The 56,254-nt window shown below is 71.9% G+C and carries 51 protein-coding genes, 1 tRNA gene and 1 pseudogene (1 of these 53 cut by a window edge); 35 read left to right on the top strand and 18 right to left on the bottom strand.

Annotated elements, in window-relative coordinates:
• Positions 1-43: 43 nt before the first annotated feature.
• Positions 44-117, bottom strand: a tRNA-Gly gene (locus HCJ93_RS09840).
• A 257-nt stretch (positions 118-374) separates the two neighbouring features.
• Here HCJ93_RS09840 and HCJ93_RS09845 point away from each other — a divergent pair.
• From HCJ93_RS09845 to HCJ93_RS09855, 3 genes are all read left to right on the top strand, one after another.
• Positions 375-545, top strand: a complete 171-nt coding sequence (locus HCJ93_RS09845; protein WP_167993156.1) for a hypothetical protein — start codon at positions 375-377, stop codon at positions 543-545.
• Positions 546-759: 214 nt separating this feature from the next.
• Positions 760-1,335, top strand: coding sequence for a dCTP deaminase (gene dcd / locus HCJ93_RS09850; protein WP_167993158.1), 576 nt, complete (start codon positions 760-762; stop codon positions 1,333-1,335).
• A gap of 5 nt (positions 1,336-1,340) precedes the next feature.
• Entirely contained in the window at positions 1,341-1,838 is a 498-nt protein-coding gene (locus tag HCJ93_RS09855; protein ID WP_167993160.1) for a phosphoribosyltransferase, read from the top strand.
• A gap of 125 nt (positions 1,839-1,963) precedes the next feature.
• Here the strand turns inward: HCJ93_RS09855 and HCJ93_RS09860 are convergent, their stop codons facing one another.
• Together HCJ93_RS09860 and HCJ93_RS09865 are read right to left on the bottom strand one after the other, a co-directional pair.
• A complete protein-coding gene (locus tag HCJ93_RS09860; RefSeq protein WP_167993162.1) occupies positions 1,964-2,971 on the bottom strand; it encodes a Yip1 family protein in 1,008 nt (335 codons plus the stop codon).
• 295 nt (positions 2,972-3,266) lie between these two features.
• Positions 3,267-5,549, bottom strand: coding sequence for a (Fe-S)-binding protein (locus tag HCJ93_RS09865; RefSeq protein ID WP_167993163.1), 2,283 nt, complete (start codon positions 5,547-5,549; stop codon positions 3,267-3,269).
• Between the two features lie 324 nt (positions 5,550-5,873).
• Here HCJ93_RS09865 and HCJ93_RS29380 point away from each other — a divergent pair.
• The 7 genes and pseudogenes from HCJ93_RS29380 to HCJ93_RS09900 all read left to right on the top strand — a co-directional run.
• Positions 5,874-6,863: pseudogene (locus HCJ93_RS29380) on the top strand (MraY family glycosyltransferase); the annotation flags it as partial.
• 644 nt (positions 6,864-7,507) lie between these two features.
• Positions 7,508-9,352, top strand: a complete 1,845-nt coding sequence (gene dnaK / locus HCJ93_RS09875; protein WP_167993167.1) for a molecular chaperone DnaK — start codon at positions 7,508-7,510, stop codon at positions 9,350-9,352.
• Positions 9,349-10,074, top strand: coding sequence for a nucleotide exchange factor GrpE (grpE, locus tag HCJ93_RS09880; RefSeq protein ID WP_167993169.1), 726 nt, complete (start codon positions 9,349-9,351; stop codon positions 10,072-10,074). The genes dnaK and grpE overlap by 4 nt, the downstream gene beginning before the upstream one ends.
• Positions 10,075-10,110: 36 nt before the next feature.
• Positions 10,111-11,280 carry a molecular chaperone DnaJ gene (gene dnaJ, locus HCJ93_RS09885; RefSeq protein WP_167993171.1) on the top strand — a complete coding sequence of 390 codons (1,170 nt, stop codon included), beginning with the start codon at positions 10,111-10,113 and terminating at the stop codon, positions 11,278-11,280.
• 5 nt (positions 11,281-11,285) lie between these two features.
• Positions 11,286-11,741 carry a heat shock protein transcriptional repressor HspR gene (locus tag HCJ93_RS09890; protein WP_167993173.1) on the top strand — a complete coding sequence of 152 codons (456 nt, stop codon included), beginning with the start codon at positions 11,286-11,288 and terminating at the stop codon, positions 11,739-11,741.
• A gap of 284 nt (positions 11,742-12,025) precedes the next feature.
• Positions 12,026-13,132, top strand: coding sequence for a sugar ABC transporter substrate-binding protein (locus HCJ93_RS09895; protein ID WP_167993177.1), 1,107 nt, complete (start codon positions 12,026-12,028; stop codon positions 13,130-13,132).
• 688 nt (positions 13,133-13,820) lie between these two features.
• Complete coding sequence (locus tag HCJ93_RS09900; protein ID WP_167993178.1) at positions 13,821-14,849, top strand: helix-turn-helix transcriptional regulator; 1,029 nt, start codon at positions 13,821-13,823, stop codon at positions 14,847-14,849.
• Here the strand turns inward: HCJ93_RS09900 and HCJ93_RS09905 are convergent.
• From HCJ93_RS09905 to HCJ93_RS09920, 4 genes are all read right to left on the bottom strand, one after another.
• Complete coding sequence (locus tag HCJ93_RS09905) at positions 14,812-15,804, bottom strand: helix-turn-helix transcriptional regulator (RefSeq protein ID WP_167993179.1); 993 nt, start codon at positions 15,802-15,804, stop codon at positions 14,812-14,814. The genes HCJ93_RS09900 and HCJ93_RS09905 overlap by 38 nt on opposite strands.
• Complete coding sequence (locus HCJ93_RS09910; protein ID WP_373563572.1) at positions 15,801-16,802, bottom strand: helix-turn-helix transcriptional regulator; 1,002 nt, start codon at positions 16,800-16,802, stop codon at positions 15,801-15,803. The genes HCJ93_RS09905 and HCJ93_RS09910 overlap by 4 nt, the downstream gene beginning before the upstream one ends.
• The gene (locus tag HCJ93_RS30010) at positions 16,799-17,293 is read right to left on the bottom strand and encodes a hypothetical protein (protein WP_309141363.1); all 495 of its coding nucleotides are present in this window, start codon (positions 17,291-17,293) and stop codon (positions 16,799-16,801) included. The genes HCJ93_RS09910 and HCJ93_RS30010 overlap by 4 nt, the downstream gene beginning before the upstream one ends.
• A 503-nt stretch (positions 17,294-17,796) precedes the next feature.
• Complete coding sequence (locus HCJ93_RS09920) at positions 17,797-18,789, bottom strand: helix-turn-helix transcriptional regulator (RefSeq protein WP_167993185.1); 993 nt, start codon at positions 18,787-18,789, stop codon at positions 17,797-17,799.
• A gap of 303 nt (positions 18,790-19,092) precedes the next feature.
• Here HCJ93_RS09920 and HCJ93_RS09925 point away from each other — a divergent pair, with 303 nt between their 5' ends.
• Positions 19,093-19,428 (top strand): Rieske (2Fe-2S) protein, encoded by a 336-nt coding sequence (locus tag HCJ93_RS09925; RefSeq protein ID WP_167993187.1) that lies wholly within the window; start codon positions 19,093-19,095, stop codon positions 19,426-19,428.
• A 188-nt stretch (positions 19,429-19,616) separates the two neighbouring features.
• Here HCJ93_RS09925 and HCJ93_RS09930 read toward each other — a convergent pair whose 3' ends face one another.
• Positions 19,617-20,033 (bottom strand): pyridoxamine 5'-phosphate oxidase family protein, encoded by a 417-nt coding sequence (locus tag HCJ93_RS09930; protein WP_167993189.1) that lies wholly within the window; start codon positions 20,031-20,033, stop codon positions 19,617-19,619.
• 147 nt (positions 20,034-20,180) lie between these two features.
• On the opposite strand from HCJ93_RS09930, the gene clpB reads away from it, so the two are divergent.
• Together clpB and HCJ93_RS09940 are read left to right on the top strand one after the other, a co-directional pair.
• Positions 20,181-22,778, top strand: a complete 2,598-nt coding sequence (gene clpB / locus HCJ93_RS09935) for an ATP-dependent chaperone ClpB (RefSeq protein ID WP_167993191.1) — start codon at positions 20,181-20,183, stop codon at positions 22,776-22,778.
• 153 nt (positions 22,779-22,931) lie between these two features.
• A complete protein-coding gene (locus tag HCJ93_RS09940; RefSeq protein WP_167993193.1) occupies positions 22,932-23,462 on the top strand; it encodes a YbjN domain-containing protein in 531 nt (176 codons plus the stop codon).
• A 136-nt stretch (positions 23,463-23,598) separates the two neighbouring features.
• Here HCJ93_RS09940 and HCJ93_RS09945 read toward each other — a convergent pair whose 3' ends face one another.
• Positions 23,599-24,795, bottom strand: a complete 1,197-nt coding sequence (locus HCJ93_RS09945) for a pyridoxal phosphate-dependent aminotransferase (protein WP_167993195.1) — start codon at positions 24,793-24,795, stop codon at positions 23,599-23,601.
• A gap of 549 nt (positions 24,796-25,344) precedes the next feature.
• On the opposite strand from HCJ93_RS09945, the gene HCJ93_RS09950 reads away from it, so the two are divergent.
• The 8 genes from HCJ93_RS09950 to fbaA all read left to right on the top strand — a co-directional run bounded on the left by HCJ93_RS09950 (position 25,345) and on the right by fbaA (position 33,393).
• A complete protein-coding gene (locus HCJ93_RS09950) occupies positions 25,345-26,445 on the top strand; it encodes a PP2C family protein-serine/threonine phosphatase (RefSeq protein ID WP_167993197.1) in 1,101 nt (366 codons plus the stop codon).
• Between the two features lie 199 nt (positions 26,446-26,644).
• Entirely contained in the window at positions 26,645-26,944 is a 300-nt protein-coding gene (locus HCJ93_RS09955; RefSeq protein ID WP_167993199.1) for a hypothetical protein, read from the top strand.
• A 507-nt stretch (positions 26,945-27,451) separates the two neighbouring features.
• Complete coding sequence (locus HCJ93_RS09960; RefSeq protein WP_167993201.1) at positions 27,452-27,970, top strand: DUF2617 family protein; 519 nt, start codon at positions 27,452-27,454, stop codon at positions 27,968-27,970.
• Positions 27,971-28,125: 155 nt separating this feature from the next.
• Positions 28,126-29,766: a polyamine aminopropyltransferase gene (locus tag HCJ93_RS09965; RefSeq protein WP_167993202.1), complete on the top strand. Its 1,641-nt coding sequence runs from the start codon at positions 28,126-28,128 to the stop codon at positions 29,764-29,766.
• 112 nt (positions 29,767-29,878) lie between these two features.
• Positions 29,879-30,781, top strand: a complete 903-nt coding sequence (locus HCJ93_RS09970; protein ID WP_167993204.1) for an SRPBCC family protein — start codon at positions 29,879-29,881, stop codon at positions 30,779-30,781.
• Positions 30,782-30,874: 93 nt separating this feature from the next.
• Positions 30,875-31,663, top strand: coding sequence for an aldose epimerase family protein (locus tag HCJ93_RS09975; RefSeq protein ID WP_167993206.1), 789 nt, complete (start codon positions 30,875-30,877; stop codon positions 31,661-31,663).
• Between the two features lie 10 nt (positions 31,664-31,673).
• Positions 31,674-32,222, top strand: a complete 549-nt coding sequence (gene pyrE, locus HCJ93_RS09980) for an orotate phosphoribosyltransferase (RefSeq protein ID WP_167993208.1) — start codon at positions 31,674-31,676, stop codon at positions 32,220-32,222.
• Positions 32,223-32,370: 148 nt separating this feature from the next.
• Entirely contained in the window at positions 32,371-33,393 is a 1,023-nt protein-coding gene (gene fbaA, locus HCJ93_RS09985) for a class II fructose-bisphosphate aldolase (protein WP_167993210.1), read from the top strand.
• A gap of 122 nt (positions 33,394-33,515) precedes the next feature.
• Here the strand turns inward: fbaA and HCJ93_RS09990 are convergent, their stop codons facing one another.
• Positions 33,516-33,935, bottom strand: coding sequence for a DUF3151 domain-containing protein (locus HCJ93_RS09990; protein ID WP_167993212.1), 420 nt, complete (start codon positions 33,933-33,935; stop codon positions 33,516-33,518).
• A 171-nt stretch (positions 33,936-34,106) separates the two neighbouring features.
• Between HCJ93_RS09990 and HCJ93_RS09995 the strand changes: the two genes are divergently transcribed.
• From HCJ93_RS09995 to HCJ93_RS10040, 10 genes are all read left to right on the top strand, one after another.
• On the top strand, positions 34,107-34,937 hold the full coding sequence (locus tag HCJ93_RS09995; protein WP_167993214.1) for a tryptophan 2,3-dioxygenase family protein: 831 nt from the start codon (positions 34,107-34,109) through the stop codon (positions 34,935-34,937).
• Positions 34,930-36,192: a kynureninase gene (kynU, locus tag HCJ93_RS10000; RefSeq protein WP_167993216.1), complete on the top strand. Its 1,263-nt coding sequence runs from the start codon at positions 34,930-34,932 to the stop codon at positions 36,190-36,192. The genes HCJ93_RS09995 and kynU overlap by 8 nt, the downstream gene beginning before the upstream one ends.
• Positions 36,193-36,370: 178 nt before the next feature.
• Complete coding sequence (locus HCJ93_RS10005; protein ID WP_167993225.1) at positions 36,371-37,261, top strand: alpha/beta hydrolase; 891 nt, start codon at positions 36,371-36,373, stop codon at positions 37,259-37,261.
• Positions 37,262-37,412: 151 nt separating this feature from the next.
• Positions 37,413-38,489 (top strand): alpha/beta hydrolase, encoded by a 1,077-nt coding sequence (locus HCJ93_RS10010; RefSeq protein WP_167993227.1) that lies wholly within the window; start codon positions 37,413-37,415, stop codon positions 38,487-38,489.
• Complete coding sequence (locus tag HCJ93_RS10015; protein WP_167993229.1) at positions 38,482-39,714, top strand: acyltransferase family protein; 1,233 nt, start codon at positions 38,482-38,484, stop codon at positions 39,712-39,714. The genes HCJ93_RS10010 and HCJ93_RS10015 overlap by 8 nt, the downstream gene beginning before the upstream one ends.
• Positions 39,707-41,014, top strand: coding sequence for a sensor histidine kinase (locus HCJ93_RS10020; RefSeq protein WP_167993231.1), 1,308 nt, complete (start codon positions 39,707-39,709; stop codon positions 41,012-41,014). Before HCJ93_RS10015 ends, HCJ93_RS10020 begins: the two co-directional genes overlap by 8 nt.
• An 83-nt stretch (positions 41,015-41,097) precedes the next feature.
• Positions 41,098-41,760 (top strand): response regulator, encoded by a 663-nt coding sequence (locus HCJ93_RS10025; protein WP_167993232.1) that lies wholly within the window; start codon positions 41,098-41,100, stop codon positions 41,758-41,760.
• Positions 41,761-41,925: 165 nt separating this feature from the next.
• Positions 41,926-43,290, top strand: coding sequence for a sensor histidine kinase (locus tag HCJ93_RS10030; protein ID WP_167993234.1), 1,365 nt, complete (start codon positions 41,926-41,928; stop codon positions 43,288-43,290).
• Complete coding sequence (locus HCJ93_RS10035; protein WP_167993236.1) at positions 43,287-43,952, top strand: response regulator; 666 nt, start codon at positions 43,287-43,289, stop codon at positions 43,950-43,952. Before HCJ93_RS10030 ends, HCJ93_RS10035 begins: the two co-directional genes overlap by 4 nt.
• An 84-nt stretch (positions 43,953-44,036) precedes the next feature.
• On the top strand, positions 44,037-45,239 hold the full coding sequence (locus HCJ93_RS10040; protein ID WP_167993238.1) for a cytochrome P450: 1,203 nt from the start codon (positions 44,037-44,039) through the stop codon (positions 45,237-45,239).
• A gap of 57 nt (positions 45,240-45,296) precedes the next feature.
• Here HCJ93_RS10040 and HCJ93_RS10045 read toward each other — a convergent pair whose 3' ends face one another.
• The gene (locus HCJ93_RS10045) at positions 45,297-46,919 is read right to left on the bottom strand and encodes an ABC transporter permease (protein ID WP_167993240.1); all 1,623 of its coding nucleotides are present in this window, start codon (positions 46,917-46,919) and stop codon (positions 45,297-45,299) included.
• Complete coding sequence (locus HCJ93_RS10050) at positions 46,916-47,830, bottom strand: ABC transporter ATP-binding protein (RefSeq protein ID WP_167993242.1); 915 nt, start codon at positions 47,828-47,830, stop codon at positions 46,916-46,918. The genes HCJ93_RS10045 and HCJ93_RS10050 overlap by 4 nt, the downstream gene beginning before the upstream one ends.
• Before the next feature lie 123 nt (positions 47,831-47,953).
• Between HCJ93_RS10050 and HCJ93_RS10055 the strand changes: the two genes are divergently transcribed.
• Positions 47,954-48,481 carry a GbsR/MarR family transcriptional regulator gene (locus tag HCJ93_RS10055; protein WP_167993252.1) on the top strand — a complete coding sequence of 176 codons (528 nt, stop codon included), beginning with the start codon at positions 47,954-47,956 and terminating at the stop codon, positions 48,479-48,481.
• 113 nt (positions 48,482-48,594) lie between these two features.
• On the opposite strand, the gene HCJ93_RS10060 is transcribed toward HCJ93_RS10055, so the two are convergent.
• A complete protein-coding gene (locus tag HCJ93_RS10060; protein WP_167993254.1) occupies positions 48,595-49,467 on the bottom strand; it encodes a diacylglycerol kinase family protein in 873 nt (290 codons plus the stop codon).
• Between the two features lie 190 nt (positions 49,468-49,657).
• On the opposite strand from HCJ93_RS10060, the gene HCJ93_RS10065 reads away from it, so the two are divergent.
• The gene (locus HCJ93_RS10065) at positions 49,658-50,941 is read left to right on the top strand and encodes an adenylosuccinate synthase (protein WP_167993256.1); all 1,284 of its coding nucleotides are present in this window, start codon (positions 49,658-49,660) and stop codon (positions 50,939-50,941) included.
• 88 nt (positions 50,942-51,029) lie between these two features.
• On the opposite strand, the gene HCJ93_RS10070 is transcribed toward HCJ93_RS10065, so the two are convergent.
• Complete coding sequence (locus HCJ93_RS10070; RefSeq protein ID WP_240967531.1) at positions 51,030-51,272, bottom strand: hypothetical protein; 243 nt, start codon at positions 51,270-51,272, stop codon at positions 51,030-51,032.
• 158 nt (positions 51,273-51,430) lie between these two features.
• The gene (locus tag HCJ93_RS10075) at positions 51,431-51,643 is read right to left on the bottom strand and encodes a hypothetical protein (RefSeq protein WP_240967532.1); all 213 of its coding nucleotides are present in this window, start codon (positions 51,641-51,643) and stop codon (positions 51,431-51,433) included.
• Positions 51,644-52,170: 527 nt separating this feature from the next.
• Here HCJ93_RS10075 and HCJ93_RS10080 point away from each other — a divergent pair.
• The gene (locus HCJ93_RS10080) at positions 52,171-52,488 is read left to right on the top strand and encodes a cytochrome ubiquinol oxidase subunit I (RefSeq protein WP_167993258.1); all 318 of its coding nucleotides are present in this window, start codon (positions 52,171-52,173) and stop codon (positions 52,486-52,488) included.
• 33 nt (positions 52,489-52,521) lie between these two features.
• On the opposite strand, the gene HCJ93_RS10085 is transcribed toward HCJ93_RS10080, so the two are convergent.
• From HCJ93_RS10085 to HCJ93_RS10095, 3 genes are all read right to left on the bottom strand, one after another.
• Positions 52,522-53,172: a putative DNA-mimic protein gene (locus tag HCJ93_RS10085; protein WP_167993260.1), complete on the bottom strand. Its 651-nt coding sequence runs from the start codon at positions 53,170-53,172 to the stop codon at positions 52,522-52,524.
• Between the two features lie 181 nt (positions 53,173-53,353).
• Positions 53,354-54,049 (bottom strand): GntR family transcriptional regulator, encoded by a 696-nt coding sequence (locus HCJ93_RS10090; protein ID WP_167993262.1) that lies wholly within the window; start codon positions 54,047-54,049, stop codon positions 53,354-53,356.
• A gap of 148 nt (positions 54,050-54,197) precedes the next feature.
• Complete coding sequence (locus tag HCJ93_RS10095) at positions 54,198-55,562, bottom strand: aspartate aminotransferase family protein (RefSeq protein ID WP_167993264.1); 1,365 nt, start codon at positions 55,560-55,562, stop codon at positions 54,198-54,200.
• A gap of 261 nt (positions 55,563-55,823) precedes the next feature.
• Between HCJ93_RS10095 and HCJ93_RS10100 the strand changes: the two genes are divergently transcribed.
• A protein-coding gene (locus HCJ93_RS10100) for a DJ-1/PfpI family protein (protein ID WP_167993266.1) crosses the window boundary here: on the top strand, positions 55,824-56,254 show its 5' portion. Its footprint extends 172 nt past the window's final position; 431 of the gene's 603 nt are visible here — the first part of the coding sequence; the start codon lies at positions 55,824-55,826; the stop codon falls past the right edge of the window.

The following is a 56,254-nucleotide window of genomic DNA, read 5'->3' on the forward strand; positions in this document are numbered from 1 at the left end:
AGACAACAAGTAAGGCCCAGATCGGTGATCTGGGCCTTCTTCGTGGAGCGGGTGACGAGAATCGAACTCGCGCTCTCAGCTTGGGAAGCTGATGTTCTACCATTAAACTACACCCGCGCAAGATCCAGAACGCCGACGGTGATCGGTGTCCGGACGCTCGTTTACTTTACCTCATGCCAGGCCCCCGGTGTCCAAGCCCAGGGGCCTGACTGCGTTTCAGGGGTGGATGTGGCTGCGAGGGGTACGAGTTGGGGCGTACGGTGAGGGGGGGCATGGGCGCGCGGAGTGCCGCCTGGAGAGGCGTCTCTTTGATCCCGTAATGTGGCTTTTGTCGTCACGGCAGCCAGCCAGACGCGCCTCTGGGGAAGGGACTCTTGGACTTGATGGAGCGCACCGTCGTCCGCTGTGCCGATGGGCACGTGTTCACCACCGCCTCGTTCCCGATGCAGCAGGCCGAGCGACTCGGCCCGGGCCGGCTGCTGCGCTGTCCGCGCTGTGCGCGGCTCCGCAGCGTCGTGCCGGTCGCGCTGCAGAAGCAGCAGTAGCTGCAGAGCTGCAGCGGAGCAGCGGAGCAGCTACAGGCAGTGGAGCCGACTGGCATGGGGAGCTGCAGAGCGGCCATGAGCGGCGCGGGATGCAGCGGGACGTGCCACGGGAAGTAGACGTCCGGTGACCGAGGAGGGCTCCGGAGCACAGGGACGTGGGCGCGCGGGACGGTGCGGTTGTGGCCGGTCCGCGCGCCTTGCGTATTCTCGGGGCGTGCTTCTCTCAGACAAGGACATCCGGGCCGAGATCGATGCCGGGCGGGTACGCATCGATCCCTACGACGACGACATGGTGCAGCCGTCGAGCATCGACGTACGGCTGGACCGGTACTTCCGGGTGTTCGAGAACCACCGGTACCCGCACATCGACCCCTCCGTCGAGCAGCCGGACCTGACCCGTCTGGTGGAGCCGGAGGGCGACGAGCCGTTCATCCTGCACCCCGGTGAGTTCGTGCTGGCCTCGACGTACGAGGTGATCACGCTCCCCGACGACCTGGCCTCCCGGCTCGAGGGGAAGAGCTCGCTCGGCCGGCTCGGCCTGGTGACGCACTCCACCGCCGGTTTCATCGACCCCGGCTTCTCCGGTCACGTCACCCTGGAGCTGTCGAACCTCGCCACGCTCCCGATCAAGCTGTGGCCCGGCATGAAGATCGGCCAGCTGTGCATGTTCCGGCTCAGCTCGCCCGCCGAGTTCCCCTACGGCAGTGAGCGCTACGGCTCGCGGTACCAGGGACAGCGCGGCCCCACCGCCTCGCGGTCCTACGTCAATTTCCACCGGACCCAGGTATGAGCGGCATGAACGACGCACGGGAGAATCTCACCTACGAGCAGTTCGGCGTGGCGGTGCGCGAACTCGCGCAGGCCATCGCGGACGACGGCTACCAGCCGGACATAGTGCTCTCCATCGCCCGCGGCGGTGTCTTCGTGGCCGGCGGCCTCGCCTACGCCCTCGACTGCAAGAACATCCACCTGGTCAACGTGGAGTTCTACACAGGTGTGGGGACGACGCTCGAGATGCCGGTCATGCTGGCGCCCGTGCCGAACGCCATCGACTTCACCGACAAGAAGGTGCTGATCGCGGACGACGTCGCCGACACCGGCAAGACGCTCAAGCTGGTCCGCGACTTCTGCCTGGACGCCGTGGCCGAGGTCCGCAGCGCGGTGGTCTACGAGAAGACGCAGTCCCTGGTGAAGTGCGAGTACGTCTGGAAGCGCACGGACAGCTGGATCAACTTCCCGTGGTCGGTTCAGCCGCCTGTCGTGAAGCGGGCGGGGCAGGTGCTCGACGCCTGAGGGCGGCCCTCCGGGCCAGGGATACGGCGCAGCGAGAAGGGGCTTCCCGGGGGAAGCCCCTTCTGTTGTGTGCGGCCGGAGGCCGGGGCGTCGCGGAGGGGGTTGCGGGACGCCCCGGGGGCGGGCTAGAAGGTGCCGAGCTTCACGATGGACAGCAGGGCGATCAGCTGGATGGCGGAGGCGCCCAGGGCCTTCGGCCAGGGCAGGTCGTGGGAGCGGCTGACCATCATCGTGAGCAGGGCGCCGGCCGCGACCCAGGTGGCCCAGCCGAGGATCTGCACGAAGGGCGCGTCGCCGCCGAGGAACATGGCGACCAGCAGACGGGGCGCGTCCGTCAGGGACATGATCAGCATGGAGAGGCCGACCGTCGGCTGCCAGGCGCCGTTGCCTCCGAGCTGGCGGGCCAGGGTGTGGGTGACCACGCCCAGGACGAAGGAGCTGATCACCATCGCCACGGCTGTCGTGAGGACGATCGGGACGGCGTTCGACAGGGTCGCGTTGATCGCGTCCTCGCGGGCGTCGTCGAAGCCGAAGACGGCGATCAGGCCGTAGATGAAGGTGACGATGAGGGCGGGGCCCCACATCGTGTAGTCCCGCATCTGCAGGAAGGTCTGGGCCGGGGAGAGGACGATGCCCTTGAGCAGGTCCTTCCAGTGCAGCCGCGGGCCCACGGGGCCGGGGGGCGGTGCCTGGTAGGTGTCGCCCTGGCCGTAGGGGTCGTCGATGGAGAAGGCCTGGGTGTGCCCGGGGTTGTTGGCCGCGTACGGGTCGTGCGGCGCGTGGGTGCCGGGCGGGTAGGCGCCGTCGCCGAAGTACTCCGGCTCGCCGTGCCCGCCTCCGTGGCCCCCATGAGCGGGCGGGCTCGGCCAGGGACTGCCGCCCGGGCCGCCGGGGCCGCTGCCGTACGACGGCTGCGGCGGGTACGGCTGAGGCGGCTGCGGGTAGCCGTACGACGGCCCCCGCGGCGTCTGCTGTCCGTACGGAGGGTGCTGCGGGTGCGCGTTGGGAGCGCCGTTGTTGTTCCGGCCGCGTCCGATCCTGAATCCAGCCACGTCTTCGAACGTACCTGGTCGCGGAAGGCCGCGTGTCCGGCCCCCGGTTTTGCGGGCCCCATTGCGGCCGAGCTGTGACATCCCCTAAGGGGCCGTCAGGCCCGGTGTCCTTCCCCGGTAGTGCATCGGTCCGTCCTGGGTACCGCCTCGCCGGAGAGGGTCAGCCGTGAGAGGGAGCGGGAGGGCGGCGGGCAGGTCGCGGTCCGGCCGCGCGGGAGGGGCCCCGCTCCATGAGGAGGGCCGTCGGTACGGGCCTGGTGCACGGCGAAGGGCCGCCCGGGGGGGACGGGCGGCCCTTCGGTGAGGCGGGTGAGGCAACAGCGGTGACGGACGGCCCGGCGGGGTCAGCCGGGTCCCGCCTGGCCGTCCGCGAAGGTCACTTCACCGGTTCCGGCTCCGGCTCGCTCTCGGACTCCGCGGAGCCCTCGGGGTCGACCGGGGTCTTGACGGACTCCAGCAGCAGCTGGGCGACGTCGACGACCTGGACGGACTCCTTGGCCTTGCCCTCGTTCTTCTTGCCGTTGACCGAGTCGGTGAGCATGACCAGGCAGAACGGGCAGGCGGTGGAGACGATGTCCGGGTCGAGGGAGAGGGCCTCGTCGACGCGCTCGTTGTTGATGCGCTTGCCGATGCGCTCCTCCATCCACATCCGGGCGCCGCCGGCGCCGCAGCAGAAGCCGCGTTCCTTGTGGCGGTGCATCTCCTCGTTGCGGATGCCGGGGACGCTGGAGATGATCTCGCGCGGGGGCGTGTAGATCTTGTTGTGGCGGCCCAGGTAGCAGGGGTCGTGGTAGGTGATGATGCCCTCGACCGGGGTCACCGGGATCAGCTTGCCCTCGTCGACGAGGTGCTGCAGCAGCTGGGTGTGGTGGATGACCTCGTAGTCGCCGCCGAGCTGCGGGTACTCGTTGCCCAGGGTGTTCAGGCAGTGCGGGCAGGTGGCGACGATCTTCTTGGCCGACTTGGGCTTCCTGGACTCGGGCGTGACCTTGCCCTCGTCGTCCATCTCCTCGCCGAAGGCCATGTTCAGCGCGGCGACGTTCTCCATGCCGAGCTCCTGGAAGAGGGGCTCGTTGCCCAGGCGGCGGGCGGAGTCGCCGGTGCACTTCTCGTCGCCGCCCATGATCGCGAACTTGACGCCCGCGATGTGCAGCAGCTCGGCGAAGGCCTTGGTGGTCTTCTTGGCGCGGTCCTCCAGGGCGCCGGCGCAGCCGACCCAGTACAGGTACTCGACCTCGGACAGGTCCTCGATGTCCTTGCCGACGACCGGGACTTCGAAGTCGACCTCCTTGAGCCACTCCAGGCGCTGCTTCTTGGCCAGGCCCCAGGGGTTGCCCTTCTTCTCCAGGTTCTTGAGCATCGTGCCCGCCTCGGAGGGGAACGCGGACTCGATCATCACCTGGTAGCGGCGCATGTCGACGATGTGGTCGATGTGCTCGATGTCCACCGGGCACTGCTCGACGCAGGCACCGCAGGTGGTGCAGGACCACAGCACGTCGGGGTCGATGACGCCGTTCTCCTCGGCGGTGCCGATCAGCGGGCGCTCGGCCTCGGCGAGGGCGGCGGCGGGAACGTTCTTCAGCTGCTCCTCGGTGGCCTTCTCCTCGCCCTCCATGGTCTTGCCGCCGCCGGCCAGCAGGTAGGGGGCCTTGGCGTGGGCGTTGTCCCGCAGGGACATGATCAGCAGCTTCGGGGAGAGCGGCTTGCCGGTGTTCCAGGCCGGGCACTGCGACTGGCAGCGGCCGCACTCGGTGCAGGTGGAGAAGTCCAGCAGGCCCTTCCAGGAGAAGTGCTCGACCTGGGAGACGCCGAAGACGTCGTCCTCACCGGGGTCGGTGAAGTCGATCGGCTTGCCGCCGCTGGTCATCGGCAGCAGTGCGCCGAGCGAGGTGGAGCCGTCGGCGTTGCGCTTGAACCAGATGTTCGGGAAGGCCAGGAAGCGGTGCCAGGCCACGCCCATGTCCTGCTTCAGCGCGACCGTGATCATCCAGATGAAGGAGGTGGCGATCTTCAGTCCGGCGAAGAAGTAGACCAGGTTCTGCAGCGTGGAGACGTCCAGGTCCTGGAGCGCGGCGACGACCGGGTACGAGATGAAGAAGGAGGCCTCGTAGCCGTCGACGTGGTGCAGGGCGCCCTCGAGGGCGTGCAGCATGAAGATGCAGACGCCGACGATCAGGATGACGCCCTCGACGAAGTACGCCTGGCCGAAGCTGGAGCCGGCGAAGCGGGACTTGCGGCCCGGCTTGCGCGGGTGGCTCAGCTGCCGGATGACGATCAGGGTCAGGATGCCGAGCACGGTCATGGTGCCGATGAACTCGACGAAGACGTTGTACGGGGCCCAGTCGCCGAGGACCGGCAGGATCCAGTCGGCCTGGAAGAGCTGGCCGATCGCGTTGACGATCGTGAGCAGCAGGGTGAAGAAGCCCACCGCCACGAACCAGTGCGCGACGCCGACGATGCCCCAGCGGTTCATCCGGGTGTGGCCGAGGAACTCACGTGCCACGGTGAGGGTGCGCTGCGCGGGCTGGTCGGTGCGGGTTCCGGCCGGAATCGGCTGGCCCATCCGCATGTGGTTGACGATCTGCAGGACAGCGCGGCCGAACAGTGCCACGCCGACCACGATCAGGACCAGCGACACGATGATCGCGGCGAGTTGCATTGGGGGCTCCTCGGGCCTGCGAGGGTTGCGAAGGGGCGGTATTACTAAGCGGTAACTTATGCAGTCCGTTCGAGACTACCCCTATCTTCGGCCGCACTGTAGCCGGGTACGGGGTGATCTGAATCGCTGAGGGTTGCCTGACAAGACGCCCGGTGGCACGGCGTCCGCGGTCCCCGGCGCTCCGGTCGGCGGTACGGCCCCGAGGGATGCTGTTGCGCCGTTCGGGGGGCGGGCGACGGCGCCGAACGGGGTGTCCGTGAGGGCGCCTCCCTTCCGATCGTGTTATTCACGCCAAATCTGTACATACGCCCCTAACGTATATCCGTGCTCTACGGGATCGTCGTCGCCATCACCGCCCTGCTGCTCTCCGCTCTGCTCGCGGCGGCGCTGCGCGGCCCCGCCCTGCGCCTCGGCGCCGTGGACCGGCGGCGGCAGCGGGCGGTTCCGCTGTCCGGGGGGATCGCCGTCCTGCTGGTCACCGCCCTGGTCGCCGGCGTCGGCGACTGGGCGGGGTTCGCACCGCTCGGCACCGGGGTCGGACGGCTGCTGGTGGCCGGCGTCTGGGTCGGCGCGCTCGGGCTGCTCGTGGACCACTTCCGGCTGCGTTGGTGGGTTCCGCTCGCCGGTACCGCGCCGGCCGCGCTGGCCGTCGTTCCCTACACGGAGACCGGGCCGTGGGCCGGGCTCCTCGCGGTGGCGTGGATCGTCTGCGTCACCGTCGCCTTCCGGGGGCTCGACCACGCCGACGGGCTGGCCGGGAGCGTGGCGGTGGTGACCGCGTTCGGGGTGGCGGCCTGCGCGGCCGTGGAGCTGATGGACGGGGTCGCGGTGCTGCTGAGCGTGCTGGCCGCGGCGCTCACCGGTTTCCTCATGCACAACTGGCATCCGGCGCGGGTCGCGCTGGGCGCGGGCGGGGCGCTGTTCACCGGGTTCCTGCTCGCCTCGGCTGCGGTGTTCGTGCGGGCCGGGCAGTCGCCGGGCGCGAGCGCCTGGGTGCTGTTCGCGCTGACCGCGGTGGTGTGCGCGGACGCCGTCCTGGTGGTGCTGTCGCGGTGCCTGGCCCGCAGGCCGCTGCCGCGCGGCCGTCCGGACCACCTCGTCCACCGGCTGCGCCGCCTCGGCCTCGCCCCGCGCGCCGCTACCGTACTGCTGGGCGCCGGCGCGCTCGCCGGTGTCACGGTCGCGGTGCTCGCCCACGCGGGCCATGCCTCCCAGGGAGGCGTGCGCTGGGTGGCCGCGGTTACCGTGGTGGTGGTCCTCGCTCTGGTGCGGGTCCCGGTGTCCCCGGCGGCGCCGGAGACGGCCCGGACGGCGGTGCGGACGCACGCCGGGACGGTGCCTCCACGGGCAACGGCGGCAGCGGCGACGGCCATGGCTACGGCAACGGCGGCGGCGACGGCGAGAGCGCCGGCCGGGGCGGCCGGGAGGGCCGTCAAAGGGGGCCGCGGCCGTACGGTGGCCGGGGCGGCATCCGGAGCCGTGACGGCGGCCGGTCCTGTGAAGGCGGCCGGTCCTGCGAAAGGGGCCGGAGTCCTGAAGGGAGCCGGACCCGCCGAAGGAACCGGAGCCGTGAAGGGGGCCGGTCCCCGGGGCCGGTCCGCGGCGGGACGGCACGGGCGTCCCGGGCAGCCGGGGTCGCCTCCGGTGACCGCCACCGCTCCCCGTCCCCGCGCGGTCGGTCCGGTCGCCGACCCGCCCCGCGGGCGCCTGCGCCGGGCGCCCGGAGTGCCGCGCAGCCGGTCGTCCGAGGAGCCGCCCGCACGGGCCAGGCGCCTTGCGCGTCACCTTCATTTTCGGAGCCCATAACCGATCTTCGGCCGCATTCTCCCAGGTCAGAGGGTCATTGCGTGTAATGAACAGATAAGAGTTGAGTCTGAGTGACTCAGCTCTGTTGACCCGACCTCCCGGTGTCAGGCATGCTTGAGTCCGTTCCACTCAAGTCAGCTGGAGGAATCGAAATGGCACGTGCGGTCGGCATCGACCTGGGCACGACTAACTCCGTCGTCAGCGTTCTGGAGGGCGGCGAGCCCACCGTCATCACCAACGCCGAGGGCGCCAGGACCACGCCTTCCGTCGTCGCCTTCGCCAAGAACGGTGAGGTGCTGGTCGGTGAGGTGGCCAAGCGCCAGGCCGTGACCAACGTCGACAGGACCATCCGGTCGGTCAAGCGCCACATGGGCACCGACTGGAAGATCAACCTGGACGGCAAGGACTTCAACCCGCAGCAGATCAGCGCCTTCGTGCTGCAGAAGCTGAAGCGGGACGCCGAGGCGTACCTGGGCGAGAAGGTGACCGACGCGGTCATCACCGTCCCGGCGTACTTCAACGACGCCGAGCGCCAGGCGACCAAGGAGGCCGGTGAGATCGCCGGTCTGAACGTGCTGCGCATCGTCAACGAGCCGACGGCCGCCGCACTGGCCTACGGCCTCGACAAGGACGACCAGACCATCCTCGTCTTCGACCTCGGTGGCGGTACCTTCGACGTCTCCCTGCTGGAGATCGGCGACGGTGTCGTCGAGGTGAAGGCCACCAACGGTGACAACCACCTCGGTGGTGACGACTGGGACCAGCGCATCGTCGACTACCTGGTCAAGCAGTTCCAGTCGGGTCACGGTGTGGACCTGTCCAAGGACAAGATGGCGCTGCAGCGTCTGCGCGAGGCCGCCGAGAAGGCCAAGATCGAGCTGTCCTCGTCCACCGAGACCTCGATCAACCTGCCCTACATCACCGCCTCGGCCGAGGGCCCGCTGCACCTCGACGAGAAGCTCACCCGTGCCCAGTTCCAGCAGCTGACCGCGGACCTGCTCGAGCGCTGCAAGACCCCGTTCAACAACGTGATCAAGGACGCCGGCATCTCCGTCAGCGAGATCGACCACGTCGTCCTGGTCGGTGGCTCGACCCGTATGCCCGCCGTCGCCGACCTGGTCAAGGAGCTGACCGGCGGCAAGGAGGCCAACAAGGGCGTCAACCCGGACGAGGTCGTCTCCATCGGCGCCGCGCTGCAGGCCGGTGTCCTCAAGGGCGAGGTCAAGGACGTCCTCCTGCTGGACGTCACCCCGCTGTCCCTCGGCATCGAGACCAAGGGCGGCATCATGACCAAGCTGATCGAGCGCAACACCACGATCCCGACCAAGCGCTCCGAGATCTTCACGACGGCCGAGGACAACCAGCCGTCCGTGCAGATCCAGGTCTACCAGGGCGAGCGCGAGATCGCGGCGTACAACAAGAAGCTCGGCATGTTCGAGCTGACCGGTCTGCCGCCGGCGCCCCGCGGCGTCCCGCAGATCGAGGTCTCCTTCGACATCGACGCCAACGGCATCATGCACGTCACGGCGAAGGACCTCGGCACCGGCAAGGAGCAGAAGATGACCGTCACCGGCGGCTCCTCGCTCCCGAAGGAAGAGGTCGACCGCATGCGCGAGGAGGCCGAGCGCTACGCGGAGGAGGACCACAAGCGCCGCGAGGCCGCCGAGACCCGCAACCAGGGCGAGCAGCTGGTCTACCAGACCGAGAAGTTCCTGGCCGACAACCAGGACAAGGTCCCCGGCGAGATCAAGACCGAGGTCGAGGCGGCCGTCACCGAGCTGAAGGAGAAGCTCAAGGGCGACGACACCGCCGAGATCCGCACCGCCACGGAGAAGGTCGCGGCCGTCTCCCAGAAGCTGGGCCAGGCCATGTACGCCGACGCCCAGGGCGCGCAGGCGGCGGGCGGCGCCTCGGCCGGTGCCGGTGAGACCAAGGCCGACGACGACGTCGTCGACGCCGAGATCGTCGACGACGACCGGAAGGACGGTGCCGCGTGACGGAGGAGAACCCGGGCTTCGACGAGCAGCAGCAGCCCCAGCAGCCGCAGCAGCCGCAGCAGCCCGACGTCCCCTCCGGCGGCGCCGCTTCCGAGGACGCCGAGCCGCAGGCCGCCCCCACCCCCTCCGCGGAGGAGGAGGCGGCGGCCCCGGCCGGGGACACGGGCCAGAACGCGGCCCTGGTGGCTCAGCTGGACCAGGTGCGCACCGCGCTCAACGAGCGCACCGCGGACCTGCAGCGGCTCCAGGCCGAGTTCCAGAACTACCGCCGCCGGGTCGAGCGCGACCGGGTCGCGGTCAAGGAGATGGCGGTCGCCAACCTGCTGACCGAACTCCTTCCCGTGCTCGACGACATCGGCCGGGCGCGGGAGCACGGCGAGCTGGTCGGCGGCTTCAAGTCGGTCGCCGAGTCGCTGGAGACGACCGTGGCGAAGATGGGCCTGCAGCAGTTCGGCAAGGAGGGCGAGCCCTTCGACCCGACGATCCACGAGGCCCTGATGCACTCCTACGCCCCGGACGTCACCGAGACGACCTGCGTCGCGATCCTCCAGCCGGGGTATCGCATCGGCGAACGCACCATCCGCCCCGCGCGGGTGGCCGTCGCCGAACCGCAGCCGGGCGCGCAGACGGTCAAGTCCGACAAGAAGGCCGACGGCGCCGAGAACGCCGGCCCCGCGGACCAGGCGGACGACAAGGAGAACGGTGGCCCGGAGGAGGGCTGACCCAATCACCGACAACGGGAAGGAGGGACGTCGGGGATGAGTACCAAGGACTTCATCGAGAAGGACTACTACAAGGTCCTCGGCGTCCCCAAGGACGCCACCGAGGCCGAGATCAAGAAGGCGTACCGGAAGCTCGCCCGCGAGTACCACCCGGACGCCAACAAGGGCAACGCCAAGGCCGAGGAGCGGTTCAAGGAGATCTCCGAGGCGCACGACGTCCTCGGTGACCCCAAGAAGCGCAAGGAGTACGACGAGGCCCGCGCGCTGTTCGGCAACGGCGGCTTCCGCCCGGGGCCGGGCGCCGGCGGCGGCACGTTCAACTTCGACCTCAGCGACCTGTTCGGCGGACCCGCCGGGCAGGCCGGAGGCTTCGGCGGCGGTCTCGGTGACGTCTTCGGGGGCCTGTTCGGCCGCGGCGGCGGCGCGGGCACGCGGACGCAGCCGCGGCGTGGCCAGGACATCGAGTCCGAGGTCACGCTCAGTTTCACCGAGGCGATCGAGGGGGCGACCGTCCCGCTCAGGATGTCCTCCCAGGCGCCCTGCAAGGCCTGTTCGGGCACCGGCGACAAGAACGGCACACCGCGCGTGTGCCCGACCTGCGTCGGCACCGGGCAGGTCGCGCGGGGCAGCGGCGGCGGCTTCTCCCTCACCGACCCCTGCCCGGACTGCAAGGGGCGCGGTCTGATCGCCGAGACTCCGTGCGACGTCTGCAAGGGCAGCGGCCGGGCCAAGTCCTCGCGGACGATGCAGGTGCGCATCCCCGCGGGCGTCAGCGACGGGCAGCGGATCCGGCTGCGCGGCAAGGGCGCACCGGGCGAGCGCGGCGGTCCGGCGGGCGACCTGTACGTGGTCGTGCACGTCGGCAAGCACCCGGTGTTCGGGCGCAAGGGCGACAACCTCACCGTCACCGTGCCGGTGACGTTCGCCGAGGCCGCGCTCGGCGGCGAGGTGCGGGTGCCCACGCTGGGCGGGCCGCCGGTCACGCTGAAGCTGCCGCCGGGCACGCCCAACGGGCGCACCATGCGCGCCCGGGGCAAGGGCGCGGTACGCAAGGACGGCACCCGCGGTGATCTGCTGGTCACCGTCGAGGTGAGTGTTCCCAAGAACCTGTCGGGGAAGGCTCGTGAGGCGCTGGAGGCGTATCGCGAGGCAACCGCGGGTGAGGACCCGCGGGCGGAGCTGTTCCAGGCCGCGAAGGGAGCTTGATTGCGATGGACGGCCGTCGACGTAATCCGTATGAACTGACCGAGGACACCCCGGTCTACGTCATCTCGGTGGCGGCCCAGCTCTCCGGCCTGCACCCGCAGACCCTGCGGCAGTACGACCGCCTGGGTCTGGTCTCGCCGGACCGTACCCCGGGCCGGGGCCGCCGCTACTCGGCCCGCGACATCGAACTGCTCCGCCAGGTGCAGCAGTTGTCGCAGGACGAGGGCATCAACCTGGCCGGAATCAAGCGCATCATCGAACTGGAGAACCAGGTCGCCGAACTTCAGGCGCGGATCGCGGAACTGGAGGACGCGCTGGACGGCGCGGCGGCGGCGATGCGGCAGCGCGAGGCGGCCGTCCACGCCTCCTACCGCCGCGATCTGGTGCCGTACCAGCAGGTGCAGCAGACCAGCGCGCTGGTGGTCTGGCGGCCCAAGCGGCAGCAGCAGCAGTCGGAGTGACACCTTCCGGGGTTCCGCTTAGGGGCCCGGAGGCCGGCATCGGCCTCTGGGCCCCTTCGCGTTCCGGTGGGAGCGCGCACACATCAATGACCGGCGTATGTGCAGGTGTTCGCGGCTGTCCCGCGAATCCTCCCCGGATCCCTCACGAGATCAGCGGAGCGTGTCGTATCCACTTCGTTAAGTGGTTCCTCTTGACGTCGATGGCGGGTGAAGCGTTGGCTTTCAGTCACATGGGTCGCACTGCTGTGCCCACGTCCCGAATTCGTACTGAAGTGGACCTTCGCATGCGTCGTAACGCCATATCCGTGGTGGCCGCCACCTCTCTGTCCGTCCTGCTCGCCGGGTGCGGTGTGCTCGACGCGACCGGAAGCAGCGACGACGCCAGCCCCACCAAGGGCAACGACGTGAAGATCGGACTGCTGCTGCCGGAGAAGGCCAACACGCGCTACGAGCAGTTCGACTACCCCATCTTCAAGCGCAAGGTGGACTCCCTCACCGGCGGCGAGGGGAAGGTCGTCTACGCCAACGCGGAGGCGGACGCGGCCAAGCAGGAGAGCCAGCTGCTGCAGATGATCGACGACGGGCTCGACATCATCGTGCTGGACGCGGTCGACTCGCACGGCATCGCGGACGGCGTGGAGAAGGCCAAGGAGGCCGGCATCCCGGTCATCGCCTACGACCGGCTCGCCGAGGGCCCGATCGAGGCGTACATCTCCTTCGACAACGAGCTGGTCGGCCAGGTCCAGGGGCGGTCGCTGCTCGAGGCCCTCGGAGGCGCCAAGGGCAGCGACAAGATCGTCATGATGAACGGCTCGCCCACCGACCCCAACGCCAAGCAGTTCAAGGCGGGCGCGCTGTCGGAGATCAAGGGCAAGGTGACCATCGCCGCGTCCTTCGACACCAAGGACTGGAAGCCGGAGAACGCCGAGGCCAACATGGCCCGGGCGATCAACGACATCGGCGGGGAGAACATCGCCGCCGTCTACTCCGCCAACGACGGCATGGCGGGCGGCATCGTCAAGGCCCTCCGGTCCGCCGGCGTCACCGACCTGCCGCCCATCACCGGCCAGGACGCGGAGCTGGCCGCGGTGCAGCGGATCCTCACCGGTGAGCAGTACATGAGCGTGTACAAGTCCTACCCGCAGGAGGCCGAGTCCGCAGCGGAGATGGCCGTGGCGAAGATCCAGGGCAAGGACATCCAGTTCGACGCGCTGACCCGCGACCGGGTGGACAGCCCGACCCACAAGAACATCCGCGCCCAGCTGGTGCCGGTGGTCGCGCTGACCAAGGACAACATCAAGGAGACGGTCATCGCCGACGAGATCTACGAGATCTCGGACATCTGCACCCCCAAGTACAAGGCGGAGTGCGAGGCGGCCGGCCTGAAGTGAGCGCGCGGCGCGCGTGAGCGGGCGAGGCGCGCGGGAGCGCGGTCCTGCGTGCGGTGAGCGGACCGGCCGAGCGCTCTGGGCGCCCCACGTGTCGCCCGGACTGACGGCCGTGGTGAGCACGGCCCCGGCCAGGGGGGACGGCGGCCGGGGCCGCGCGTTCAGGGGGTGGCGGGCGGACAGTCCTCGCCCAGCAGCCTGAGCCACTGCCGCTCGCGTTCCGTCAGCGGGCGGCGCACGGAAGCACCGTTGCCGCTCCCCGCGCCGCCCTCCGCCTCGTGATGAGGCGCGGAACCGGTCTCGCCTTCCGACCTCTCGCTGACATCCCACCTGGTCACAGTGGTGCCCGCCTTCCCCGTCAAGCCCGATCGTGCCTGGGCGGCCAGGGCCGCGTCGGCGGCAGCCCTGGCCGGACTCCCCCGTGAGTCCCCCGTGTTCCCCCGTGTCCCCCGTGGGGCCCCGCGGGTCCCCCGTGTCCCCCGTGGAACCCCCGTTGATCGAGACAATCCCATCTCCGCCCGCACCGGCACCACCCTCATCTTGTTGCAACGGGTCATCCCGGGGGAGTGCACAGAGCGGAATCCGGGCGATCAAAGGGGGCAATTCCGTGGTCGAGGCGTGTTGCGCGGCACGTTCCGTCCGCGCATAGTTGCGCTGCGGAAAGACGCTGCAACCGGGGGTGGGACGGGCAATGGCCGGGCACGGGACGGACGAGCATCCACACGGTGCCGACCGACTGTGCGAGGCCGGGGACCGCGTCTACTCCCGGGCGGTACGGCGCGGGCGGGTGCACCGCAGGGACGCCGAACAGGTGCCCTGCCTCCTCGAACTCGCCCTGCTGCACCCCGATCCCGACGACATGGACTGGCTGGTGCCCACCTCGCCCCAGGAGGTCATGACCCGGCTGCTGCGCGGGGTGTACGAGGAGATCAGCTCCAGCCGGCTCCGGGTGGGCTCCGCGGTGGAAGCCTTCGAGTGGTACGCGGGCCTGGGCCGCCAGGTGCAGCCCGCACCGGCGGCGGAGGGCCCCGCGATCCGCGTCCTGGACGGACTCGCCCGGATCCAGGCGGCGATGGACGAGGCGGCCCAGGCGTGCACCACGGAGGTGCTGACCGTCCAGCCCGGCGGCATCCGGCGCGAGGCGGAACTCTCCGAGGGCCTGCACCGGGCGATGGCGCTGCGCCGGCGCGGGGTGCGCATGCGGGACCTCTACACCCATGTGGCCCGGCACGGCCACGGGCTGCTCTCCTACCTGGAGTTGATGGGCGACGCGGTGGAGGCCCGCACGCTGGACGAGGTGACCGAGCGCCTCATCCTCTTCGACCGCACGGTCGCCTTCATCCCCGCCAACGCCGAACGCACCATGGCCCTGGAGCTGCGCCACCCCGCGCTCGTCGACTACCTGGTGACCGTCTTCGACCGCTTCTGGCGTCTGGCCATCCCGCTGACCGCGCCGCTCCCCGACACCGGCATCGAGGGCATCTCGCACCGGGAACGCTCCATCGCGGCGCTGCTGGCGGAGGGCCACCAGGACGCGGTCATCGCAGAACGCCTCGGCATCAGCGTCCGCACCTGCCGGGCGCACATCGCCCGCCTCTCGGAGACCCTGGGCGCGGCCAGTCGTACGCAGCTGGGCGTCCGCATAGCCCAGGCCGGCCTGGACCGCTCACATCCCCCGACCCTCACCGTCCCCGATCAAGAATCCCCGACCGCCCGATGAGGTAGCCGAGCTGGGCGCGGCTCTGGCTGCCGAGGGTGGCGGCGAGTTTGGCGATGTGGACGCGGGCGGTGCGGACGTTCAGGCCCAGGCGTTCGGCGATGGCGGTGTCGGTGTGGCCCTCTATGAGCAGTTCCGCGATGGCGCGCTGGCGCGCGGTGATGCCCTCGGGGGACGGGGGCTGGACCGCCTTGGGGTACATGGGGGTGGCCAGGCGCCAGAAGCGGTCGAACGCCGTGCACAGGTACTGCACCAGCGCCGGGTGCCGTATCTCCAGGGCCACGGTGCGGTCCGCGTTCGCCGGCATGAAGGCGACCGTGCGGTCCAGCACGATCAGCCGGTCGGCCAGCTCGTCCAGGGTCCGCACCTCGACGTCACCCCGCAGCTTCTCGTAGCGGGCCCGGATCAGGGGCAGATGGCGCTGGGTGTGCTGGTAGAGGGTGCGGATACGGCCGCCGCGGTCCAGCAGGTCCTGGTCCCTGCCCAGGGAGATGGCCTGCGACCGCTCGCCCTTGCCGTCGCGGTAGTGCACGTTCGGCTGCACGCACAGCATCTCCTGCCGCGCCTCGGCCTCGGCCTCGGTGATGGCCTCGTTGATCCGGTCCGTACCCCCGAGCACCCGGAGGACCGGCTCCGGCCCGCTGTCCGTGCGGCCCCCGCCGATGGCCATGAACGACCGGAACACCTCGGTCAGATGCTCCTGCCCCCGCCGCTCCTCGGCGATCCGTTCCGCGGTGCGGCGCAGCAGCCGCGGCAGGGCGAGCACGGGCGCGACGGGCTCGAGCCGGCCCGGATCACCGGTCGCCGGCTCCACCAGCCCGGTGTCCGTCAGACACGGCGCCTCCCGGGCCTCCTCCGCCGTCAGGTGCCCCTCCCGCAGCGCCCGCTCGTACAGTCGCGTACCCGCACGGCACAGGTCGCCCGGGGCGTGCTCCTCGTGCTGCGGCGCCGGTGTCACGTGTGGGGTCCTTCCTGGTCGAGGATGCCTGACTGGCCGATGAGGTAGCCGAGCTGGGCGCGGCTCTGGCTGCCGAGGGTGGCGGCGAGTTTGGCGATGTGGACGCGGGCGGTGCGGACGTTCATGCCGAGGCGTTCGGCGATGGCGGTGTCGGTGTGGCCTTCGACGAGGAGTTCGGCGATGGCGCGCTGGCGTGCGGTGATGCGCTCGGGCGACGGGGGCTCGACGGCCTTGGGGTACATGGGGGTGGCCAGGCGCCAGAAGCGGTCGAACATGTCGGCCAGGTAGCCGGTGATGGCGGGGTGGCGGACCTCGAGGGCGATGTGGTGGTCCTTGTCGGCGGGCAGGAACGCGACGGATCTGTCGACGAGGATGAGCCGCTCGGTGACCTCGTCGAGCGTGCGCGCCTGGGCGTCGCCCCTCAGCTGCTCGTAGCGGGCGATGACGAGGGGGATGTGGCGCTGGGTGTGCGGGTAGATGGTGCGCAGCCTGCCGCCCCGGTCGAGGAAGGCCTGGTCGCGGCGCATGGCGAGGGCCTGGGCCCGGCGGGCGTACTCGGAGGTGGAGTAGCTGTGCTGGGTCTGGATGCACAGCACCTCCTCCGCGGCCGCCGACAGGGCCTCGCTGATCGCCGCGTTGATGCGGGTCTTGCCGCTGAGCAGGCCGAGGGCCGGGCTGACGGCCTCGCCCTGGGGGCGGTCGTCGATCCGCATGAGCGACTGGAAGGTCTCGGCCAGCTCCTCCTCGCGTCGCCGCTCTCCCGCGATGCGGTCCGCCGAGTGCCGCAGCAGGCGTTGCAGCCCGACGGCGGGCGGGACGGGCTCGAGCCGGTCCAGGTCGTCGAGGGAGGGCTGGAGGAGCCCGGTGTCGAGCAGGCAGGGAGCATGCCGGGCGTCACCGGCGGGCAGCTGGCCCTCGCGGAGTGCCCGCTCGTACAGCAACGTTCCTGCAGTGCACATGGTGCCTGCGCTGTGTGCGGTGTGCGGCGCCGGCGTCACGTGTGGTGTCCCTCCTGCTCGAGGATCCCCGACTGGCCGATGAGGCAGCCGAGCCGGGCGCGGCTGCGGCTGCCGAGGGCGGCGGCGAGTTTGGCGATGTGGGCGCGGCAGGTGCGGACGTCCAGGCCCGGGCGTTCGGCGATGCCGGAGTCGGTGCGGCCCTCGACGAGGAGTTCGGCCGCGGCGCGCTGCCGGGGGGTGAGACCGTGGGGTCCTGCCTGCGGGGCGCGTTTCGGAAGCATTGGCTCCGCCAGGCGCCAGAAGCGCTCGAAGGCGGTGGCGAGGTAGTCCACGATCGCCGGATTGCGTATCTCGGCGGCGAGTGAGCCGTCCTCGTCGGCAGGGATGAATGCGACGGATCTGTCGATGACGATGAGCCGCCCGGGCACCTCGTTCAGCGAGCGGACCTCGAGGTCTCCTCTCATGCCCTGGCGGGAGATGACGGAGGGGAAGTGGCGCACCGTCTCCTGGTAGAGAGTCCGGACACGCACGCCACGGTCCGGTACTTCCTGGTCGCGTTCACAGGCAACTGCGTCCGCGTGATCGCCTCGGGGACCGGTGAGACCCGCCCGGGGCTGAATGGTGAGCACTTCTTCGGTGCTCCTGGCCATGGCCTCAGTGATGGCCTGGTTGACTCGGGCGGTGCCGCTGAGGATCTGCAGGGTGGGGGGTTCCGTGGCGGTCGCCGTAGATGTGCCGATGCGTGCCAAGGCCTGGAACTCGGCGGCGACTTCTTCTTCGCGTCGCCGGGCTTCTGCGATGCGTTCGCCGGATGCACGCGGACAGCGGTGCGGGACCACGAGGGGGGCGTCGGGCTCCAGCCCGGCCACGTCGTCGAGGGCAGGACGGAGCAGGCCGAGGTCGACGAGACACGGGGCTGCCCTCGCCTCGTCGGCCGGCAACGACCCTTCGCGAAGGGCCCTTTCACAGAGCTCGGCACCCGTGGCGCACAGTTCCTCCACGCCGTGCGCCGCGTGCGGTGCCGAGGTCGAGGTCACTTGGCGGCTCCCTCCTGATCGAGAATGCCCGACTGAGCGATGAGGTAGCCGAGTTGTGCGCGGCTGCCGCTTCCCAGGACGGACGCCAGCTTGGCGATGTGGGCCCGGCAGGTGCGGACGTTCATGCCCAGGCGGCGGGCGATCGCTTCGTCGACATGCCCCTCGACGAGCAGCTTGGCGATGGAGTGCTGAATGTCGGTGATGCCGTCGGGGGCGGTCTCGTACGGGGTGCCGGCCTTGAGCGGTACGGCGCGTGCCCACATGAACTCGAAGACCTTGATCAGGTACCGGACGAGGCCCGGGTGGCGGAGTTCGAGGGCTACTTGCCGGTCCTCCCGGATCGGGATGAAGGCTACGGTCTCGTCGCAGATGATGAGCCGTTCAACCAGCTCGTCGATCGTGCGCACCTCGACCTTGCCGTCGGCGATCTGCTCTATGTAGGCCAGCGTCTCAGGGCTGTAACGCGCGGTGTGCTGGTAGAGAGTCCGCAGGCGCACGCCTCTCTCGATCAGGGGTTTGTCGCGCTCCAGACCCTTCAGCAGATTGCTCTCGAGCCGGCGCTTGCCGGGCTGCACCGTGAGAACCTCGGTCTGGCTCTCGGAGGTCGCGATGTTGAGTGCATCGTTGATCCGGTCCCGCCCCTCCAGGACGGTGATGGAGCCGGTTGCTGCGGCATTCTGGGCGCTGGCGGCCATGAAGGGCTCGAACGCGTCTGCGAGCTCGATGGAGAGCCGTCTGCGCTCCGTGATCTCGCGCTCGAGGGGGTACAGCCGTTGTGCCAGGGCAACGGATGGGGGAACCGGGCGCAGCCAGGCCGAGTCGTCGGGGTCGGGATGGAGGAGGGCGAACTCCGTGAGGCAGGGAGCCTCTGCCGCGTCCGCGCGTGAGATGCGGCCGGCGCGCAGCGCTTGAGTGTAGAGGCGGCTGCCTTCGTCGCATAGTTCGGTTATGGCATGGGGATGTGTCGCACTTGAACTGTGTGTCCCCATTTATCCACCCCCCAGGGTCCTGAATATGCAGGAACATGATGCACCGATTGTGTGGCCATGACGTGCCTGAATGAGCCATCGTCTAGTTCGACGGGGGAAGAGGAGACCATCGAGTGAGGACGAAGCCGACATGAGTAAGAGAATGCTTCGCTCGGTACTTGCCGCTGCTCTTTCCGCCGTCGCGATGCTCGGGGCTGTGAGTGGTGTGGCCGGCAAGTCCAGTGATGCCCCCGCAGGTACGGCATCTGTCGCGATGGTCGCCGGTGAAGCCCACGTCAACGACACCTCCTGGGACTGATCGCGTTGACCACGCCACCCGACGACCGTTCCTTCCGCAGAGAGATGGCCACCGCCTATCGCTCCGGCTGGCACTTCATCGACCTGGTCACCGCCATCCCCCACAGCGGTGACTCGTTGATGGTGACCGTTTTCGGCGAGCCGGTCGTCGTCACGCGGGACGAGGACGGAGACGTACGGGCCTACCGGTGCCTGCGACGGCCGCGGGGTGCGCCGCAGCCCGTGCGGTGTGCCATCCGGTACGGAATGATCTTTGTGAACCTCGACCAGCGAGACACCCGGCAGGTGGAGGCCGGCATCCCCGCCCCAAGGACCTTCTCCGCCACCCCCCGCAGTGCCTGACGCGATTCCCCCGTCGTAAAAGATCGCTCAGGCGCTTCCCCCCGCAGCGGCGTCACCGTGACCTGAACACGGTGACGCCGCTGTCGTTTGCGGGTTGTACGGGCAGATGTCCCGCCATGGGGACCCGGCCGGCGGTGGTGCGCAGTGGCCGGAAACAGACGTCGAGAAGGCGGCGGGACCCGGGCTCCTCAGCCGCGGCCCATCGCCCGGGTGAGGGTGATCTCGATGACGACCCGTTCCGGGTTCGGCGCCGGCGTCCGCCCGTAGCGCTCGGCGTAGCGCCGCTCCGCCTCCGCCACCCGCTCCCGGTCCGTGCGCACGAACGCGCGTCCCTCCAGCGTGGCCCAGCGCCCGCCGTCCACCTGGCAGACCGCCACCGGCGCCCCCTCGGGGCCGGCCGCCAGCACATGGCGCACTTTCCTGCTCGTCTTCCGGGTGATGACCCGAGCGAGCCGGGCATCGGGGTCGTAGGTCACTCCGACCGGCACCACGTGCGGCGTGCCGTCCGGGCGGAGGGTGGTCAGCGTGCACAGGTGCCGTTCCCGCCAGAAGGTGAGATAGGCCGGGTCCGGTCGGCCGGGGTCCGCGGGCTGCGAGGTGGTCATGCCCCGGAACTTAGCCCGCCGAGGCCCTCCCGCCCCACCCTTGAGTGGAATAGACTCAAGTTTGTGTATGTTGAGCAAGTCAGCCACGAGGGCGGCTGAACGCCGCCAGGGCCGCTGAAGGGTCGTTGCAAGGAGGAGAACGGACACGTGGACGCCGAGCTGACCAACCGGAGCCGCGAAGCGATCAGCGCCGCGAGCAACCGGGCCGTGACCGACGGGAACCCCGACCTCACCCCCGCCCACCTGCTGCTCGCCCTGCTCCAGGGGCAGGACAACGAGAACATCACGGATCTGCTCGCCGCCGTCGACGCCGACCAGGCGGCCGTCCGTGCCGGAGCCGAGCGCGTCCTCGCCGGGCTGCCGAGCGTGACCGGGTCCACCGTGGCTCCGCCGCAGCCCAACCGGGAGCTGCTCGCCGTCATCGCCGACGCCCAGACGCGGGCGCGGGAGCTGGGCGACGAGTACGTCTCCACGGAGCACCTGCTCATCGGGATCGCCGCCAAGGGCGGCGCCGCCGGTGAGGTGCTGCAGAAGCAGGGTGCCACCGCGCAGAAGCTGCAGGAGGCCTTCCAGAAGGTCCGCGGCGGGCGCCGGATCACCACGCCCGACCCCGAGGGCCAGTACAAGGCGCTGGAGAAGTTCGGCACCGACCTCACCGCCGCCGCCCGCGAGGGCCGGCTCGACCCGGTGATCGGGCGGGACCAGGAGATCCGGCGGGTGGTGCAGGTGCTGTCCCGCCGCACCAAGAACAACCCGGTCCTCATCGGTGAGCCCGGCGTCGGCAAGACCGCAGTCGTCGAGGGGCTCGCCCAGCGGATCGTCAAGGGCGACGTGCCCGAGTCGCTCAAGGACAAGCGGCTGGTCGCGCTGGATCTGGGCGCGATGGTCGCCGGTGCCAAGTACCGCGGCGAGTTCGAGGAGCGGCTGAAGACCGTCCTCGCCGAGATCAAGGACTCCGACGGGCAGATCATCACCTTCATCGACGAGCTGCACACCGTGGTCGGTGCCGGTGCCGGCGGGGACTCCGCGATGGACGCCGGCAACATGCTCAAGCCCATGCTGGCCCGCGGTGAGCTGCGCATGGTGGGTGCGACGACCCTCGACGAGTACCGGGAGCGGATCGAGAAGGACCCCGCCCTGGAGCGGCGTTTCCAGCAGGTGCTGGTGGCGGAGCCGTCCGTGGAGGACACCATCGCCATCCTGCGCGGGCTCAAGGGCCGCTACGAGGCCCACCACAAGGTGCAGATCGCGGACAGTGCGCTGGTCGCCGCCGCGACCCTGTCCGACCGGTACATCACCTCCCGCTTCCTGCCGGACAAGGCCATCGACCTGGTCGACGAGGCCGCCTCCCGGCTGCGCATGGAGATCGACTCCTCGCCCGTCGAGATCGACGAGCTGCAGCGCGCCGTGGACCGGCTGCGGATGGAGGAGCTGGCGCTCAGCAAGGAGACCGACCAGGCGTCCAAGGAGCGGCTGGAGAAGCTGCGCCGCGACCTCGCCGACAAGGAGGAGGAGCTGCGGGGCCTGACCGCCCGCTGGGAGAAGGAGAAGCAGTCCCTCAACCGGGTCGGTGAACTGAAGGAGAAGCTGGACGAGCTGCGCGGGCAGGCCGAACGCGCCCAGCGCGACGGCGACTTCGACACCGCCTCCAAGCTGCTGTACGGGGAGATCCCGGCGCTGGAGCGCGACCTGGAGGCCGCCAGCAAGGCCGAGGAGGAGGCCGCCAAGGACACCATGGTCAAGGAGGAGGTCGGCTCCGACGACATCGCCGACGTGGTCGCCTCCTGGACCGGCATCCCGGCCGGGCGCCTGATGGAGGGCGAGACGCAGAAGCTGCTGCGCATGGAGGAGGAGATCGGCCGGCGGCTGATCGGGCAGCGCGAGGCGGTGCGCGCCGTCTCCGACGCGGTGCGGCGCAGCCGGGCCGGCATCTCCGACCCGGACCGTCCCACCGGCTCCTTCCTCTTCCTCGGCCCGACCGGCGTCGGCAAGACCGAGCTGGCCAAGGCGCTCGCCGACTTCCTCTTCGACGACGAGCGGGCCATGGTCCGCATCGACATGTCGGAGTACAGCGAGAAGCACAGCGTCGCCCGGCTGGTCGGCGCCCCGCCCGGCTACGTCGGCTACGAGGAGGGCGGCCAGCTCACCGAGGCGGTGCGGCGGCGCCCGTACAGCGTGGTGCTGCTCGACGAGGTGGAGAAGGCCCACCCGGAGGTCTTCGACATCCTGCTCCAGGTGCTCGACGACGGCCGGCTCACCGACGGGCAGGGCCGCACGGTCGACTTCCGCAACACCATCCTGGTGCTCACCTCCAACCTGGGCAGCCAGTTCCTGGTCGACCCGATCACCAGCGAGGCGGAGAAGAAGGAGCAGGTGCTGGAGGTCGTGCGGGCCTCTTTCAAGCCGGAGTTCCTCAACCGCCTGGACGACCTGGTGGTCTTCTCGGCGCTGACCAAGCCGGAGCTGGAGCGGATCGCCAAGCTGCAGATCGACCGGCTGGCCGAGCGGCTCGCCGAGCGGCGGCTGACCCTCGAGGTCACGCCCGAGGCGCTGGAGTGGCTCGCGGAGGAGGGCCTGGACCCGGCCTACGGCGCCCGCCCGCTGCGCCGGCTCGTGCAGACCGCGATCGGCGACACGCTGGCCAAGGAGATCCTTTCCGGGGAGATCAAGGACGGCGACACGGTCCGGGTGGACCGGGCGGCCGACGGGCTGCTGGTCGGGCCGGCGACCGCGAAGTCACTCTGAGTGACAAAAGGGAGGAAGGTGTCGGTTCGCTCACCGTGGTACCCGCAGAATGACCGGATCGTGTCAGCCCATGGCTGACAGGCCCGTCGGGGCTTGCCACCCCCCTCCCCGCATGGGGGAGGATGGCGGGATCCGTACGAAGGGAAAATCACGGTGAGCATCGACCCGTCCTCGATTCCGAACTTCGGGGGCCAGCAGCCCGAGCCGCAGCCCCAAGGACCGGCGGGCCCCGTCGTCCCGGATCAGGACCTTGTGAAGCAGCTCCTCGACCAGATGGAGCTCAAGTACGTCGTCGACGACGAGGGCGACCTCGCGGCGCCGTGGGAGCAGTTCCGCACCTACTTCATGTTCCGTGGGGAGGGTGACCAGCAGATCTTCTCGGTGCGGACGTTCTACGACCGGCCGCACCAGATCGACGAGAAGCCCCAGCTGCTCGAATCCGTGGACGACTGGAACCGCCGCACCCTGTGGCCCAAGGTCTACACCCACACCCATGACGACGGCACCGTCCGTCTCATCGGTGAGGCCCAGATGCTGATCGGCATGGGCGTCAGCCTGGAGCACTTCGTCTCCTCGACCGTCAGCTGGGTCCGGGCCGCCATCGAGTTCGACCGCTGGCTGGTCGAGCAGCTCGGCCTGGAGCAGGAGATCAACGGGACGGAGAAGCCCGGCGACGAGGAGTAGCCCGCGGGCCACCCCGCACCGCTCCACAGCGAACCCGGAAGCCCGGCCCCCACCGGCCCGCACGGCCGCCCCCGGGGCCGGGCTTTCCCGTGCCTCGAGCCGGGCGCGGGGCCTGGCCCGAGGAGAGCCGCGGGGATCAGCCGGATGCGGCTGCGCCCTTCAGGCGGTGGGCTGCTTCCTCCAGGACCTCCTTCTTCTTGCAGAAGGCGAAGCGCACGAAGGGGGCGCCCGCCTCCTGGTGGTCGTAGAAGACGGCCGTGGGGATGGCGACGACACCCGCGCGTTCCGGCAGGGCCCGGCAGAAGGCGACGCCGTCGCTCTCGCCGAGAGGACGGATGTCGGCCGTGACGAAGTAGGTGCCGGCCGTGTGGAAGACGGACAGGCCCGCCTCGGTGAGGCCGGCGGCCAGGACGTCCCGCTTGGCGCGCAGGTCGTCGCGGAGCCCGGTGTAGTAGGAGTCGGGCAGGGCCAGCGCCTCGGCGACCGCGTACTGGAAGGGGCCCGCGGAGACATAGGTCAGGTACTGCTTGGCCGAGCGCACGGTCGTCACCAGCTCGGGCGTGGCGGTCACCCAGCCGACCTTCCAGCCCGTGAACGAGAACGTCTTGCCGGCGCTGGAGATGGTCACGGTGCGCTCCCGCATGCCGGGGAAGGTGGCCAGCGGGATGTGCTCGGCCTCGTCGAACACCAGGTGCTCGTAGACCTCGTCGGTGACCACCAGCAGGTCCCGCTCCACGGCCAGCTCCGCGATGAACGCCAGTTCCTCGCGGGTGAGCACGGTGCCGGTCGGGTTGTGCGGGGAGTTGATCAGCAGCATCCGGGTGCGGCCGGTGACCGCGTCGCGCAGCTCGTCCAGGTCGAGCCGGAAGCGGTTGCCGTCGGGGCGCAGGGTCACCGGGACGCGGGTGCCGCCCGCCAGGGCGACCGAGGCGGCGTAGGAGTCGTAGTACGGCTCCAGGGCGATCACCTCGTCGCCGGGCTCCACCAGGGCGAGCAGGGAGGCGGCGATCGCCTCGGTGGCGCCCGCGGTGACCAGGACCTCGGTGTCGGGGTCGTAGGCCAGGCCGTAGCGGCGCTGCTGGTGGGCGGCGATCGCGGTGCGCAGCTCGGGGATGCCGGGGCCCGGCGGGTACTGGTTGCCGCGGCCGTCGCGCAGGGCTCGCACCGCCGCCTCCCGGACCTCCTCCGGGCCGTCGGTGTCGGGAAAGCCCTGGCCGAGGTTGATGGACCCGGTCCGCAGGGCGAGGGCGGACATCTCGGCGAAGATCGTCGTCCCGAACTCCGCCAGCCGCCGGTTCAGGAGGGGGCGCGCACTGGAGGTCATGCCGGCCATCCTCCGCCCAACCAGCGGCCTTCCTCAACAGCGGCCCCGGCCCGCGTCGACGGGCGGGCCGGACAGTCATGCGCGCGGGGCTCGCGGGCAGGGTGCCCGCGGGGTGGGCGCGTTCGGTGCCGAGGGCTCGCGGGCGGGGCCACCGCGGGGCCCCGGCTCATGCGTCCGGCTCCGCAGGGCATCCTCGTGCGCCGCCTGCCCTGTCGGGCCCCGCGTGGCGTGCGGGCGGCGCCCCGGGGGACGGGTACGCAGGGGCCGGGGCGCGTGGGCAGGGCCCGGGCGGAGGAGGCGTGCAGGGTGCCGGGGGTTCGGCGCGCAAGGTCCCGGCCGGCAGGCGCGCAGGGCCCCGCCAGGCCGCCGTGCAGGGGCGTCGTGGGCAGGTGGGCCGGGTGCCGTCCGGTACGCGCGCAGGTGCGGCGCGTTGCTCCCGTGCAGTGCGCGGACGCGCCAGGGCATCGTCGCCGGCGGGGCGGCCAGCGGTGGCCGGGGGCGGAAAGGTGCCGGAGACTGGAGCCGGGAACGGTGCGGGACGACCCGAGGGCCGGGTGGATGGAGCGATACCAGCACAAGCGCGCCTCCAGGAGCCTGCGGTGGTCCCGGTTCCTGCCCGCCGTCGTCCTCTTCGCCGCGATCGTCATCGACCTCGCCTGGCTGGAGGCCAACACCTTCCCCCTGCTGGCCGCGGTCCCCGTGATCGCGGCGCCCCTGCTCTCCCTGGCCTGGACGGCCACCAGCGGTGCCGCCGCCTGCGCGGCCGGGGTGGTTCTGGCGCTGCGCGACACCGGCTTCCAGCTCACCCCGGCGGTGGTCATCCAGCCGGTGACCCTCGTCGTCCTGACCCTCGTGGCGGTGTTCCTCAACCGTCTGTTCACCCGGGAGCGGGAACAGCTGAGAACCACCCGCCAGGTCGCGGAGGCCGTCCAGCGCGCGCTGCTGCCGGCCATGCCGGACCGCGTCCGGGGGCTGGTGATCGCCACCCGCTACCGGGCCGCCGAGAAGGAGGCCCTGATCGGCGGCGACCTCTACGCGCTGCACGACACCCCGTACGGCATCCGCGTCCTGATCGGTGACGTGCGCGGCAAGGGCACCCCGGCGGTCACCATGGTGAACACGGTGCTCAGCTCCTTCCACGCGGCCGCCCGGCACCTGCCGGACCTGTCCGACGTGGTGCGCGGCGTGGAGCAGCAGGTGCAGGAGCTGAAGGACTACCGGGCCGATCTGACGGGTGAGGACTTCGTCACCGCCGTCTTCGCCGAGGTCTTCCCCGAGCGCTCGCTGCTGCGCATGGCCAACCGGGGCCATCCGGCGCCGCTGCTGGTCCACGACGGCCGGGTGACGATGCTGGAGCCGGAGAGCCCGTCCCTGCCGCTGGGCCTGGGCGACCTGGACGGGCCCGAGGTGCCGGTGGACCAGTACAAGTGGCCCGCCGGCGCCACGCTGGTGATGTTCACCGACGGCATCATCGAGGCCAGGGACCGCAACGGCGTCTTCTTCGACCCCGCCCCGGCCCTGACCGGGCCCCTCCCGCCGGACCCCGGTGCCGTCCTGGACGCCATGCTGACCGCCCTCTTCCGGCACACCGAGGAGCTCGAGGACGACGCGGCCGCCCTCGCCATCACCCTCCTTCCCCGCGACGACACCGAGACCTGACCGCCGCCCGCCGCCCGCGTCGCTGCTCCCGCCCGGCCCCGGCGCCGGAAGCCCCGGCCCGCCGGGAACCCTCAGAAGTTGCTCAACTCTGCTTTGGCACGCGGCAGCGGGGGGCATCTCCCGACCACGCACGTGAACGAGGCACCCACGGGGGGATGCTTCGGGGGATTCACGGGGGACTCGGAAGGGCGGTGACGCCATGGCTGTGGGCATCATCCTCGCGATCATCATCGGCGGCCTGTTCATCGCGGTCGTCGTGGGCCTCGTCCAGGGGGCGGTCGCCAACCGGCGGGTCCGCCGGCGGCGGACGCGGTACTCCGGAGGCGGCGGACACAGCGGCAGCGACCAGAGCTGGTGGGCCGCGGGCGGAGCCGTCGGTGCGTCCTGCAGCTCGGGGCACGACGGGGGCTCGTCCTGCGGCGGAGGCTCCTCGTGCGGGGGCGGCGGGGGCTCCTCGTGCGGGGGAGGCGGCGGATGCGGCGGAGGAGGAGGCGGCTGACGGGGCAGCACTCCTCCTCGACGGGGCAGTCCCGAACGGGGGAAGACTCTGACGGGGCAGTCCCGAACGGGGGAAGTCTCTGACGGAACAGTCCCGAACGGACGAAGACTCTGACGGGGCAGTCCCGAACGGGTCCCTGACGGGCGAAGTCCCGAACGGGGGAAGCATCCGCAGCAGCGGGGGTCCGCGCCTGGGGCGGGCCCCCGCTGCGTCGTCCCGCGGCCGGGTTCAAGGCGCGTGGGCACACCCCGTACCTCCCGGGCGCACGCCATAGTTGAACAGTTGAGCTGTGGAGCCCCCGAGGGGATGGAAACCCCACGAAGTTGGGTAAAAACGCTGTGGCGACGCCACAGTTCATGATTCCCTCTAAATCACCAAAGCAGCCCACGGACTTGCTGCGGACCCATCCCGACCGGCCGACCGGGCTGACGGGCCGGGACCCCGGTGCGACCAGGGGACACCGGACCCGTTCTTCTTCCTTTCCTTGTGTGCTTGCGGAGCCGATCCATGCTCACGACCATGAACACCGCCTACACCGACACCCGCGCGGCCGACCTCGCCTGGGCGCTGGGACGCGAGCCGCTTCCCGCCCTGGCCACACTCGACCTGGAACTGGCCGGGGCGAAGCTTCAGTTGCGACTGCTCGGCGCCTCCCATCAGGTGCTGCTGGAGGAGGAGCGCGGTCTGTGCTCGGAGACGGTCGCCTGTATTCCGGGCAGCAGTACGCCCCTTCCGCTGGGCGTCTCCAAGCGGGTCGGGGACTGGGAGTACGAATTCGCCGCCCGCGTCGAGGAGTTGCCGCCCGGGTCCTTCGCGGGCCGGGCGCAGGAGCTGCTCGCCCTGGTCGCCGACCATCCGCAGGGCCTGGCCGGGGTGTTCCCCGGCAGCCCGCACGCGTTCACCGCGATGCTCGCCCAGCGCCACGAGGGGCGGGTGCACTGGCGGACCTGGCACGCCTACCCGCAGGACGGTCAGCTGGTGGCCACCCGGACGCGGGTCGGCACGCGGGTGCCCGCCGCGGTGTGAACGGGCCTCCGGGACAGCCCCGGCGGACCCCGGCACGGCTCCCCGGAGAGCCCCCGGCAGGGCGTCGCTTGCTCATACCAAAATCGGTCAGGTGTAAACAGACACCACACGTGTGGGTGACGCTTCGCGCCGAAGGTGTGACGTACCGTCGCAGGGTGATCGAACCGCAGGCCCCCGCCCCGCCCGGTTCCGCCCCGCCCGGTTCCGCGCAGCCGGGGCACGGGCCGGCCGGACCCGGGGGATCCGGCGGCCGCGGCGGCGCGGGCGGGGCGGCGCGGCTGCCCGTGCGACAGGCCACCGGACGGTTCCTGGTTCTCAGCGGGGTGTTCGTCTGTGCGGCCTGCGGACTGGTGTACGAGCTCGAACTGGTCGCGCTCGCCTCGTACTTGATGGGCGATTCGGTCACCCAGGCGTCGGTGGTGCTGTCCGTCATGGTCTTCGCCATGGGGGTCGGCTCCCTGGCCGCCAAGCGGCTGCGCCGGCACGCCGCGGCCGGCTTCGGCGCCGTCGAGGCGGTGCTCGCGCTGGTCGGCGGATGCAGTGCGATGGCCCTGTACGCGGTCTTCGCCTGGACCGGCGACTGGGGCGGGCTGTGGTCCGACGGCCCGCGCGTCCTGCTGGTCGCCTTCTCCCTGGCCACCGGTCTGCTGATCGGCGCCGAGGTGCCCCTGCTGATGGAGCTGATCCAGCGGATCCGCCGCCAGGACCCGGGCGGCGCGGTCGCCGACCTGTTCGCGGCCGACTACGTGGGCGCCCTCGTCGGGGGACTCGCCTTCCCCTTTCTCCTCCTCCCCTTTCTCGGCCAGCTGACCGGTGCGCTGATCACCGGGGCGGTGAACGCCGTGGTCGGCGGGGCGCTGGTGCTCGGCCTGTTCCGGCAGGACCTCACCCGCCGGGCCCGCAGGCTGCTGATCACCGCCAATGTCTGCGTGCTTGCGGTGCTCGCCTCGGCCACCGCCCTCGTCGACGACTTCGAACGCGCCGCACGGCACGCCCTGTACGGCTCCGACGTCCGCGTGGCGCTGCGCACCGAGGTCCAGGAGGTGGTCCTCACCGGCGGGCGGGACGACCGGCCGCTGTCGCTCTACCTCGACGGCCGGCTGCGGGCCGCCCAGCCGGACGAACTCCGCCACCACGAGGCGCTGGTGCACCCCGCGATGACCGGGCCGCACGCCCGCGTCCTGATCCTCGGCGGCGGTGACGGACTCGCCGCCCGCGAGGTGCTGCGCCATCACGGCGTGGACCGTGCCGAGGTCGTCGAAGTCGACGCCGGTCTGGTGCGGTTGGCCCGCAGCGACCCCGCGCTGTCCGCGCTGAACCGGCACTCCCTGGACGATCCCCGGGTGACGGTGACCATCGCCGACCCCTTCGACCGGCTGCGCGGCGCATCCCCGGACACGTACGACGTGGTGATCTCCGACCTGCCGGAGCCGGGGGTCACCGAGACCACCAAGCTGTACTCCGAGGAGTTCTACGGTCTCGCCCGGCGGGTGCTGGCGCCGGGCGGGCGGCTGGTGGTGCACGCGGGCCCGATGACCGCCCACCCCCGCACGTACTGGACGGTGGAGTCGACCCTGCGGGCGGCCGGCTTCCGCACGGCCCCCTACCGGAGCGGCGACAGCGGCCTGATCCTCGCCTCCCCCGCCACCGCCCCCGCCCTCCGGCTCGACCCCTCGGGCCCCCGGCCGCGCACGCTCACCGACTCCGGCCTCGCCTCCGCCGCCCGCACCGCCGCCCGCACCCGCATCCCCGGCCTGCCTCCGTCGAGCCTCGTCCATCCGCGGTACGCGCCGTGACCGTCCGTACGAGGCGCGGGGGCCGCGGCCTGCGGGTGAGCGCCCGTGCGACGCGCGGGAGTTTCCGTTCGCGGGGGTGCAGCGGGGCGCCGCGTGGGTAGGCTCCGCTGTCATGGAGCACGAGGTGTTCGTTCCGGTCTCCGCCCAGCGGCTCAGGGAGGTGCTGGACGACCCCGCGCGGGTCGCCCGGGCGGTTCCCGGGCTCCAGCACGAGGCCGGTGCCGAACCGGTCGCCGGCCGGCTGAAGGTCCGGGTCGGCAGTCACTCGGTCACCTACCGGGGCACCCTGCGCGTGACCGGCCGGCAGGACGGCTCCTACTCCGTGGAGGGCGACGCGGCGGAGACCCGCGGCAGCGGATCGGTGAAGCTGGCGCTGCGGCTGCGCCTGCGGGACGCCGACAACGGCGTCACGCTCACCGTCGACGGCACGGGCAGCGCGGACGGCCGGATCACCGAGTTTCCGCCGGACTCGGTGGCCTCGGCGATGGCCCGGCTGATCGACCGGTTCGCCCAGAACCTGGCGGCCGAGGCCGGGCAGGGTGACGAGGGGGAGCCGTCCGGGACGCAGTCGCCCGAGATGCTGCGCACCGGTGACTTCGAACCGCGGGCCACCACGGACTTCGAGACCACCCCCGACGCGGACGACAGCCCGCCACCGCCGGCCGAGCCCGGGTCCGAACGGGAACGCGAACCCGAGCCCGGCTCCCCCTCCGTCTTCGACACCGAGGTCCCGCCGTCCTCCCTCGACCCCTCCGCCGACGAGGAGGAGGACGAGGACGAGGACGTCCAGGACACCCCCGACGGTGCCGTCGCCGAGGCCGCCCACGCGCGCCGGACGATGATCGGCCGCAGCGCCGAGGAGGTGGACCACGCCCCGCCGCGCGGCCGGTACGCCCCCGTCCCCGCACCGCAGACCGTCTCCCAGCCCACCTCGCTGCGCTGGGCGGCCCCCGCGGCGGCGCTCGCGGTGGCCTCCGTCGTGGTGGCGGTCCGGGCACTGCGCCGCAGGCGCTGAGCATCGCGCCGGAGCCGCACCGCCGGCCGGTCCGGACACCCGTTCTCCACACGTCCGGCGAGGCCCTCTTGATCACCCCGTTAGGGTCGACGTGTGAGCAACGAAGACATCACGCTGACCGCGGGTGACGCGGAGGTGACCGTCGCGCCGGGCAACGGCGGACGGGTAGCGGGCCTGCGCGTCGGCGGCGTGGAGCTGCTGCGGCAGGGTGAGCGCTACGGCTGCTTCCCGATGGTCCCCTGGTGCGGCCGCGTCCGCGACGGCCGGTTCCGGGACGGGGCCGCCGTCCACCAGCTGCCGCTCAACGCCCCGCCGCACGCCATCCACGGCACCGCACGCGATGCCGCCTGGCGCACCGCCCGCAGCGGCCCCGACGAGGCGGTGCTGACCTACGACCTGGCCGACCCGTGGCCCTACCCCGGCCGCGTCACCCAGAAGATCGCGCTCACCGGAGACTCCCTCACGCTGACCATGAGCGTGGAGACGTACGAGTCGTCCTTCCCGGCGCAGCTCGGCTGGCACCCCTGGTTCAACCGGAACCTCGGCGGCGAGGACGTCCGGCTGGACTTCGAACCGGCCTGGCAGGAGGAGCGCGGCGAGGACCACCTGCCCACCGGGCGGCGCATCGACCCGGCGCCCGGCCCCTGGGACGACTGCTTCGGCATGCCCGGCGGCGTGGACGTCACCCTCACCTGGCCGGAGCAGCTGCGGCTGCGGGTGGCCGGCCGCGTCGAGTGGGTGGTGATCTACGACGAGCAGCGCGAGGCGGTGTGCGTGGAGCCGCAGACCGGCCCGCCGAACGGTCTGAACACGCATCCGCGCCTGGTCACCCCGCTGGAGCCGCTGGAGGCCTCGACGACCTGGACCTGGACCCGGCTTTAAGCTGACAGGCATGACGGACACACGCGGCGCGCTGTTGCAGCAGATCAAGGACAAGGCCGTGGTGCACGGCAAGGTCACCCTCTCCTCCGGCATCGAGGCCGACTACTACGTCGACCTGCGCCGCGTCACCCTCGACGGTGAGGCGGCCCCGCTGGTGGGGCAGGTGCTGCTGGATCTGACCGCCGAGTACGACTTCGACGCCGTGGGCGGCCTGACCATGGGTGCCGACCCGGTGGCCGCCGCCATGCTGCACGCCGCCGCGGCCCGCGGCCGCAAGCTGGACGCGTTCGTGGTGCGCAAGGCCGCCAAGGCGCACGGGCTGCAGCGCCGTGTGGAGGGCCCGGACATCGAGGGCCGCCGGGTCCTGGTCGTCGAGGACACCTCCACGACGGGCGGCTCCCCGCTCACCGCCGTCGAGGCGGTGCGTGAGGCGGGCGCGGAGGTCGTGGCCGTCGCGACCATCGTGGACCGGGCGACGGGTGCCGCCGAGAAGATCCGGGAGGGCGCCGGGGTGCCCTACCTGTTCGCCTACTCCAAGGACGAGCTGGGCCTGGACTGACCCGCCCGACCGCCCAGCCCGCGGACAGCGGGATGGACGTTCCGGCCGAGTCTGGAAGGATGTGACCGACAATGACGTCGCTTCCAAGGTTCCAGGTCAGGGCCGACAGTACGCAGTACGCCAACCCGCAGCGCTAAGGAGCGGACAGATGCCCATCGCAACTCCCGAGGTCTACAACGAGATGCTCGACCGGGCGAAGGCAGGCAAGTTCGCCTACCCGGCCATCAACGTCACCTCGTCCCAGACCCTGCACGCGGCACTGCGCGGCTTCGCCGAGGCGGAGAGCGACGGTATCGTCCAGATCTCCACGGGCGGTGCCGAGTTCCTGGGCGGCCAGTACAAGAAGGACATGGTGACCGGCGCGGTCGCCCTGGCCGAGTACGCGCACATCGTCGCCGAGAAGTACGACGTCAACATCGCCCTGCACACCGACCACTGCCCGAAGGACAAGCTCGACGGGTACGTGCGTCCGCTGCTCGCGATCTCCGAGGAGCGCGTCAAGGCCGGCCGCAACCCGCTGTTCCAGTCCCACATGTGGGACGGCTCCGCGGAGACCCTCTCCGACAACCTGGCCATCGCCCAGGAGCTGCTGGAGCGCACCCGCGCCGCCAAGATCATCCTCGAGGTGGAGATCACCCCGACCGGAGGTGAGGAGGACGGCGTCTCGCACGAGATCAACGACTCCCTCTACACCACCGTCGACGACGCGATCCGCACCGCCGAGGCCCTGGGCCTGGGCGAGAAGGGCCGCTACCTGCTCGCCGCGTCCTTCGGCAACGTGCACGGTGTCTACAAGCCGGGCAACGTGGTGCTCCGTCCCGAGCTGCTGAAGGAGCTGAACGAGGGCGTCGCCGCCAAGTTCGGCAAGGCCTCCCCGTTCGACTTCGTCTTCCACGGCGGCTCCGGCTCCACCGAGCAGGAGATCCACACCGCGCTGGAGAACGGCGTGGTCAAGATGAACATCGACACCGACACCCAGTACGCCTTCACCCGTCCGGTCGCGGACCACATGTTCCGCAACTACGACGGCGTCCTGAAGGTCGACGGCGAGGTCGGCAACAAGAAGGTCTACGACCCGCGCAGCTGGGGCAAGCTGGCGGAGGCGTCGATGGCCGCCCGCGTGGTCGAGGCCTGCGGCCACCTGCGCTCCACCGGCACCAAGATCAAGTGACCGCCCGGCCGTCCGGCCCCTGCTGACGGCCGTCCGGCGGAGCGAACCGAGCCCGGCACCGCGACCTCGCGGTGCCGGGCTCGGCGCATCCGGCCGTGGGCGCGGTGCCGTGTGCCGTGCGGCTAGCGCTTCAGCTCGGCGTACGCCTCCTCGCTGCTGTCCTTGAGGAACTGCCAGCAGCGCTCGTACTCGTCCTGCTCGCCGATCTCCCCGGCGGCGCGGGCGAGCGCTGCCAGGCAGCGCAGGAAGCCCCGGTTGGCGCGATGCTCCCAGGGGATCGGGCCGTGCCCCTTCCAGCCGGCCCGGCGCAGCGCGTCGAGCCCCCGGTGATAGCCGGTGCGGGCGTAGGCGTACGACTCGATCACGCGCCCGGCCTCGTAGGCGTCGTCGGCGAGCATCGCCCACGCCAGCGAGAACGTGGGGTGCGCCGCCGCGACCTCGGCCGGCGACTTGGACTCCTCACTCAGCAGGCGGTACGCCTCCTCGTTCTCCGGCAGATGCGTCGGGTCCGGGCCGCCCAGCAGGTTCTTGTGCGTCGTCATGCGGCCAGTCTGCCACCTGGCCCCTGTGACGCGGCTGGGGCGCCGTCGGTCGCACGGGGCGGCTCTTGCGAGGGTGGGCCCGATTGCGGAGGATGCACCGTGGGGACCGGGGCCCCCGTGCCGGTAACGGCAGGGGCGGACCGCTACCCGGAGTGCATTCAGGAGACAGCGATGTCCCACGAGGCTTACGAGCCGGAGACCCCGCATCTCGATTTCCAGGGGACGACCCCCTACGAGGACTACGTCAAGGCGGACGTCCTCACCCATCTGCAGCACCTGCTCTCCGACGACCCCGGGGAGATGGTGTTCCTGGTGACCACGCAGGTGATGGAGCTGTGGTTCACCTGCATCGTCCACGAGTGGGAGACCGCGGCCAAGGCGCTGCGCAACGACGACGTGCCCACCGCGATGGACGCGCTGAAACGATCCATCCGTGAGCTGGAGGCGCTGAACGGCAGCTGGACGCCGCTCGCCCAGCTCACCCCGCAGCAGTTCAACTCCTACCGGTCCTCCCTCGGCGAGGGTTCCGGTTTCCAGTCGGCGATGTACCGGCGGCTGGAGTTCCTGCTCGGTGAGAAGTCCGCGTCGATGCTGGTCCCGCACCGGGGCTCCCCGCGGGCGTACGCCGAGCTGGAGAAGGCCCTGCACGAGCCCAGCCTGTACGACGAGGTGCTGCGGCTGCTGGCGCGGCGCGGGCACCCGGTGCCGCAGGAGGTGCTGAACCGGGACGTGTCGCAGCGCTACGAGGCCTCACCCGGGGTGGAGCGGGTGTGGGCGGACATCTACGCGGGCGACGAGCACGACGAGCCGGCCCGCCTCGGCGAGGCGCTGACCGACGTCGCCGAACTGGTGTGGCGCTGGCGCAACGACCACCTGGTCGCCACCCGGCGTGCGATGGGCGCGAAGCCCGGCACGGGCGGCTCCGCCGGGGTGGCCTGGCTGGAGAAGCGGGCGCGGAAGAACGTCTTCCCCGAGCTGTGGACGGCGCGGTCCCATGTCTGAGCCGACGACGCGGGCCGGTGCGCCGCAGCCGCCGGCCGAGCCGACAGACAGCAGGCGGGCCGAGCTGAGCGCGCGGGCCGGGAAGCTGGACGGCGCCGACGAACTGGCCCACAAGCGCGCCGAGTTCGTGCTCGACGACGTGGTGTACCTGGACGGGAACTCGCTGGGCGCGCTGCCCGCGGCCGTTCCCGGCCGGGTGGCGGACGTGGTGCGCCGGCAGTGGGGCGAACTGCGCATCCGCTCCTGGACGGAGAGCGGCTGGTGGACGGCGCCCGAGCGGATCGGCGACCGGATCGCACTCCTGGTCGGGGCGGCGCCCGGGCAGATCGTGGTCGGCGACTCCACCAGCGTCAACGTCTTCAAGGCGCTGGTGGCCGCGCAGCGGCGGGCCGAGCTCGCCGACCCGGACCGCACCGAGATCCTGGTCGACGCGACCACCTTCCCGACGGACGGTTACATCGCCCACTCGGCCGCCCGGATGACCGAATGCACCCTGCGGAGCGTCACCCCGGCGGAGGTGCCGGAGGCGGTCGGGGAACGCACCGCCGCGGTGCTGCTCAACCACGTCGACTACCGCACCGGCCGGCTGCACGACCTGCCGGGCCTCACGGCCGCCGTGCACGAGGCGGGTGCGTACGTCGTCTGGGACCTGTGCCACAGCGCGGGCGCCCTGCCGGTGGGTCTGGACGAGCACGGCGTGGACTACGCCGTCGGCTGCACCTACAAGTACCTCAACGGCGGCCCCGGCTCACCGGCGTTCCTCTACGTCCGCCGCGAGCTGCAGGACTCCTTCGACTCGCCGCTGCCCGGCTGGAACTCCCACGCTGAGCCCTTCGGCATGCGGACGCGGTACGAACCGGCCGAGGGCGCGCTGCGCGGCCGGGTCGGCACTCCGGACATCCTCTCCATGCTCGCCCTGGAGGCGGCGCTGGAGGTCTGGGACGGGGTGCCGATCGAGGCGGTGCGGGCCAAGTCCCTGGCCCTGACGGACTTCTTCCTGGAGTGCGTCGGCGAGTACGTCCCCGAGGGGCGGGTGGAGTGCGTGACACCCCGTGAGCACCGCGAACGGGGCAGCCAGATCGCGCTGCGCTGCGACGACGCGGCCGAGGTCATGCCCCGGCTGATCGAGCGGGGCGTGGTCGGCGACTTCCGCCACCCGGACGTGCTGCGCTTCGGCTTCACCCCGCTGTACGTCGGCTTCGCGGACGTGGAGCGGGCGGCCCGGGTGCTGGCCGGGGTGCTGGCCGGGCAGTAGCCGGCAGGTGCTCCTCGCCGAGGGGGCCGCCGCGGTGACGCCGGGGCGGCCCCCTCGCCGGGTGACCGAGCGTGACATCCGCATGCCGGCGCGGGTGCCCGGCCTGATACCGTCCCGGCTCGACGGCCGATCTCTTCGCCGGTCCACCAAGTAGGTTGCATTGCTGGAAGGTTGGGACATGTCGGACGCCGCGAACGCCGCCGCAGACACCGCCAGGGCCGCCGCCGAGGAGAAGTCGGCCCTCTCCCATCCGCCCGTCGACCCCGACGCCACGGCGGCTTACGGCGACGACCCGGACCAGGTGATCGACTTCTACGTCCCGCGCGCCGAGGGCGCGGCCGGCCGGCCCGCCCCCGTGGTGGCCGTACTGCACGGCGGCGCGTGGCGGGCACCGTACGACCGGCGGCACATCAGCCCGTTCGCCGCCTTCCTCACCCGCCGGGGCTTCGCCGTGGCCAGCATCGAGTACCGCAGGGGCGCGGCGGAGGCGGGCGAGGGCGACCCGGTGGCGGGCCGCTGGCCGGACACCCTGGACGACGTGGCCGCCGCCGTCGACGCGCTGCCCGCGCTGGTCCGGGAGCATCTGCCGCAGGCCGACGCGGGCCGGATCGTGCTCACCGGCCACTCCGCCGGCGGCCACCTCGCGCTGTGGGCCGCCGCCCGCCACCTGCTCCCCGAGGACGCGCCCTGGCGCACCGACCGGCCCGCCCCCCTGCGCGGTGTGGTCGCCCTCGCTCCCATCGCGGACTTCGCCGTCGCCGACAAGCTGGAGGTGTGCGGCGGCGCGGTGCGCCAGTTCCTCGGCGGTGACGCCGGGTTCGCCGAGCGGCAGCCGTACGCCGACCCCGCGCTGCTGGTGCCGACCGGCATCGCCACCACCCTGGTGCAGGGCAGGCGCGACATCGACGTGCCGCAGGCGGTGGCCGAGGCCTACGCGGACGCGGCCGCCAAGGCGGGCGAGGTGGTCGGTGTGACGCTGCTCGAGGACGTCGGCCACTTCCCGCTGATCGACCCGGCGGCCGACGCCTGCGCGGTGGTGGCGGAGGAGATCGCCCAACTGGCGTGGTGAGAACCGCGGTACCCGGCCGGCGTGATGAGACCCGTCATACCTGAGAGCTACCCCGGAGGTGAGCCCTCCGGTGGGACGCGGACTACCGGCCGGCCTCCCTAACTTCCTTGCCTGACAGGCCCGAAGGACGGGCCGGGGGAGGAAGACCACCGTGAAACGGGGAACGTACGGGGCGCTCAGGACCGGCGGCGCGCAGGGACGGCGGCGACGGGGCCCGGCCCCCGGCCGGCTCCACCGCACCCTGCTCGCCGCGCTGATCGCCGGCGCCGTGGCGCTCCCGCTCTCCGCCGCGGCCGGGGCGCGCATCCCCGCGCCCGCCCCCGCGGCCGTGGGCGCCCCCACCCCGGCCACGCTGGACACCGTCTACGCGGCCCACCGCGCCAACGCCGCCGAGGCCGCGCGGATGGCGGCCGCGTACGGCGCCCGCGGCCGGGCCGCCGCCGACCGCAGGATCGCGCACCCGGCGCGGCAGCTGCTCGCCTTCGACGGCCGGGGCTCCGGTCTGGTCACCGAGGTGTTCGGCGACCTCACGGCGGCGCACCGGGTGGCCGTCCTCGTCCCCGGCTCGGACACCGGCATCGACACCTACGACCGCTTCCGCAGCACCGCCCTCTCCCTGTACCGGAGCCTCATCCGCGAGGCGCCCGCGGGCACCCGCGTCGCCGTCGTCGCCTGGCTCGGCTACGAGACCCCCGGCACCGTCAGCTCGGCGGTCGCCACCACGACCCGCGCCGAACGGGCGGCACCCCGACTCCGGGCATTCCTGCGCACGGTGCGCACCCTCACCGGCCCGCGAGACCCCCGTGTATCCCTGCTCTGCCACTCCTACGGCTCCGTCGTCTGCGCCCGGGCCGCGTCCTCGGGCGTCGACGACCTCGTCCTCCTCGGCAGCCCCGGCACCGGCGCCCGTACCGCCGCCGACCTGGGCACCCCCGCCCGCGTCTGGGCCGCCCGGGGGGCCGACGACTGGGTGGAGCACGTCCCGCATCTCAGCGCCGGACTCCTCGGCATCACCGTCGGCTTCGGCACCGACCCGGTCTCCCCGGCTTTCGGCGCCCGGGTCTTCACGGCGGGCGACGGCGGCCACAGCGACTACTTCACGCCCGGCTCCCCGTCCCTGACCAACCTCACCCGCATCGTGCTGGGCGACACCGGCGCGGTGGTGTTCGAGGGGGCGGGCGCCGGCGAGCGGGACCCAGAGGCACGAGGCGGTGCGACCCATGAGTGACCCGACCGCCCGCAACACCTCGACGGCCCCGACCGGGCCGACCAGGCGGACCGGGCCGGCCGCCCGCATCGACGCCGCCACGCCCGCCCACCGCGACCGCGCCGTCGACGCCCTGCGCGCCTTCGCCGTGCTCGGTGTGGTCCTCGGCCACTGGCTGGTCACCGCCCTGGTCGGGGACGGCCGCACGCTGCGCACCGCGAGCCCGCTGCAGCATCTGCCCTGGCTGGCCCCGGTCTCCTGGGTGTTCCAGACCCTCGCCGTGTTCTTCCTGGTCGGCGGCCATGTGGCGACCCGTTCGCTGGCCTCGGCGCGCGCCCGCGGCGTCCCGTACCACCACTGGCTGCGCGGCCGGATGGTCCGGCTGTTCAAACCGGTCGTCGCCGTCCTCGCCCTGTGGACGGCGGTCGCGGTCGCGCTGCTGCTGTCGGGCGTGGAGTTCGCCACCACCCGCACCCTGGTGAAGCTCGCCCTGTCCCCGCTGTGGTTCCTGCTGGTCTTCGCCGTGCTCACCGCGGCCACCCCGCTGCTGACCCGGCTCCACCCGCTGTGGCCGCTCGCCGTCGTCCTCCACGTCGACCTGCTGCGCTTCGGCCTCGGCGCCCCCGGGGCCCTCGGCTGGATCAACGTCGCCGCCGGCTGGCTGGTGCCCTACACCCTGGGCGCCGCCTGGAGCCGGGGCGAACTGGACCGCCGCCGCTCCGGCTGGATCCTCCTGGTCTGCGGCGCGGCGGCGACCGCCGCGCTGGTCGCCCTGGCCGGCTATCCGGCGGCCATGGTCGGCGTCCCCGGGGCCGCCGTCTCCAATCTCGACCCGCCGACCCTCGCCGCCGTCACCTTCGGGCTCGCCCAGTGCGGTCTCGCGCTGCTGCTGCGCGCCCCGCTCGCCCGCGCCCTGCGCCGGCCCCTTGCCTGGGCCGCGGTGGCGCTGGTCAATCTGTCCGCGATGACGCTCTTCCTGTGGCACCAGACCGCGTTGATGGCGACGACCGCCATGACCCTGCCCCTCGGCAGCCGGCCCGGCCTGCACACCCGGCCCGACCACCTCGGCTGGGTCGCCGACCGCCTGCTGTGGCTGCCGGTGTTCGCCTGCGCCCTCGCCGTCTGCTGGGCCGCCTTCCACTCCTGGGAGCGGGGAACGGGCGAACGGAAGGACCCCGGCGGGCCGCGCGCCCGCTCCCGTGTCGTGCGCACGCACCACCCCGGGAAGGACGTACGCCATGTCTAGGCTGGACCGTGTGACGAACAAGGGGGAGGGGCTCGTCCGGCGGTGGCTGGGAGCACTGCGGGACGATCTGTGGACCTGGCGGGCCGACCCGCTGCCGCCCTCCGTATGGGTGCGCTGGCTGCCGCACGGCGTGGTGTGTCTGGCCGCGCTCGGCGTGCTGATCGGGGACGCCGCCCAGCTGCGCGAACACGGCACGCTCGGCGCCGGCACCGCGCTGATCTTCGCCGCCGGCCAGGCGGGCGCGATGGTGCTCGCGCTGTGGCGGCCGGTCCCCGCCTGGTGGCTGTCGCTGCTCACCATGGTGGTCTGCGCGCTCGCGGTACGGGCCGGGATGGAGCCCGGCGGCTACGAGTTCAGCTGGCCCTGGACCTCCGCCGGGATCGTCGCGCATCTGTTCGTCCTGCTGCTGCTCGCCCTGCGGGTCCGCACCCGCGTGGCCGCGGAGGCGCTGGCGCTCACCGCCTTGGCCACCTATGTGCTGCAGGGCCTGATCGGCGGGGTGAACTACCTGGCCACCGGCCAGATCGCCGTCATCCTCTACGCCGTCGTCGTGCTCCTCGGCTCCGCCCTGCGCGGGCGCCGCGAGGCACGCGCCGAACTGGTGCAGCAGACCACCCTCACCGCGGAGGAGCGCTCCCGGCGCACCCTGCTGGAGGAGCGCAGCCGCATCGCCCGGGAGCTGCACGACGTGGTCGCCCACCACATGTCGGTCATCTCCATCCAGGCCCAGGTCGCCCCCCACCTGACCGACAACCCGTCCGAGGAGCTGCGGGAGAACCTCGCCGGCATCCGCCAGAACGCGGTCGAGGCGCTCACCGAACTCCGCCGCGTCCTGGACGTCCTGCGCTCCGAGCACCCGGGCCCGCAGGGATCCGAGGGCGACCCGGACCAGGCCCCGCACTCCCCGCAGCCGACCCTCGACCGGCTCGGCACCCTGGTGGAGAACACCCGGGCCGCCGGGCTCGCCGTCACCACCGAGATCACCGGGGAGCGCCGGCCGCTGCCGCCCGGCGTGGAGCTGTCGGCGTACCGGATCGTGCAGGAGGCGCTGAGCAATGTGCTGCGGCACGCCCCCGGCGCCACCGCCCGCGTCGCGCTCGCCTACCGGCCGCACGCGCTGCGGGTGGAGGTGACCAACACCCGGCCCACCGGCACGGCACCGCCGTCCTCGGGTGCCGGGCACGGTCTGCTCGGCATGCGCGAACGGGCCATGATGCTCGGCGGCAGCCTCACCGCCGGACCCTCGGCCGACGGCGGCTACCAGGTCGTGGCCCTGCTGCCCGAGGACGGCACCGCGTGATCCGGCCACCCGAGGACGGCACCGCAGGACCCGGCCACCCGAGGACGGCACCGTATGACCCGGCTACCCGAGGACGACACCGCATGATCCGCGTACTGATCGCCGACGACCAGCAGATGGTCCGGCAGGGCTTCACCGTGCTCCTGAACACCCAGCCCGACATCGAGGTCGTCGGCCAGGCGGTGGACGGACGCGACGCGGTCGCCCAGGCCGCCGAGGTCACCCCCGACGTGGTGCTGATGGACATCCGGATGCCCGAGCTGGGCGGTATCGAGGCCACCCGCCGGATCACCGGCGCCCATCCGGACATCCGGGTGCTGGTGCTGACCACCTTCGACCTCGACGAGTACGTCTACGACGCCCTGCGCGCCGGCGCCTCCGGGTTCCTCCTCAAGGACGCCTCCGCCGAGCAGCTCGCCGAGGCGGTGCGGGTGGTCGCCGCGGGGGACGCGCTGCTCGCACCCGCCATCACCCGCCGGCTGATCGCCGAGTTCTCCCGGCTGGACGCCCGCCCCCGCTCCCCGCTCAAGGAACGCGTCGGCAGCCTCACCGAACGCGAGACGGAGGTGCTGGCGCTGATCGCCCAGGGGCTGTCCAACGCGGAGATCGCGCAGCGGCTCGTCGTCGCCGAGCAGACGGTGAAGACGCATGTGGGGCGGATCCTGGTGAAGCTGGGACTGCGGGACCGGACCCAGGCGGCGGTCTTCGCCTACGAGTCCGGCCTGGTCCGCCCCTCGGGCTACTGAGGCCCCCGGGGCTGTTGGAGAGCTGTCGGACTCCTGAGCCACCCGCTCATCCATGAGGCGGGCCGTCATCGCCGCAGGTGGCCGCAGTAGTACTTCCGACGGACCCCGCAGAACCCCTCTCACCGGGGACGACCCCGGCCACCCGTTCGGCCTACGGTGGCAACCGTGACCGACACGACCCACACGCCCTCCCCGGGACCGCCCGGCTCCCCGCGCTCCGCGGGGGACGGGGCCGCGCAGCGCAGCCCCGAGTTCCAGCTGGCGCAGAACGCCCTGCGCGGACTGCGCAAGGACCTGATCGACGACGCCTTCGCCTACCGTCCGCTGCCCCGCACCGCGGCGAACGGCCGGCTGACCCGCCTGCTGCCCCGCCCGCTGCGCGGCTACGGGCCGCACGCCGCGGTGTCGGCCGCCGCGCTGCTGGCCTTCTGGGTCGGCTCGGTGGAGAGCTACGGCGTCCAGGGCCTGCTGGCGCTGCTCACCGGAGTGGTGTGTGCGGTGCCCGTCCTGATGACTCTGCTCCGCCCGGTCGGCGCCTTCTGGCTCTCGATGGCGGCCACGCCGGTGGTGTCGGTGCTCAGCGGCTGGCGCGACTGGCCCTGGATGCCCGGCGCGTTCATCTGCCACCTCTCCGTGCTGATCGTCGTCGCGATACGGACCCGGCCCCGCACCGCCGCCTGGATGTGGGCGCTCACCGCCCTGTACGGCTTCCTCGCGGAGACCGTCCTCGGCGGCGGCCGCGACTACACCGTCAGCGCGCCCATGCTCTTCCTCTCCGCGCTGGCCCTGCTGTCGGTGTCCGTGTGGCACATCCGGCGGGCGGCCGAGGAGGAGGTGACCGCCCAGCAGACGGTCACCGCGCACGAACGCTCCCGGCGCACCCTGCTGGAGGAGCGCACCACCATCGCCCGGGAGCTGCACGACGTGGTCGCCCACCACATGTCGGTGGTCGCCATCCAGGCGGAGGCCGCGCCCTACCGGGTGGAGAACCCGCCGCCCGAGCTGGAGCGGGCGTTCGTCACCATCCGGGAGAACGCGGTGGCCGCGCTCACCGAGCTGCGCCGGGTGCTCGGTGTGGTCCGTGCCGAGGACTACGAGGCACCGGACGCCCCGCAGCCCACCCTCGCCGACCTGGACGGCCTGCTCGCCAATGTGCGCGACGCCGGTCTGGAGGTGGAGAAGGTGGTGACCGGGGCGGTGCGGGAGCTGCCGCAGGGCGTGGAGCTGTCGGCGTACCGGATCGTGCAGGAGGCGCTCAGCAACAGCCTGCGCCACGCGCCCGGGGCCGCTGCGCGGGTGGAGATCGGGTACGTCCTCGGCGGGCTCGGCCTGCGGATCGTCAACGGCCCGCCGCCCAACCCGGCCCTGGTGAAACCGTCCCCCGGCGCCGGCCACGGCATCACCGGCATGCGGGAGCGGGTGACCATGCTGAACGGCGAGATGACGGCGGGCGCGACGCCCGAGGGAGGCTACGAGGTGACGGTGTTCCTGCCGGTCACGGCGGCGGAACGCGCGGGAGAGGACGCATGACCATCCGGGTGCTGGTCGCCGACGACCAGATGATGGTGCGCGAGGGCTTCTCGGTCCTGCTGAACGCGATGCCGGACATCGAGGTGGTGGGCGAGGCGGTCAACGGGCGCGAGGCGGTGCGCAAGGTCCGCGAACTCGCCCCCGACGTCGTCCTGATGGACATCCGCATGCCCGAGCTGAACGGCATCGAGGCGACCCGGGAGATCGTCGCGGCGGACAGCGCGGCGAAGGTCCTGGTGCTGACCACCTTCGACCTCGACGAGTACGTCTATCAGGCACTGCGCGCCGGGGCCTCCGGGTTCCTCCTCAAGGACGCCTCGGCCCGCCAGCTCGCCGACGGGGTGCGGGTCGTGGCCTCCGGCGAGGCCCTCCTCGCCCCCTCGGTCACCAAGCGCCTGATCACCGAGTTCTCCAAGCTCTCCGAGGCCCCGCGCCTGATGCCCTCCGCCCAGGCGGCCTACGGCGACCTCACCGAACGCGAGACGGAGGTCCTGGTCCTCATCGCCCAGGGCCTGTCCAACGCGGAGATCGCCGAACGCCTGGTCGTCGCCGAGTCCACCATCAAGACCCATGTCAGCCGCATCCTGGTCAAACTCGGCCTCCGCGACCGCACCCAGGCAGCGGTCTTCGCCTACGAGGCCCGCCTGGTGACGCCGGGGTGAGCACCGGGGGAGTCCGGGGCGGTCGCAGACTCCCCGCTCCGAGCCCTCTGGCCGGCCTCGGCACCTTGGGGCTAGCGTCCCTGCATGGCAGCCTTCGATCCGTGGGACCCGGCGTTCGTCGCCGACCCGTACCCCGCCTACGCAGAGTTGCGCGCCCAGGGGCGTGTGCACTGGTTCGAGCCGACGAACCAGTGGCTGGTGCCGCACCACGCGGACGTCTCCGCGCTGCTCAGGGACCGCCGGCTGGGCCGGACGTACCTGCACCGCTTCAGCCATGAGGAGTTCGGGCGCACGCCGCCACCGCCGGAGCACGAGCCGTTCCACACCCTCAACGACCACGGGATGCTCGACCTGGAGCCGCCGGACCACACCCGCATCCGGCGCCTGGTGTCGAAGGCGTTCACACCGCGGACGGTGGAGCGGCTGAAGCCGTATGTGGAGCAGCTGGCCGGTGAGCTGGTGGACCGGCTGGTCACCGCGGGCGGGGGCGATCTGCTGAGGGACGTCGCCGAGCCGCTGCCGGTGGCGGTGATCGCCGAGATGCTGGGCATCCCGGAGGCGGACCGGGGGCCGCTGCGGCCCTGGTCGGCGGACATCTGCGGGATGTACGAGCTGAACCCGTCCGAGGAGGCGGCGCGCAGGGCGGTGCGGGCGTCGATCGAGTTCTCGGACTACCTGCGGGGGCTGATCGCCGAGCGCCGCAAGGAGCCGGGCGACGACCTGATCTCCGGGCTGATCGCCGCGCACGACGAGGAGGACCGGCTCACCGAGCAGGAGATGATCTCGACCTGTGTGCTCCTGCTGAACGCGGGCCACGAGGCCACGGTGAACGCCACGGTCAACGGCTGGTGGGCCCTGTTCCGCAACCCCGGGCAGCTGGCGGCCCTGCGCGCGGACCACTCCCTCGTCCCCTCGGCGGTCGAGGAGCTGCTGCGCTACGACACCCCGCTGCAGCTCTTCGAGCGCTGGGTGCTGGACGAGATCGAGATCGACGGCACGGTCGTCCCCCGTGGTTCCGAGCTGGCGCTGCTCTTCGGCTCCGCCAACCACGACCCCGCCGTCTTCACCGACCCCGGGACCCTGGACATCACCCGCCGCGACAACCCGCACATCTCCTTCAGCGCCGGGATTCACTACTGCATCGGTGCACCTCTGGCGCGCATCGAACTGGCGGCGTCCATGGGGGCGTTGCTGAGGAAGGCCCCGGGGCTGAAGCCGGTGGCGGAGCCGAAGCGGAAGCCGAACTTCGTGATCCGGGGCCTGGAGGGGCTGGAGGTCGAGGTCTGACCCGGTCTCCGGGGGCGGCGACCGGCCGGCGTCCATGTCGTGCCGATCGGCCGGCGTCTATGTCGTCATGTCGCGGCGTCGCAAGGCCGCGAGGCCCGCGGCCACCAGGACCGCCGCGATCAGACACAGCACCACCAGCGGGCCCCAGCTCATCTCCGCCCCCGGCACCTTCGGCAGGTGGCCGAAGGGGGAGAGGTCCAGGACGGACCGGGGCAGGTCGAGGGCCGGGCCGACCCAGCCCAGGAGGAGGACCGCGCCGGCCGCGCCCCACGCCGCTGCCACCGCCGCCCTCGGCAGCAGGCCGTGCAGCAGGACGGCCGCGCCGCCGATCACCCACACCGCCGGGACCTGGACCAGGCAGGCGCCCAGGACTCCGCCCGGGTCCTTGCCGTAGGCCAGGGCGTATCCGGCTCCGGCCAGCAGCAGGATCCAGACCGCGCCGCCGAAGGCGATGACCAGGTGGCCGGCGGCCCAGCGGAGCCGGCCGACCGCGCAGGCCAGCACCGGTTCGGCCCGGCCGGAGGTCTCCTCCCCCGTGAGGCGGAGCACCGCGCCGACGACGTACAGCGCGGCGACCAGGCCCAGCATGCCGGTCATCGAGGCGACGAAGGCGTCCGTGAGCTGTGCCTGGCCGCCCATCCGCTCGATGATCCGCCGCGCCTGCTCGTTGTCGCCGACGAGATCCGCCGCGCCCTCGGTCATCCCGCCGTACACCAGCCCGGCGAGGAGGAACCCGATGCTCCAGCCGAGGAGGCCGCCGCGCTGCAGACGCCAGGCGAGCGCACCGGCCGTGCCGAGGCGGCCGGTGGCCGGTCCGGGGCGGGTCGGCAGGAAGCTCATGCCGAGGTCGCGGCGGCCGGTGAGTTCGTAGGCCACCGCGCCCTGCAGCAGGGCGGCACCGGCGATGAGCAGCAGGACCCACCAGCGTTCGGCGGCGAAGGGGCGGAGGTTCTCCTGCCAGCCCAGCGGCGAGAGCCAGGTGAGAGGGGAGGAGCCGTCGGCGGTCGCCGAGTCGCCGGCCGCCCGCAGCACGAAGCCCGCCCCCAGCAGGCCGGCCGTCAGGCCCCGGGCCAGGCGGGCGCTCTCCGTGAGCTGGGCGAGGACCGCGGCGGCCGTGGCGAAGAGCATGCCGGTGCCCGCGACGCCGAGGGCGAAGGCGACGGCGCCCGTGGCGCCCTGGCCGGACAGGCCGGCGGCGAGCAGCAGGGCCAGCGCGGCGTCGGCGACGGCTGCCGTCAGCAGAGCTGCCGTCAGCGGGGCCCGGCGGCCCACGGTCCCGGACGCCACCAGCTCCTGACGGCCGCTCTCCTCCTCGTCGCGGGTGTGGCGTACGACGATCAGCAGACTCATCACGGCGGCGAGGGCGGCGGCGTAGACGCCGGCCCGCCAGGCGGTGAGCGCGCCGAGGGAGTCGCCGAAGACCGGGCCGGTCATCGCGCGCAGGGAGGAGTTGGTCTCCATCTGCCGGACCAGGTCGGCGCGTTCGGCCGGTGTGCCGTAGAGGCTGTCCAGGGTGCCCGGCATGGACAGCACCATGAGGGCGTTCACCGCGATCCAGACGGGGATGAGCAGACGGTCACGGCGCAGGGCGAGGCGGAGCAGGGTGCCGGTGCCGGCGAGCTGCCGCGCGGCGGCGGGGCGCACCGCGAAGGCGGAGAACGCGGACGAGGTACTGCTCATGGGGCCACCGCCCCGGCGGACGCGGTGGCGTCCTTCTGGTAGTGACGCAGGAACAGCTCCTCCAGCGTCGGCGGCGTGGACGTCAGCGAGCGTACGCCCGAGTCGGTGAGCGAGCGCAGTACGGCGTCCAGCCGGTCGGTGTCGACCTGGAGCCGGACCCGGTTGCCGCGCACCTCCAGGTCGTGGACGCCGGGCAGGGCGGCGAGGCCGTCGGGCGGGCCGGCGAGCTCGGCGCTCACGCTGGTGCGGGTGAGGTGGCGCAGGTCGGCCAGCGAACCGCTCTCCACGGTCCGGCCCTTGCGGATGATGCTCACGCGGTCGCACAGCTCCTCCACCTCGCTGAGGATGTGCGAGGACAGCAGCACGGTCCGGCCGCGGTCCCGCTCCTCGGCGACGCAACTCTGGAAGACCTCCTCCATCAGCGGGTCGAGCCCGGAGGTCGGCTCGTCCAGGATCAGCAGGTCGACGTCGGAGGCGAACGCGGCGACCAGGGCGACCTTCTGCCGGTTCCCCTTGGAGTAGGTGCGGCCCTTCTTGGTCGGGTCCAGCTCGAAGCGGTCGATCAGCTCGGCGCGGCGGCGCGCGTCCAGGCCGCCGCGCAGGCGTCCGTAGAGGTCGATGACCTCGCCGCCGGAGAGGTTGCGCCAGAGCGTCACGTCGCCGGGGACGTAGGCGATCCGGCGGTGGATCTCCACGGCGTCCGTCCACGGGTCGCGCCCGAGGACCTGGACGGCGCCCGAGTCGGCGCGCAGCAGGCCGAGCAGGACGCGGATGGTGGTGGATTTCCCCGAGCCGTTGGGGCCGAGGAAGCCGTGCACCTCGCCGGACTCGACGTCCAGGTCGAGGCCCTCGAGGGCACGGGTGCGGCCGAACGACTTGTGCAGCCCGGAGACGGTGATGGCCTTGGTCATGCTCCGGAACGTACGCTTCTTTCAGAAATTTGTGAAGATACAGAAGTGACTGTACTGGCGGTTAGGGTTGCGAACGGAGGAGCAGCCTCGGCGCGGCAGCCGTAGGAGGGGAGTGATCGAGGCATGACACAGGCGGCGGCAGGGGCGACCGGCGCGGACGGCCGGGACCCGGAGGCGGTCTCCCGCTTCGTGGAGCACTTCGCGGCACAGCTGGTGGAGGCCGGCCTGCCGCGCATGCCCGCCCGCGTCTTCGCGGCCCTGCTCGCCTCCGACACCGGCGCCCTGACTTCGTCGGAGCTGGGCGAGCAGCTGAAGATCTCACCCGCCGCGGTGTCCGGCGCGGTGCGCTACCTCGCCCAGGTCCACATGATCTCCCGTGAGCGCGAGCCCGGCTCCCGCCGTGAGCGGTACCGCGTCCACGGCGACCAGTGGTACGAGGCCCTCACCAACCGCGAGGCGATCCTCCGGCGCTGGGAGGACGCCCTCCGCGAGGGCGTCACCAGCCTCGGCCCCACCACCCCGGCGGGCCGGCGCCTCACCGAGACCCTGGCCTTCTTCGAGTTCGTGGAGAAGGAGGTCGCCGCGATGATGGAACGCTGGCGCGAGCACCGTGAGCAGCGATTCGGCTCCGGCACCTCCACGCGTGACTGATCGGCTGCGCCGAGTGGCGGCTGGTCCGTCCGCAGGGTGGCGCACCATGACAGTCATGGCCGGGCGGCACCGCCGGCCTCCAGGCTCCCTGATCGTCCGCCGGACCGGTGGGGCTATCCGGGCGCCGGTACCGTCAGGCCCCAGGCGCCCTCTCTCACCTCCCAGGTCCGGGTGCGGACGGGGCCGGAGGTCAGAGCGTCGGCGCGGTAGCGGAAGTGGGCGCCGGAGACCGTGACCGTGCGGCCCTCCGCCAGGAGCGGGGGCGCCCCGGCGGGGCGGACCTCCACGCGGGCCCGGCCCGGGGCTGCCGGGCTCACCTGGACGCAGTCCACCGGCTGGTGGAGATCGACCAGCATGTCGCAGTCGACCTCCACGCGCAGGTGTGACGGTCCCGCGTCGGGCGCGGCCGTGACCAGGCGGGACGGCCGGGCCGGCACCAGGGTGCGCACCAGCGACTGGCAGGTCCGCAGCCAGGGGCGGCCCGCCCCGGACTCCTCCCGCCCGACCCCCGCACCCAGCGGCGGGATCCGCAGCCGGCCCAGCACCACCCCGTCGCTGTCGTCCACCAGCAGGTCCATCCGCCGCTCGGCCCCGTCCAGCACGGCCCGCGCCGCCGCCACCGCACTGGTCGGCACGCCCAGGGAGCGGGCGAGGGACAGCGCGCCGCCCACCGGCACCAGCGACAGCACGCACGCCGCCAGCTCGCGCTGCCGGTGCAGCAGGCTCACCGCCCGCACCAGCGCCCGGTCGTCACCGACCAGCACCGGCCGCCGCGAGCCGCGCCGCCGAAGCGCCCGGGCGAACTCCTCCGGACCGTCCGGCAGACACACCTTGGTGCCGGCCGCACCCGCGCTGAGCACGTCTTTCGCGATCCTCACGGACTCCCCGTCAGTGCGCCGGGCGACCGGATCGACGACCACCAGGAGCTGTTCGGGAGCGGACCAGGACGTCGCGGAGTGTGTCGCGGATGTCGCCACCTCGGCCATGCCTCGCTTCCTCGGGTAGCATCTTTGTGCAAGAGCCCCTTGCGCTGCGCTGTGCGCCCAGGGGCTTCGTCTATTCCGGGGCATCCGGTCCGACGGTTGGCGGCCAACGACGGTCGCGGTGCACGCGGCGGTGATCCTCCGCGTACGCCCTCGACCATGGACATGCCCCGCCCGGAAGGGGTGTACGCGCGTGCCCGCACTTGTGCTGCTCGGTGCTCAGTGGGGTGACGAAGGCAAGGGAAAGGCGACGGACCTGCTCGGCGGATCCGTCGATTACGTGGTGCGTTACCAGGGCGGCAACAACGCCGGCCACACGGTGGTGGTGGGCGATCAGAAGTACGCCCTGCACCTGCTCCCTTCCGGGATCCTGTCACCCGGCTGCACGCCGGTCATCGGTAACGGTGTCGTCGTCGACCCCTCGGTCCTGCTCTCCGAGCTGAGCGGGCTGAACGAGCGCGGCGTCGACACGTCCAAGCTGCTGATCAGCGGCAACGCGCACATCATCACGCCGTACAACGTCACGGTGGACAAGGTCACCGAGCGCTTCCTCGGCAAGCGCAAGATCGGGACCACCGGCCGCGGCATCGGCCCGACCTACGCCGACAAGATCAACCGCGTGGGCATCCGGGTGCAGGACCTGTACGACGAGTCGATCCTGACGCAGAAGGTCGAGGCGGCCCTCGACGTCAAGAACCAGATCCTCACCAAGCTCTACAACCGCCGCGCCATCGCCGCCGACCAGGTGGTCGAGGAACTGCTGGGCTACGCGGAGAAGCTGCGCCCGTACGTCGCCGACACCGTGCTGATCCTCAACCAGGCGCTGGAGCAGGACAAGGTGGTCCTCTTCGAGGGCGGCCAGGGCACGCTGCTGGACATCGACCACGGCACGTACCCGTTCGTCACCTCCTCCAACCCGACCGCGGGCGGCGCCTGCACGGGCACCGGCGTGGGCCCGACGAAGATCAGCCGGGTCATCGGCATCCTCAAGGCGTACACCACCCGCGTCGGCGCCGGCCCGTTCCCGACCGAGCTGTTCGACGAGGACGGCGAGGCGCTGCGCCGGATCGGCGGCGAGCGGGGTGTGACCACCGGCCGGGACCGCCGCTGCGGCTGGTTCGACGCGGTGATCGCCCGCTACGCGACCCGGGTGAACGGCCTGACCGACTTCTTCCTCACCAAGCTCGACGTCCTCACCGGCTGGGAGCAGATCCCGGTCTGCGTCGCCTACGAGATCGACGGCAGGCGTGTCGAGGAACTGCCGTACTCGCAGACCGACTTCCACCACGCGAAGCCCGTTTACGAGATGCTGCCGGGCTGGAGCGAGGACATCAGCAAGGCCAAGTCCTTCTCGGACCTGCCGAAGAACGCGCAGAACTACGTCAAGGCCCTGGAGGAGATGTCCGGCGCCCCGATCTCCGCGATCGGTGTCGGTCCGGGCCGCGACGAGACCATCGAGATCAACTCGTTCCTCTGAGCCCACGAGGGCCCTGGGACGGAGACGGACGGCCGGTACGGGAATCCCCCCGCACCGGCCGTCCGCCGTTCGCGCCCCTGACGCGCGCTCAGGCCCCTGCGGCCCCGCCGAGATGCTTGATCTTCTCGAAGGGACAGGCCCCCACCGTCACCACGGCCATGCCGTAGCCGGCGGACACCACCAGCCCCCAGGTGCTGATGGCCCCGCCGGCACCGCGCAGCACGACGGTGCCGACCGGCACCAGCGCCGCGAAGCTGAGCGCCGCGGCCCCCGTGCACCAGAACGCCACCAGCTCGTTCGCCCGCTTCCGCAGCCGGGGATCGGCCTTCACCCGCGCCGGCACCTCGTACCCGTGCGTCCGGTCGCGGACCTTCCCCCCGGTACCCGGTCAGCGCGGCAAGCCCACTGGCCTCACCCAGCAGTGCGAAACAGCCGAAGACGAGGATGTGGGCCATACCTGCTCCCGGGGGCGCGTGCTGCCGAGCGGTCTCAGCGGATGTACTCGGTGATGAAGGCGATCACCATGTTGACGGCCTTGTTCTTCACCCAGCCCGGCAGGAACTTCCGGACGACGCCGCCGATTTCCCCGCCGAGGCAGCCGATGACGGCGTTCCTGACACAGGTCTTCTTGCGGGAGGACTTGCCGGCCGCGATGTCGCTGAGCACCGAGGTGGGAGGCGAACGCGCAGGAGAATCTCGCATCCGGCAGCATGTCCCGCGTGGCCGGGAACCCATGAAAAGGATCACAGGAATCGGCTGGAACAGTTCGCCGGGAACGCGCATCTCACCTCGGTTCCAGCGGAACTGAGGGCTCTTCAGGCGGCCTTCTGAAGAAGAGGGCGGATCGCCCTTTCCGGTTGTGCGACTGGAGGCTCATCCGCCGCCGGGGCCCGTCGTTCTGAGGTGGGAGGACATCGGGACCGGGGAGGGATTACTTCAACTCCCCCGCACGCAAGGGTGTATGGGTCCGTAGCCGATCGATCAAGGGCCCCATCCTCGTGAGAAGAAGTCGGATAGCCCTCCTGGCGGCGGTGGGTACCGTCGCCACCTTGGTGCCCGCGCTGGCTCCCGCCACGGCGTCCGCGGCGGAGAACCAGCTCGGGCCGTTCTCCTTCTGACCGCACGACGCACCGCAAAGGGAGGCACTCCGCGCGGGGTGCCTCCCCTCGGCACGACCCCGGCGGCGAGCACCGGCCGACGGCTGCCGCGACACCAGGGAGACAGCCCCCATGACGCACACGGACACCCCGGAGCAGCAGCAGGAGGCACCGGGGTTCAGCACCGCCCAGTACATCGTCCCCTGCCTGGCGCTCGTCGTCGGCGACACCGGGGTGAGGAGGACTTACCTGGCCGAACGGCCCCTGCTGTTCTGGGTGTTCACCGCCATGGTCGCGCTCGGCGTGCTGTCCGCCGCCCTGCAGCTGAAGCGCCTGTGGACCGTCCACCGGCGCAGCCCGCTGCCCTGGTGGCCCCGGTTCCTCGGGCTGCTCCTCGCACTGTTCGCCCTGTACGTGGCCTGCCGTACCGGCGTTCGCATGGCCGGATAGACGATCACCTGGGCCCGGTACGGCCCTCGCGCATCAGCTGAACACGATCATCGACCCCTGCGCCAGACTCCGCGTCGCCGCCGCGTGCAGGCCCAGCCAGACGTGGCGCTCACGGGCGAAGGGGCTGGGGTCGTAGGGGGCGGGCACGGCCGGCTCCTCCAGCTCGGTGGGAGCACGCGGCGGTTCGGGCGCGGCCGGGGGGTTGGCCGGGTCGATGCCGAGGGTGGGGGCGACGAGTTCCAGTTCCCGCAGCAGCGCCTGGGAGGAGCCCAGCGGGCCGCCGCCGGCGAGGAGCTCGTCGCTGGACAGCGGGGTGGGGAAGTCGAGGGGGACGTACGCGCCCGCGTGGTCGTAGTGCCAGACCAGGTGGGACTGCTGGGCCGTGGCGTCGAACATCTCCAGCAGCTGCTCGTAGTCGCCGCCGAGTTCGTCCACCGGGGTCACCGGCAGGCCGCACACCTGGAGCAGGTAGGCGCGGCGCAGGAAGTGCAGCGCGTCGTAGTCGAACCCCGCGACCGGGGCGACCTCCCCGGACAGTCCCGGCATGTACTGGTACACCGGCACCGGTGGCAGGCCCGCCGCGGCGAGCACCGAGTTGTACTGCGCGAGTTCCTCGGCGAACGGGTTGTCGGGCGTGTGGCACAACACGTCCACGAGGGGCACCAGCCACAGGTCACAGGCCAAAGAGGGCTCCTCACGCGGCACCGGGGCCGTCGGTCGTCGGGAGAGGTCGGGAAGTCGTCAAGGAAGAGTACGGCGAGCCGTGCGCTTTCGTCTCCGGGCAGGTCACGGACAGCTGTTCGTCCCCTGCAGGACCCATACCCGCACGGGAGCGGGCGACGCAGCGGGGAGACGACCGCGCGCCTCAGCCGTCCTGGAGGCGGTCCACCAGCGCCAGCCCGTGGGCGTTGTAGGACTCGACGGTCGCGCGGGCGGCCTCGAGGTCGCCGCGAGAGAGGGCGTCGACCAGGGCGGTGTGCTCCGACCACAGGCGGCCCCGCAGGTCGGGCACCCGCCGCAGCTGCTGCACCACGCACACCCAGGTCTGCACGCGCAGCCGGTGCAGGAAGTCGCTCAGGTAGGGGTTGCCGAACAGCGCCCCCAGCTCCCGCCAGAAGCGCAGGTCGTAGCCGATCAGCACGGTGAGGTCCCCGGCGAGGGCCGCCCGCTGGGCCTCCTCACCGCGCCGCCGGACCCCGGCGAGGGCGGCGGCGACCCGGGGTTCCTCGGGTGCGAGACGGGCGAGCCGGCCCTCGGTCAGCGCGGCGAACATGCCGTCGGTGACCAGGCTGCGCGCCTCGATCATGCCGCGGAAGTCGGCCGCCGAGTACTCGTGCACCCGGAAGCCGCGATGCTGGTCGGCGTCGAGCAGGCCCTGCGCGGAGAGGTCGACCAGCGCCTCCCGCACGGGGGTCGCGGACACCCCGTACTGCTCGGCGATCTCCTTGACCGTGAACTCCTGCCCCGGTTGCAGCCGCCCGGCCAGCACCTCGTCGCGCAGCGCCTCGGCGATCTGCTGCCGCAGGGTGCTGCGGGTCACGGCGACACGGCCGCTGGGCATGGTCGGGCGTCTCCCTCGTCGCGGAACCGGTGACGTGCTCGTGGGGACCCGGGGCGCGACCCTCCGGCCGCACGGTCCGCGCGGTCCCTCACGAGCACGTCACCTTACGCGTTCCGGCAGGGCCCGCCCCAGGCCCCGCCCGGCGCCGCTACGCCACGTGCTGATCGGCCACCGACAGTGCCGCGTCCAGCACCGCCAGGCCCTCCTTCAGCTCCGCCTCGCTGACGGTGCACGGCGGCACCACATGGGTGCGGTTCATGTTCACGAAGGGCCACAGGCCGCCCTCCTTCGCGGCGGCCGCGAACGCCGCCATGGGGGCGTTGGCCTCGCCGGCCGCGTTGTACGGCACCAGCGGCTCGCGGGTCTCGCGGTCGCGGACCAGCTCCACCGCCCAGAACATGCCGACGCCGCGCACGTCGCCGACGCTCGGGTGGCGCTCGGCCAGTTCGCGCAGTCCGGGGCCGAGAACGGTCTCACCGAGCCGGGCCGCGTTCTCGACGATGCCCTCCTCCTCCATCGCGTTGATGGTGGCGACGGCGGCGGCGCAGGCCAGCGGGTGGCCGGAGTAGGTCAGACCGCCCGGGTAGGCGCGCTTGCCGAAGGTCTCGGCGATGGCGCCGGAGATGGCGACGCCGCCCAGCGGCACATAACCGGAGTTCACACCCTTGGCGAAGGTCATCAGGTCGGGCACCACGTCGTACAGGTCGGCCGCGAACCACTTGCCGGTCCGTCCGAACCCGGCCATCACCTCGTCCAGGATCAGCACGATCCCGTACTTGTCGCACAGCTCCCGCACGCCCGCGAGGTAACCGGCGGGCGGCACCATGATCCCGGCGGTGCCGGGGATGGTCTCCAGCAGGATCGCGGCGATGGTCGACGGTCCCTCGAAGGCGATCGTGGTCTCCAGGTGCTCCAGCGCCCGGGCGCACTCCTGCTCCTCGGTCTCCGCGTAGAAGCGCGAGCGGTACAGGAACGGCGCCCAGAAGTGCACCACGCCCTGCGAGGCGGTGTCGGAGGCCCAGCGGCGCGGGTCGCCGGTGAGGTTGATGGCCTGCTGGGTGCCGCCGTGGTACGAGCGGTAGGCGGAGAGCACCTTGGGGCGGCCGGTGTGCAGGCGGGCCATGCGCACCGCGTGCTCGTTGGCGTCGGCGCCGCCGTTGGTGAAGAAGATCTTGTCCAGGTCGCCGGGGGTGCGCTCGGCTATCAGCCGGGCCGCCTCCGAACGGGCCTCCACGGCGAACGCGGGCGCGAAGGTCGTCATTCTCGCCGCCTGCTCCTGGATCGCGGCGACGACCTTGGGGTGCTGGTAGCCGACGTTCGTGTAGACGAGACCACTGGTGAAGTCGAGGTAGCGGCGCCCGTCGTAGTCCCAGAAGTACGACCCCTCCGCTCCGGCGACGGCGAGCGGGTCGATGAGCTCCTGAGCGGACCAGGAGTGGAAGACGTGCGCACGGTCGGCGGCCTTCACTGCGGCGCCGGCCTCGGGGTTCGGCTGAGGGGTCTGAGGGGTCATACGCCGAGGGTAGGCGGCGTGCGGGCGGCGGCGACATCGGCGGCCTGTCTGCGGTCGCGGTCTTTCCGCGACAGGTTGTCGACGGACGGGCGGCCAGGGGGGCCGTGGCCTCCGGAAGCTATTGACAGCATGCTGTCTAAATGACAGCATCTTGTCATCGAATCCTGTCGTCAGGTCTGCCGCCGGAAGCAGACCCGGAAGCAGCGTCGGACGCGGGATCCGGAGCAGGTGTCACCCATCCCCCGAACCCAGGGAGCGGTCATGACCCGCAAGCCCGTCCACCTCGCCCTCTACGACACCTTCGCCGACTGGGAGACCGGCCACACCACCGCCCATCTCACCCAGGCCGGGTTCGAGGTCCGTACCGTCGGACCCACCACGGAGCCCGTCACCACCATGGGCGGACTGCGGATCGTCCCCGACCTGGCCCTCGGCGCGCTGCGCCCCGAGGACAGCTCGCTGCTCGTCCTCACCGGCGCCCGCCTGTGGGACGAGGGCGACGCGCTCGCCCCCTTCGCCCGGGCCGCCCGCGCCTTCCTCGACGCCGGGGTGCCCGTCGCCGCGATCTGCGGCGCCACCGCCGGGCTCGCCCGCGAGGGCCTGCTGGACGACCGGGCGCACACCAGCGCCGCGCCCGCCTACCTCGCGGCCACCGGATACGCGGGCGGAGACCGGTACGCCGACACCGACGC

The organism is Streptomyces composti (assembly GCF_012034205.1).
GTDB lineage: Bacteria > Actinomycetota > Actinomycetes > Streptomycetales > Streptomycetaceae > Streptomyces > Streptomyces composti.

Coding starts and splice junctions, on each gene's coding strand:
- HCJ93_RS10045 (WP_167993240.1), bottom strand. CDS start 46,919: ATGAGCAGTACCTCGTCCGCGTTCTCCGCCTTCGCGGTGCGCCCCGCC.
- HCJ93_RS10025 (WP_167993232.1), top strand. CDS start 41,098: ATGATCCGCGTACTGATCGCCGACGACCAGCAGATGGTCCGGCAGGGC.
- pyrE (WP_167993208.1), top strand. CDS start 31,674: ATGACGGACACACGCGGCGCGCTGTTGCAGCAGATCAAGGACAAGGCC.
- HCJ93_RS09990 (WP_167993212.1), bottom strand. CDS start 33,935: ATGACGACGCACAAGAACCTGCTGGGCGGCCCGGACCCGACGCATCTG.
- HCJ93_RS09950 (WP_167993197.1), top strand. CDS start 25,345: ATGGAGCGATACCAGCACAAGCGCGCCTCCAGGAGCCTGCGGTGGTCC.
- HCJ93_RS09970 (WP_167993204.1), top strand. CDS start 29,879: ATGGAGCACGAGGTGTTCGTTCCGGTCTCCGCCCAGCGGCTCAGGGAG.
- HCJ93_RS09855 (WP_167993160.1), top strand. CDS start 1,341: ATGAACGACGCACGGGAGAATCTCACCTACGAGCAGTTCGGCGTGGCG.
- HCJ93_RS09955 (WP_167993199.1), top strand. CDS start 26,645: ATGGCTGTGGGCATCATCCTCGCGATCATCATCGGCGGCCTGTTCATC.
- HCJ93_RS09920 (WP_167993185.1), bottom strand. CDS start 18,789: ATGGGGACACACAGTTCAAGTGCGACACATCCCCATGCCATAACCGAA.
- HCJ93_RS09895 (WP_167993177.1), top strand. CDS start 12,026: ATGCGTCGTAACGCCATATCCGTGGTGGCCGCCACCTCTCTGTCCGTC.
- HCJ93_RS10060 (WP_167993254.1), bottom strand. CDS start 49,467: ATGGCCGAGGTGGCGACATCCGCGACACACTCCGCGACGTCCTGGTCC.
- HCJ93_RS09930 (WP_167993189.1), bottom strand. CDS start 20,033: ATGACCACCTCGCAGCCCGCGGACCCCGGCCGACCGGACCCGGCCTAT.
- kynU (WP_167993216.1), top strand. CDS start 34,930: ATGTCTGAGCCGACGACGCGGGCCGGTGCGCCGCAGCCGCCGGCCGAG.
- HCJ93_RS09995 (WP_167993214.1), top strand. CDS start 34,107: ATGTCCCACGAGGCTTACGAGCCGGAGACCCCGCATCTCGATTTCCAG.
- HCJ93_RS10075 (WP_240967532.1), bottom strand. CDS start 51,643: ATGCGAGATTCTCCTGCGCGTTCGCCTCCCACCTCGGTGCTCAGCGAC.
- HCJ93_RS10005 (WP_167993225.1), top strand. CDS start 36,371: ATGTCGGACGCCGCGAACGCCGCCGCAGACACCGCCAGGGCCGCCGCC.
- HCJ93_RS09860 (WP_167993162.1), bottom strand. CDS start 2,971: ATGTCACAGCTCGGCCGCAATGGGGCCCGCAAAACCGGGGGCCGGACA.
- HCJ93_RS10050 (WP_167993242.1), bottom strand. CDS start 47,830: ATGACCAAGGCCATCACCGTCTCCGGGCTGCACAAGTCGTTCGGCCGC.
- HCJ93_RS10015 (WP_167993229.1), top strand. CDS start 38,482: ATGAGTGACCCGACCGCCCGCAACACCTCGACGGCCCCGACCGGGCCG.
- HCJ93_RS09890 (WP_167993173.1), top strand. CDS start 11,286: ATGGACGGCCGTCGACGTAATCCGTATGAACTGACCGAGGACACCCCG.
- HCJ93_RS10035 (WP_167993236.1), top strand. CDS start 43,287: ATGACCATCCGGGTGCTGGTCGCCGACGACCAGATGATGGTGCGCGAG.
- dnaK (WP_167993167.1), top strand. CDS start 7,508: ATGGCACGTGCGGTCGGCATCGACCTGGGCACGACTAACTCCGTCGTC.
- HCJ93_RS09945 (WP_167993195.1), bottom strand. CDS start 24,795: ATGGCCGGCATGACCTCCAGTGCGCGCCCCCTCCTGAACCGGCGGCTG.
- dnaJ (WP_167993171.1), top strand. CDS start 10,111: ATGAGTACCAAGGACTTCATCGAGAAGGACTACTACAAGGTCCTCGGC.
- HCJ93_RS10040 (WP_167993238.1), top strand. CDS start 44,037: ATGGCAGCCTTCGATCCGTGGGACCCGGCGTTCGTCGCCGACCCGTAC.
- HCJ93_RS09900 (WP_167993178.1), top strand. CDS start 13,821: ATGGCCGGGCACGGGACGGACGAGCATCCACACGGTGCCGACCGACTG.
- HCJ93_RS10090 (WP_167993262.1), bottom strand. CDS start 54,049: ATGCCCAGCGGCCGTGTCGCCGTGACCCGCAGCACCCTGCGGCAGCAG.
- HCJ93_RS10020 (WP_167993231.1), top strand. CDS start 39,707: ATGTCTAGGCTGGACCGTGTGACGAACAAGGGGGAGGGGCTCGTCCGG.
- HCJ93_RS10080 (WP_167993258.1), top strand. CDS start 52,171: ATGACGCACACGGACACCCCGGAGCAGCAGCAGGAGGCACCGGGGTTC.
- HCJ93_RS09865 (WP_167993163.1), bottom strand. CDS start 5,549: ATGCAACTCGCCGCGATCATCGTGTCGCTGGTCCTGATCGTGGTCGGC.
- HCJ93_RS10055 (WP_167993252.1), top strand. CDS start 47,954: ATGACACAGGCGGCGGCAGGGGCGACCGGCGCGGACGGCCGGGACCCG.
- fbaA (WP_167993210.1), top strand. CDS start 32,371: ATGCCCATCGCAACTCCCGAGGTCTACAACGAGATGCTCGACCGGGCG.
- HCJ93_RS10095 (WP_167993264.1), bottom strand. CDS start 55,562: ATGACCCCTCAGACCCCTCAGCCGAACCCCGAGGCCGGCGCCGCAGTG.
- HCJ93_RS09960 (WP_167993201.1), top strand. CDS start 27,452: ATGCTCACGACCATGAACACCGCCTACACCGACACCCGCGCGGCCGAC.